Source organism: Sphingopyxis sp. OPL5, from assembly GCF_003797775.2.
GTDB lineage: Bacteria > Pseudomonadota > Alphaproteobacteria > Sphingomonadales > Sphingomonadaceae > Sphingopyxis.
This window is the reverse complement of the sequence record NZ_CP060725.1, coordinates 3304353-3361249: the sequence shown is the minus strand read 5'-3', so window position 1 is coordinate 3361249 and position 56897 is coordinate 3304353. Positions and strand designations below refer to the sequence as shown.

49 protein-coding genes, 1 tRNA gene and 1 other RNA gene (2 of these 51 cut by a window edge) are annotated in these 56897 nt (G+C 65.8%); 28 read left to right on the top strand and 23 right to left on the bottom strand.

What is annotated here, in order from left to right:
• The 4 genes from EEB18_RS16215 to EEB18_RS16200 form a co-directional block, all read right to left on the bottom strand.
• Positions 1–1103, bottom strand: the 5' portion of a protein-coding gene (locus tag EEB18_RS16215; RefSeq protein ID WP_187141861.1) for a copper resistance system multicopper oxidase. Its footprint begins 697 nt before the window's first position; the window shows 1103 of its 1800 coding nt (coding positions 1–1103); it begins with the start codon at positions 1101–1103; its stop codon lies beyond the left edge, outside the window.
• 108 nt (positions 1104–1211) lie between these two features.
• On the bottom strand, positions 1212–1784 hold the full coding sequence (locus EEB18_RS16210) for an RNA polymerase sigma factor (protein ID WP_187141862.1): 573 nt from the start codon (positions 1782–1784) through the stop codon (positions 1212–1214).
• Positions 1781–2218 carry a periplasmic heavy metal sensor gene (locus tag EEB18_RS16205; protein WP_187141863.1) on the bottom strand — a complete coding sequence of 146 codons (438 nt, stop codon included), beginning with the start codon at positions 2216–2218 and terminating at the stop codon, positions 1781–1783. Before EEB18_RS16205 ends, EEB18_RS16210 begins: the two co-directional genes overlap by 4 nt.
• Before the next feature lie 2 nt (positions 2219–2220).
• A complete protein-coding gene (locus EEB18_RS16200; RefSeq protein ID WP_056346535.1) occupies positions 2221–2487 on the bottom strand; it encodes a hypothetical protein in 267 nt (88 codons plus the stop codon).
• A gap of 148 nt (positions 2488–2635) precedes the next feature.
• On the opposite strand from EEB18_RS16200, the gene copC reads away from it, so the two are divergent.
• Together copC and copD are read left to right on the top strand one after the other, a co-directional pair.
• A complete protein-coding gene (gene copC / locus EEB18_RS16195) occupies positions 2636–3019 on the top strand; it encodes a copper homeostasis periplasmic binding protein CopC (protein WP_187141864.1) in 384 nt (127 codons plus the stop codon).
• 3 nt (positions 3020–3022) lie between these two features.
• Positions 3023–3952 (top strand): copper homeostasis membrane protein CopD, encoded by a 930-nt coding sequence (gene copD / locus EEB18_RS16190; RefSeq protein WP_187141865.1) that lies wholly within the window; start codon positions 3023–3025, stop codon positions 3950–3952.
• A 7-nt stretch (positions 3953–3959) separates the two neighbouring features.
• Here copD and EEB18_RS16185 read toward each other — a convergent pair whose 3' ends face one another.
• Complete coding sequence (locus tag EEB18_RS16185; protein ID WP_187141866.1) at positions 3960–6005, bottom strand: transglycosylase domain-containing protein; 2046 nt, start codon at positions 6003–6005, stop codon at positions 3960–3962.
• A 148-nt stretch (positions 6006–6153) separates the two neighbouring features.
• Between EEB18_RS16185 and EEB18_RS16180 the strand changes: the two genes are divergently transcribed.
• The gene (locus EEB18_RS16180; RefSeq protein WP_187141867.1) at positions 6154–10077 is read left to right on the top strand and encodes a DUF2339 domain-containing protein; all 3924 of its coding nucleotides are present in this window, start codon (positions 6154–6156) and stop codon (positions 10075–10077) included.
• Positions 10074–10907, top strand: coding sequence for a hypothetical protein (locus EEB18_RS16175; RefSeq protein ID WP_187141868.1), 834 nt, complete (start codon positions 10074–10076; stop codon positions 10905–10907). The genes EEB18_RS16180 and EEB18_RS16175 overlap by 4 nt, the downstream gene beginning before the upstream one ends.
• A gap of 46 nt (positions 10908–10953) precedes the next feature.
• Here EEB18_RS16175 and ssrA read toward each other — a convergent pair.
• Both ssrA and mscL read right to left on the bottom strand, forming a co-directional pair.
• Positions 10954–11309: a transfer-messenger RNA gene (gene ssrA, locus EEB18_RS16170) on the bottom strand.
• A 34-nt stretch (positions 11310–11343) separates the two neighbouring features.
• Positions 11344–11760 carry a large conductance mechanosensitive channel protein MscL gene (mscL, locus tag EEB18_RS16165; RefSeq protein WP_056346527.1) on the bottom strand — a complete coding sequence of 139 codons (417 nt, stop codon included), beginning with the start codon at positions 11758–11760 and terminating at the stop codon, positions 11344–11346.
• Positions 11761–11882: 122 nt separating this feature from the next.
• On the opposite strand from mscL, the gene EEB18_RS16160 reads away from it, so the two are divergent.
• From EEB18_RS16160 to EEB18_RS16140, 5 genes are read left to right on the top strand one after another with little or no spacing between them, the layout of a single operon-like run.
• The gene (locus EEB18_RS16160; RefSeq protein ID WP_156377643.1) at positions 11883–12479 is read left to right on the top strand and encodes a LemA family protein; all 597 of its coding nucleotides are present in this window, start codon (positions 11883–11885) and stop codon (positions 12477–12479) included.
• 2 nt (positions 12480–12481) lie between these two features.
• Positions 12482–13033 carry a TPM domain-containing protein gene (locus EEB18_RS16155; RefSeq protein ID WP_187141869.1) on the top strand — a complete coding sequence of 184 codons (552 nt, stop codon included), beginning with the start codon at positions 12482–12484 and terminating at the stop codon, positions 13031–13033.
• Positions 13030–13842: a TPM domain-containing protein gene (locus tag EEB18_RS16150; protein ID WP_262407959.1), complete on the top strand. Its 813-nt coding sequence runs from the start codon at positions 13030–13032 to the stop codon at positions 13840–13842. Before EEB18_RS16155 ends, EEB18_RS16150 begins: the two co-directional genes overlap by 4 nt.
• 11 nt (positions 13843–13853) lie before the next feature.
• Entirely contained in the window at positions 13854–14540 is a 687-nt protein-coding gene (locus tag EEB18_RS16145; protein WP_187669017.1) for a TPM domain-containing protein, read from the top strand.
• Between the two features lie 12 nt (positions 14541–14552).
• Positions 14553–15101, top strand: a complete 549-nt coding sequence (locus tag EEB18_RS16140) for an NUDIX hydrolase (RefSeq protein WP_187669016.1) — start codon at positions 14553–14555, stop codon at positions 15099–15101.
• Positions 15102–15185: 84 nt separating this feature from the next.
• On the opposite strand, the gene EEB18_RS16135 is transcribed toward EEB18_RS16140, so the two are convergent.
• The 6 genes from EEB18_RS16135 to carA all read right to left on the bottom strand — a co-directional run bounded on the left by EEB18_RS16135 (position 15186) and on the right by carA (position 21469).
• Positions 15186–15821: a rhomboid family intramembrane serine protease gene (locus EEB18_RS16135; protein WP_187141818.1), complete on the bottom strand. Its 636-nt coding sequence runs from the start codon at positions 15819–15821 to the stop codon at positions 15186–15188.
• A gap of 14 nt (positions 15822–15835) precedes the next feature.
• Entirely contained in the window at positions 15836–16312 is a 477-nt protein-coding gene (gene greA, locus EEB18_RS16130; RefSeq protein WP_056346516.1) for a transcription elongation factor GreA, read from the bottom strand.
• A gap of 96 nt (positions 16313–16408) precedes the next feature.
• Positions 16409–19729: a carbamoyl-phosphate synthase large subunit gene (carB, locus tag EEB18_RS16125; RefSeq protein WP_187141817.1), complete on the bottom strand. Its 3321-nt coding sequence runs from the start codon at positions 19727–19729 to the stop codon at positions 16409–16411.
• Complete coding sequence (locus EEB18_RS16120) at positions 19729–19971, bottom strand: hypothetical protein (protein WP_187141816.1); 243 nt, start codon at positions 19969–19971, stop codon at positions 19729–19731. Before EEB18_RS16120 ends, carB begins: the two co-directional genes overlap by 1 nt.
• Entirely contained in the window at positions 19971–20276 is a 306-nt protein-coding gene (locus EEB18_RS16115) for a hypothetical protein (RefSeq protein WP_187141815.1), read from the bottom strand. The genes EEB18_RS16120 and EEB18_RS16115 overlap by 1 nt, the downstream gene beginning before the upstream one ends.
• Positions 20273–21469, bottom strand: a complete 1197-nt coding sequence (gene carA, locus EEB18_RS16110) for a glutamine-hydrolyzing carbamoyl-phosphate synthase small subunit (protein WP_187141814.1) — start codon at positions 21467–21469, stop codon at positions 20273–20275. The genes EEB18_RS16115 and carA overlap by 4 nt, the downstream gene beginning before the upstream one ends.
• 132 nt (positions 21470–21601) lie before the next feature.
• On the opposite strand from carA, the gene EEB18_RS16105 reads away from it, so the two are divergent.
• The 4 genes from EEB18_RS16105 to rpoD all read left to right on the top strand — a co-directional run bounded on the left by EEB18_RS16105 (position 21602) and on the right by rpoD (position 26490).
• On the top strand, positions 21602–22054 hold the full coding sequence (locus tag EEB18_RS16105) for a GatB/YqeY domain-containing protein (RefSeq protein WP_187141813.1): 453 nt from the start codon (positions 21602–21604) through the stop codon (positions 22052–22054).
• A gap of 105 nt (positions 22055–22159) precedes the next feature.
• Positions 22160–22549 carry an endonuclease domain-containing protein gene (locus EEB18_RS16100; protein ID WP_187141812.1) on the top strand — a complete coding sequence of 130 codons (390 nt, stop codon included), beginning with the start codon at positions 22160–22162 and terminating at the stop codon, positions 22547–22549.
• A complete protein-coding gene (gene dnaG / locus EEB18_RS16095) occupies positions 22546–24432 on the top strand; it encodes a DNA primase (protein WP_187141811.1) in 1887 nt (628 codons plus the stop codon). The genes EEB18_RS16100 and dnaG overlap by 4 nt, the downstream gene beginning before the upstream one ends.
• Before the next feature lie 30 nt (positions 24433–24462).
• A complete protein-coding gene (gene rpoD, locus EEB18_RS16090; protein WP_187141810.1) occupies positions 24463–26490 on the top strand; it encodes an RNA polymerase sigma factor RpoD in 2028 nt (675 codons plus the stop codon).
• Positions 26491–26606: 116 nt separating this feature from the next.
• On the opposite strand, the gene EEB18_RS16085 is transcribed toward rpoD, so the two are convergent.
• On the bottom strand, positions 26607–27485 hold the full coding sequence (locus tag EEB18_RS16085; RefSeq protein WP_187141809.1) for an OmpA family protein: 879 nt from the start codon (positions 27483–27485) through the stop codon (positions 26607–26609).
• A gap of 209 nt (positions 27486–27694) precedes the next feature.
• Here EEB18_RS16085 and EEB18_RS16080 point away from each other — a divergent pair, with 209 nt between their 5' ends.
• The 5 genes from EEB18_RS16080 to EEB18_RS16060 all read left to right on the top strand — a co-directional run bounded on the left by EEB18_RS16080 (position 27695) and on the right by EEB18_RS16060 (position 31776).
• Complete coding sequence (locus EEB18_RS16080) at positions 27695–28546, top strand: polysaccharide deacetylase family protein (RefSeq protein ID WP_187141808.1); 852 nt, start codon at positions 27695–27697, stop codon at positions 28544–28546.
• Entirely contained in the window at positions 28543–29319 is a 777-nt protein-coding gene (locus tag EEB18_RS16075) for a formyltransferase family protein (RefSeq protein ID WP_187141807.1), read from the top strand. The genes EEB18_RS16080 and EEB18_RS16075 overlap by 4 nt, the downstream gene beginning before the upstream one ends.
• Positions 29320–29632: 313 nt before the next feature.
• Positions 29633–29929 carry a PspC domain-containing protein gene (locus EEB18_RS16070; protein ID WP_187141806.1) on the top strand — a complete coding sequence of 99 codons (297 nt, stop codon included), beginning with the start codon at positions 29633–29635 and terminating at the stop codon, positions 29927–29929.
• 247 nt (positions 29930–30176) lie between these two features.
• Entirely contained in the window at positions 30177–30848 is a 672-nt protein-coding gene (locus tag EEB18_RS16065) for a DUF6975 family protein (RefSeq protein ID WP_082545007.1), read from the top strand.
• A gap of 82 nt (positions 30849–30930) precedes the next feature.
• Positions 30931–31776, top strand: coding sequence for an AAA family ATPase (locus EEB18_RS16060; RefSeq protein WP_056346491.1), 846 nt, complete (start codon positions 30931–30933; stop codon positions 31774–31776).
• Positions 31777–31921: 145 nt separating this feature from the next.
• On the opposite strand, the gene EEB18_RS16055 is transcribed toward EEB18_RS16060, so the two are convergent.
• A complete protein-coding gene (locus EEB18_RS16055; protein WP_187141805.1) occupies positions 31922–33319 on the bottom strand; it encodes a methyl-accepting chemotaxis protein in 1398 nt (465 codons plus the stop codon).
• A gap of 110 nt (positions 33320–33429) precedes the next feature.
• Complete coding sequence (locus EEB18_RS16050; RefSeq protein WP_187141804.1) at positions 33430–33666, bottom strand: hypothetical protein; 237 nt, start codon at positions 33664–33666, stop codon at positions 33430–33432.
• A 547-nt stretch (positions 33667–34213) separates the two neighbouring features.
• On the opposite strand from EEB18_RS16050, the gene EEB18_RS16045 reads away from it, so the two are divergent.
• From EEB18_RS16045 to EEB18_RS16035, 3 genes are read left to right on the top strand one after another with little or no spacing between them, the layout of a single operon-like run.
• Positions 34214–35392, top strand: coding sequence for a vWA domain-containing protein (locus tag EEB18_RS16045; protein WP_187141803.1), 1179 nt, complete (start codon positions 34214–34216; stop codon positions 35390–35392).
• A gap of 31 nt (positions 35393–35423) precedes the next feature.
• Complete coding sequence (locus EEB18_RS16040; protein WP_082544944.1) at positions 35424–36230, top strand: lipid II flippase Amj family protein; 807 nt, start codon at positions 35424–35426, stop codon at positions 36228–36230.
• Entirely contained in the window at positions 36223–37089 is an 867-nt protein-coding gene (locus EEB18_RS16035; protein WP_187141802.1) for a DUF817 domain-containing protein, read from the top strand. Before EEB18_RS16040 ends, EEB18_RS16035 begins: the two co-directional genes overlap by 8 nt.
• 9 nt (positions 37090–37098) lie before the next feature.
• On the opposite strand, the gene EEB18_RS16030 is transcribed toward EEB18_RS16035, so the two are convergent.
• From EEB18_RS16030 to EEB18_RS16020, 3 genes are read right to left on the bottom strand one after another with little or no spacing between them, the layout of a single operon-like run.
• A complete protein-coding gene (locus EEB18_RS16030; protein ID WP_187141801.1) occupies positions 37099–38343 on the bottom strand; it encodes a M24 family metallopeptidase in 1245 nt (414 codons plus the stop codon).
• A gap of 10 nt (positions 38344–38353) precedes the next feature.
• Positions 38354–39562 (bottom strand): exo-beta-N-acetylmuramidase NamZ domain-containing protein, encoded by a 1209-nt coding sequence (locus EEB18_RS16025; protein ID WP_187141800.1) that lies wholly within the window; start codon positions 39560–39562, stop codon positions 38354–38356.
• A complete protein-coding gene (locus EEB18_RS16020; RefSeq protein WP_262407958.1) occupies positions 39559–40086 on the bottom strand; it encodes a DOMON-like domain-containing protein in 528 nt (175 codons plus the stop codon). Before EEB18_RS16020 ends, EEB18_RS16025 begins: the two co-directional genes overlap by 4 nt.
• A gap of 81 nt (positions 40087–40167) precedes the next feature.
• On the opposite strand from EEB18_RS16020, the gene tyrS reads away from it, so the two are divergent.
• Complete coding sequence (gene tyrS, locus EEB18_RS16015) at positions 40168–41391, top strand: tyrosine--tRNA ligase (protein WP_187141799.1); 1224 nt, start codon at positions 40168–40170, stop codon at positions 41389–41391.
• Between the two features lie 75 nt (positions 41392–41466).
• Positions 41467–41805, top strand: coding sequence for a PilZ domain-containing protein (locus EEB18_RS16010; protein WP_187141798.1), 339 nt, complete (start codon positions 41467–41469; stop codon positions 41803–41805).
• On the opposite strand, the gene recG is transcribed toward EEB18_RS16010, so the two are convergent.
• Positions 41802–43868 (bottom strand): ATP-dependent DNA helicase RecG, encoded by a 2067-nt coding sequence (gene recG, locus EEB18_RS16005; RefSeq protein WP_187141797.1) that lies wholly within the window; start codon positions 43866–43868, stop codon positions 41802–41804. The genes EEB18_RS16010 and recG overlap by 4 nt on opposite strands.
• 75 nt (positions 43869–43943) lie before the next feature.
• On the opposite strand from recG, the gene EEB18_RS16000 reads away from it, so the two are divergent.
• Both EEB18_RS16000 and mfd read left to right on the top strand, forming a co-directional pair.
• The gene (locus tag EEB18_RS16000; RefSeq protein WP_187141796.1) at positions 43944–44210 is read left to right on the top strand and encodes a succinate dehydrogenase assembly factor 2; all 267 of its coding nucleotides are present in this window, start codon (positions 43944–43946) and stop codon (positions 44208–44210) included.
• On the top strand, positions 44207–47701 hold the full coding sequence (gene mfd, locus EEB18_RS15995) for a transcription-repair coupling factor (RefSeq protein ID WP_187141795.1): 3495 nt from the start codon (positions 44207–44209) through the stop codon (positions 47699–47701). Before EEB18_RS16000 ends, mfd begins: the two co-directional genes overlap by 4 nt.
• 69 nt (positions 47702–47770) lie before the next feature.
• Here the strand turns inward: mfd and EEB18_RS15990 are convergent, their stop codons facing one another.
• Positions 47771–48967, bottom strand: coding sequence for a GGDEF domain-containing phosphodiesterase (locus EEB18_RS15990; protein WP_187141794.1), 1197 nt, complete (start codon positions 48965–48967; stop codon positions 47771–47773).
• Between the two features lie 62 nt (positions 48968–49029).
• On the opposite strand from EEB18_RS15990, the gene moaA reads away from it, so the two are divergent.
• The 3 genes from moaA (at position 49030) to EEB18_RS15975 (ending at position 50989) form a co-directional block, all read left to right on the top strand.
• Positions 49030–50043 carry a GTP 3',8-cyclase MoaA gene (gene moaA / locus EEB18_RS15985; RefSeq protein ID WP_187141793.1) on the top strand — a complete coding sequence of 338 codons (1014 nt, stop codon included), beginning with the start codon at positions 49030–49032 and terminating at the stop codon, positions 50041–50043.
• A 39-nt stretch (positions 50044–50082) separates the two neighbouring features.
• Positions 50083–50853, top strand: coding sequence for an NAD kinase (locus EEB18_RS15980; RefSeq protein ID WP_187141792.1), 771 nt, complete (start codon positions 50083–50085; stop codon positions 50851–50853).
• Between the two features lie 61 nt (positions 50854–50914).
• A tRNA-Asn gene (locus EEB18_RS15975) sits at positions 50915–50989 on the top strand.
• A 483-nt stretch (positions 50990–51472) separates the two neighbouring features.
• Here EEB18_RS15975 and EEB18_RS15970 read toward each other — a convergent pair.
• Together EEB18_RS15970 and EEB18_RS15965 are read right to left on the bottom strand one after the other, a co-directional pair.
• Complete coding sequence (locus EEB18_RS15970) at positions 51473–52504, bottom strand: cupin-like domain-containing protein (RefSeq protein WP_187141791.1); 1032 nt, start codon at positions 52502–52504, stop codon at positions 51473–51475.
• A gap of 64 nt (positions 52505–52568) precedes the next feature.
• Positions 52569–56897, bottom strand: partial view of an autotransporter domain-containing protein gene (locus EEB18_RS15965; RefSeq protein WP_187141790.1) — the 3' portion only. 528 nt of this gene lie beyond the right edge of the window; the window shows 4329 of its 4857 coding nt (coding positions 529–4857); the start codon falls outside the window, past its right edge; it ends in the stop codon at positions 52569–52571.

Sequence of the window (56897 nt, the reverse complement as noted above, 5' to 3'; positions counted from 1 at the left end):
ATGCCCATGTCCTTCATCGTGGCGAGCGGACGGGCGCGGAGCGGCGGCACTGCGGCGACCATGCCCGCGCGCGGCGCCAGGGTGGCGCGACCCATGCCCGACCGGTCGTTGGCTTCGGCCACCAGCGTGTAGGCGCGATCCTCGACCGGGGTGACGATCACGTCATAGGTTTCGGCGACGGCAATCTGGAATTCGTCGATCTCGACCGGCACGATGTTGAGACCATCGGCCTGGACGACGGTCATCCGCAGCCCCGGAATCCGGATGTTGAAGATCGACATCGCCGAGGCGTTGATGATGCGCAGCCGCACGCGCTCGCCCGGGTTGAACAATGCGGTCCAGTTGTCGCGCGGCCCGTGGCCGTTGACGAGGAAGCTGTAGGTCGAGCCGTTGACGTCGGCGATGTCGGTCGGGTCCATCCGCATCGCGCCCCACGCGATCCGGTCCTTGAGCGGCTGGTCCTTGCCTTCCAGCAGCCCGCCCAGCGTCTGGCGCTGGTGGTTGAAATGGCCGGGATTGACCTTGAGCTTGCGATAGATCGCCTCGGGCGACAGCGGACTGTGGTCCGACAGGACGATGACATGCTCGCGGTCGAACGCGATGGGGTCGGCGCCCGCCGGATCGATGACGATCGGACCATAATGGCCGATCTGTTCCTGAAGCCCTGAATGGCTGTGATACCAATAGGTCCCCGACTGGACGACGGGAAATTCATAGACGAAGGTCGATTTGGGCTTGATGCCCGGAAAGCTGACCCCCGGCACACCGTCCATGTGGAAGGGCAGGATCAGCCCGTGCCAGTGGATCGAGCTGTCCTCGTCGAGGTCGTTGACCACGGTCAGGCGCGCCTGCTGCCCCTCCGTCAGGCGGACGAGCGGCGCGGGAACGGTGCCGTTGATCCCGATCGCGCGGCTGACCTTGCCATCGACCCGCATCGTCTGGCGCGCAATGCGCAGCGTAATGTCGTTGCCCGACACGGTGGGCAGTGTCGACGCAATGCCGGGCGAGACCGGCTGGGCCCAGACCGGAAACCACGATGCGAGCGCGGCCGCGGTTCCGCCACCCAATGCTCCGCTCACGAAACGACGCCTGTTAATCTGCATGATCTTCCTGATGGTTGCCGACTGTCTGCAATGTCATACGCAGGAGACGCCGGCGTCCCTTGCCGCTGCCGGCTTTTGCGGACCGGCGCCGCGCTTGTCCACGCCGACCTAGCCCTCGCCCCCTTCGAGCAGCGCCCGGAGCCTGCCGCGCGCGCGGTAAAGCCGGGTCTCGACCGTCTTTTCGCTGACCGCCAGCAGCGCCGCGGTTTCCGCCTGGCTGAGGTCCTCGACCCCGCGCAGCACCAGCACCTCGCGCAGATTGTGGGGCAGCGCCGCCATCGCGGCGCGGACGCGCGCGAGTTCGGCCCGGTTTTCCGCCTCGACATCGGGGGCGGGCGCGTCGATCGCCACGTCATGCGCGCTGTCGAGCGGCAGCGCGCGCGCGAAAAAGGCCCGCACCGCGCGCCGCCGCGCCCAGTCGCGGCACTTGTTGAGCGCGATGCGCAAAATCCACAGGCGAAAGGGCCGCTCGCGATCGTAACGCGGCAGCGCGGCAAAGCCCGCGACGAAGCTTTCCTGCGTCAGGTCCATCGCCTCGTCGGCATCGCCGACATGGCCGCGGATCAGGCGAAAGACCGGCGCCTTGTAGCGGGCCAGAAATTCGCGATAGACATCCTGCCGCCCCGCATCGGCGAGCGCGGCGAGTTCGCCGTCGCTACATTGCGACAGGTCGAGGCTCACCGCGCATCGGCGGTCAGCGCCTTGACCACGCGCTTGTCGAACATCGCCGCCTGCTCGCGGTCGAGCACCCCGCGCATCGCGAACAGGTGCTGGAGCGTTTCCTTTTGCAGGTCGCCCATCACCTCATGCGTCTCGTCGATCGCCTGGGTAACCTGCGGTCCATAGCCATGCTCGGCGTCGATCGCCTGCGCCAGCCGGATGTTGGCGGCGCGCATCTCAAGCTCGAGCGCATCGCGCCGCGCGGCGAACCGGGCCTCGATCAGATGGATCCTCTTTTCCTGATCGGCGGACAATTTCAGTTCGCGGTGCAATAGCGCGTGCAGTTCGGTCTCGTTCGCGCGCGGCGCATCGACGAGTATCCGGCCAACGAACACACCCGCCACCGCCGCCAGAAAGGCGATCAGGCCAATGATGAGCAACCGGCGCGAAGCCATCGTCAACGCACGTCCAGCAAGGTAGACGGCGCCAGCGGACTCGCCGGAACCAGCGGTGTCAGCGGGCTGGCGGCAACCGCGGGCGGCACGAACAGGCTGCCCGCCGCGATGCCGCCGCCGAGCGAGACGAACGCCGCGAGCGCGATCGTCCGCCGCATCGCGGCGGCTTCGCGGCGGCGCGCGGCCAGCATCTGCAGCACACGGTCGTCGAGCGCGTCCAGCGCGGCGGGCATCGCCGCCGCATTCAAAATCCGAAGTTCGTCGTCCATCGGCTTTCCGCCAATCCTTTCGAAAGGACTATACGCGCGCCCGCGCCCTACCCCTCAACCGCCGCCCACCGTGAAAACTCTATTTGCCCGAGGGGGAACCCTACCGGGCTGCGTAATAGCCAAGACGAACATGCAATTGGAGTTTTTTATGACCAAGTGGTTCCCCCTTCACCTCGCCGCCGCGATCGCGCTGCTATCGGCGCCCGGTGCCGCGCTGGCGCACACCAAGCTCGTCGGTTCGACACCGAGCGCGAACAGCACCGTGTCGAAGGTGACTTCGGTCCAACTGAAGTTCAGCGAAAAACTGATCGCCTCGACCGTGAAGGCCGAACTGGTGATGACGGGCATGCCCGGCATGAAGGATCATCCGCCGATGAAAATCGCCTTCACCTCGGCGATCGGCAAGGACGGCAAGTCGATGACGCTGCAGCCGAAACGCGCGCTCGTTCCCGGCACCTATAAGGTCAAATGGTCGGCCGCCGGTGCCGACACGCACCGCATGGGCAGCGAATTCAGCTTCACGGTGAAATAGGCGATGGGCGACCTCCTCGTGCCGGGTGTCAGGTTCGCGCTTTACGCCGACCTCATGCTCCTGACGGGGCTGGCCGCCTTCCCGCTCCATGCCTTCGACCGCGCGGAACGCCATATTCCCGCGCTGCTCACGCTATTCCGGCGCCCGCAACCCTGGCTCTGCGCGTTCGGGCTGCTGGTCTCGGCAGCCGGCATGGTCATCCTGACCGCCGATATGCAGGGTGTTCAGCCGGACGCGGTCGATCCCGCGATGCTGCTGGGCATTATCGGGGAAACCGACGTCGGCGCCGCATGGACCTGTCGCATGGCCGCGTTGCTCCTCGCGGCGGCCGCGCTCTCGCGCCTCGCCAGCCATCCGGTGATCGCGGCGTGGACCGTCGCAGTCACCGGCGCGATCGCGCTTGCGACGCTGGCATGGTCCGGCCACGCGGCGGCAAGCGAGGGTTTGGCGGGCACCATCCACCGCGCGAGCGACGCGCTGCACCTCGTCGCCGCCGCCATCTGGATCGGCGCGATCGCGGCCTTCCTGCTGTTGCTGCGTCCACGCCACGGCGCCGTACCGCCCGAATATGCAACGCTGGCGGCGCGCGGTCTCGACCGTTTCGCCCGGACCGGAACGATCTGCGTCCTCGTCATCGCGGCGACGGGGCTGATCAACGCGCAGGCGATCGTCGGGATCGCGAATGCCGGACAGGCGCTGGCATCGCCCTATGGGCAATGGATGCTGGCCAAGCTCCTGCTCTTCGCCGCGATGCTGGGACTTGCGGCCGCGAACCGCTGGCGGCTGACGCCCGCGCTCAGGACTGCGCTCGTCGAAGGCGAAGCCGCGCCCGCCATCGGTGCGATACGGCGGAGTCTTGCGGCCGAAATCCTCGCCGGCCTGGCGATCCTCGCCCTCATCGGCTGGCTCGGGTTGCTTGATCCGTTGCCCTGACCGGCGCCTATTGGCGCGGCGGGGGCGGATCGGGCGGCGGTGTCTCGGGCGGACGGCCGCTGTCGATCGGCAGCCGCAGGTCGATGCGCGTGCCGTTGATCTCGGTCGTCACCACGGCATTGCCGCCTTCGACCCCGATGCGTGTCGCCTCGCCGACCGGGATGGTGCCGATATCGGGAACGTCCTGCGGCTGGACCGGGCCGCGCGGATTGCTGGGCGCCGGCGCCGGCGCGGCCTTCCTGCCCGCCGCTTCGCCCATGAAGTCGCGCCAGATGCGGGCGGGCAAACCGCCGCCGTTGATCCCGGCCAGCGGGCTATTGTCGTCGTTACCGATCCACACCCCGACGACGAGGCCGTTCGCATAACCGACGAACAGCGCGTCGCGATTGTCCTGGCTGGTCCCGGTCTTGCCGAAATTCGCCGTGGGTAGCCGCGCCGCGCGGCCGGTACCGCGATTGACCGCGGCGCGCAGCAGCTGCTCGATCGCGTCATGATCGCCCGACGAGAAGCTGTCGGGACCCGAAAACAGGCTTTCGAACCAGCCCGGCTTCTCGGTCTCGAAGGCGTGCGGAACGACCGGATAGCTGTTCGCCGCGACCCCGGCATAGGCGGCAGTGAGTTCGAGCAGGGTCATGCTCGACGTGCCGAGCGCAAGGCTGGGGTCGCCCTCCGCCATCGGCGAGGTGACGCCAAGATCGCGCGCGAGCGCGATGACCTTCTCGCTGCCCACCGCGTTGAACAGCCGCACCGCTGCGACATTGCTCGACGTCGCGAAGGCATCTTCGAGGCTGATCGTGTCCGAATAGGCGCCGCCGGCATTTTTGGGGCGGTAGGACCCAGTCTCGATCGGCGTGTTGGCGATGGTGTCGTCGGGATCCCAGCCGTCGCGCAGCGCGGCCAGATAGACGAACAGTTTGAAGGTCGAACCCGGCTGGCGGCGCGCCTGTGTCACCCGGTTGAAAGGGGAGTCGGCATAATCCTTGCCGCCGACCATCGCGACGACCTCGCCATTGGGGCGCATCGCGACCATCGCGACCTGTGCCTTGCCGACGCCCGCCCGGTTCACCGCGCGCCGCGCCGCCGCCTGCAATCGCGAATCGAGCGTCGTCGTGATCGTCTGGCGCGCATAGCCGACGTCGCTCAGCTTGCGCGCCTCGGGCAGCGCCCAGTCGGCGAAATAGGTGCCGGTGGGCAGCGTGTTGCGGGTGCGCACGTCGATGCGCGGCGTGCGGATCGCCTTGGCCTCGGCCTCGGTCATATAGCCGGTGTCGGCCATCGCGCCGAGCACGAGCCGCATGCGCTTTTCGGCGAGGCCCGGGTTCTTGGTCGGCGCGAGACGCGATGGCGCCTGTACCAGCCCGGCGAGCATCGCCGCCTGCGCCGGGGTCAGTTTTTCGGGCTGGCGATAGAAATAATGCATCGACGCGGCGCGCAAGCCATAAGTGTTATCGCCGAAATAGGCGTTCGACAGATAGCGTTCGAGGATCTCGTCCTTGCTTAGCCAAGCTTCGAGCCAGAAGGCGATCAGCGCCTCGCGCGCCTTGCGCCCCAGCGTCTTCTTGGGGGTCAGGAAGGTGAATTTCGCGAGCTGCTGGGTGATCGTGCTGCCACCCTGCGTCGAACCGCCGGTGACATTGCTCCACACCGCGCGCGCGATGCTGCGCGGATCGACACCCCAATGGCTGTAGAAGCGCCGGTCCTCGATCGCGAGGAAGGCGCCGGTGACATGTTTGGGCAACGCGTTCGCCTTCACCGGTTCGTCGACGATAGCCCCCATGCGCGCGATCGGAGTACCGTCGGACGCCAGCAGGGTGAGTTGCGGCGGTGCAATCGGTTCGAGCGATTTCGACAAGGGCGCGGTGATCGCGAGCCAGCCGACGAGCAGGATGAAGATGATCGCGAAGATGGCGAAGCCGCGCGAAATACGGCGCAGCCATTTGCGGCGACGCGATAACGGAACCGCAACAGGCGGAGTGCCGCCATCGGGCAGCGGGGCACCACCGACGGGCGCGAGCTCGGCTGGAGGCGTGGCGGGGCGACGGAAAGCGAACATGCCTGACGGCCGTATTAGACGGGCAATACGGTCTTGGCAAATGGCTTGGCGAGGGTCAGGGCAGAGCGGTTTTGCCACCATCGGCAACAAGTTAGTCGATCTTCCACCTTTCCATTGTTAGAAGGCGGAGAATTTTGGGGGATCGCATTTGGCTGGCTTCTTTGCATTTGTCGCGATTGTCATACTTTTCCTCCTGCTGATCGACACGCGCGGCCGGCTCAAGCGCGCCGAGGCGACGCTGCAGGAAGCCGCGAAGCGGATCGGTGCGCTGCAACGTCACGCCGGCCTGCTGCCGCCCAAGCCGGGCGAAAGTCCGGAACAGGCACGCGCAGCCGCCACCGCCCCGCTTTCATCGCAACCGGTCGGTACGCCCAGCCCGGCACCGGCCGCGCCGCCGCCCTCTCGCTCGCCCTGGGCGCCGCCAACGCCGGAAACGCTCGACCGCTGGAAGCCCAAAATCGACGAACCGGTCCCCGCGCAACAAGAGGCGGCGCCGGAACCGGTCGCTCCGCCGCAGGATGAGGCGCCCGCACCCATACCCGAGGAAGAGATCGTTCCGGCCGCCGCCGCGGTTGCCGCCGCGAGCGCGCCGCTTCCGGCGGTGTCGGAGCCGGTACCCGACGAAGAACTGACGGAAGAGGAAGAAGCCGGGGAAACGGCCGCCGCAGCGCCCGCCGACGCCGAGACCGAAGCGGATGTTCCGGAACCCGAAGCGGAGCCGGTCGCGGCACGCGCCGCCACGCCGCCGCCAAAACCGCCCGCACCACCCGCGCCTCCCGCCAGCATGGCGCAGCGTTTCGAAAATCTGTTCGGCAAGACGCTGCCGATCTGGGCCGGCGGGATCACGCTGGCGATCGCCGGGGTCCTCATCGTCCGTTATGCGATCGACGCGGGATTCTTCGCGCGCGTCTTCACGCCGGGGGTACAGGTCATCGCGGGCGTCCTCTTCGGCCTCGGGCTGATCGGCGGCGCCGAATATGCCTGGCGCAACGAGGACAAGGTGCGCGACCTGCGCGTGCCACAGGCGCTGTCGGGCGCGGGCATCGCGACGCTTTATGCCGCCATCTTGGTCGCGGCCAATGTCTATGGGCTGATCGGACCGCTCGCGGCCTTCGTCGGGCTGGCCGCGGTCACCGCCGCCGCGCTCGGCCTGTCCTTGCGCTTCGGGCCACCGAGCGCGCTGCTCGGGCTCGCGGGGGGCCTTGCCGCGCCGGCGCTGGTCGGCGCGATGCAGCCCAATGTGCCGCTGCTCGCGGTCTATCTCGGCCTCACCATCGCGGGCCTCACGGGCGTGTCGCGGATGAAGCGCTGGCCCTGGCTCGCGCTCGCCGCACTTGTCGGCGGCGTGGGGTGGAGCCTGTGGATGGTCCTCGCAACGAGCGCGCTCGACACGCTCGGGTCGCTCTCGATCGGCGGCTTCGTGCTGCTGCTCGCCCTCGCGCTGCCGATGCTGGCGTTCGACGGCCCGCGCGCGGCGGTGCTCCGTGCCGGGTCGGCGATCGTCGGCGCGCTGCAGCTCGCGCTGCTCGTCGGCTATGGCGGCTTCGCGCCGCTCCACTGGGGGCTGTTCGCGCTGCTCGCGGCGGCAGGCCAGTGGCTCGCCTGGCGTGAAAAGGACTTCGCGATCGTGCCGTCGATCAGCCTCGCGCTGTCGGTGATGCTGCTCGCCGTGTGGCCCGATCCGAGCGCCTACTGGTTCACGCTGATCGGGCTGGCGCTCGCGGCGATCCATGCGCTGCCGCTGCTCGCGCGGCTGTGGAGCGTGCCGAAGACGCTGCGCCGCACGCTCGAACTGTGCGGGCTGCTACTCGCGGCGGTGCCGCTCGCCAAATATCATTTCTGGCATATCGCCGACGCGACGCTGGCGCTCGTCGCGCTCGGCGGCGTGCTGCTCGCCGGCGCGGGCATTGCGCGCGGGTGGAAGGTCGAGGATCGCGCCGCGGACACCCGCTTCGCCTGGCTGACCGCCACCGGCGGCATCCTGCTCGCGCTCGCGATCCTGCTCGTCCTGCCGCACTGGATGGCGCCCTTCGCTATCGGCGGTGTCGCAGCGGCGCTGCTCTTTTTCGGCAAAACGGCAAAGGATCGGCGGATCGAACCGATCGCCGCCGCCTTCGTCGGCGCCGCGCTGGTGTCGCTGGTCGCGACCCCGCTCGCGCTCGTCGAACTGCCGCGCCTCGTCATCGGCGCGGGTGACGGGTTCGCCACGCAGGCGCTGCTGCGCTGGGCTGGCCTCGCCGCCTTGCTCGCGTTGTTCGCGGGCAAGGCCGAGGATCGCTTTTTCCGCGCGGCGTCGCTCGCGATCGCGGGCGGGCTGGCCTACGGCATGCTCGCACAGATCGTCCCGGGCTGGAGCCTGACGCTCGCGATGGGTGCTGTGACCGTCGGGCTGTTCCTGCTCGCACGGCGCGGCGCGTCGCTGCCGGTCGAACTCCTGTCGGCGGGCTTCGGCCTGCTCGCGCTGATGCTGCTCGCTGCGACCGGCCCCAATCTGGTCGCGCAGTGGAGCCGCCTGTTCGGCAGCGACGCCGTTGTTAGCACGACCGATGTGATCCGCTGGGCGGGCATGACGGCGCTGCTGGCGCTGTTCGCGGCAAGGGCCGGCCAGCCGATCCTGCGCTTCGCCGCGCTGACGATCGCCGGCGCGCTCACCTACGGCACGCTCGCGCAGGTCGTTCCGGGCTGGAGCCTGCCGCTGGCGATGGGCGGCGTGGCGATGACGCTGTTCGCGCTCGCGCGGCGGCGTGCATCGCACCCGGTCGAATTGCTCTCGCTCATCTATGCCCAGCTCGCGGTGTTGCTGCTCGCCGGCACCGGACCGCATCTGGTCGCGCAATGGACCCGGCTCTATGGCAGCGACGCGGCGGTCGGCGCGACCGAGGTCCTGCGCTGGGCCGGGCTGGCGTTGGCCGGCCTCGCCTATGCCCGATGGTCGGACAGGCCGATCATCCGGCGCGCGGGTCAGGTCGCGGCGGCGCTGCTCGCCTATGGTGCCTTCGCGCAGGTCATCCCCGGCGCGTATCTGATGCTCGTTCCCGCAATCGGCGGCGCGGCGGTGTTGCTCGCGGCGAGGCGCATCGCCTTGCCGCGCGTCGACGGCGCGGCGGCGAGCCTTGCCGCGCTCAGCCTCGCCTGGGCGGCGCTACCGGTCGCGGCGTGGGCGGTCGAGGCGCTGATGTCGATCGCCGGCCAGCCGATGTTGCTCGACAGCCCCATGCTCGCGGTCGACCAGTTGCTGCTGCGCCTGCTGGTTCCCGCCGCGCTGTTCGCCGCGCCGCTATGGCTGATCCGCGAACACCTGCCGCGCTGGCTGCTGCTCACTGGACTCGCGACCGCCGGCGTCGTCGGCGGGATCGGGGTCCATTGCCTCTATCGTCTCGGTTTCGCGTCGGCGTTCGGGAGCGATTTCGTCGCCACCGGGGTCGGCCAGCGGCTCGTCTGGGAGGCGTTGCTGATCGGCGGCGGCTGGCTCGCGATGACACGGCGCTGGATCGGCCTCGCCCGTCCGCTAGTCCTTGCCGGGACCGCGCATGCGGTCTGGTACGGACTGATGCTCCACAATCCCTTGTGGGCCGACCAAGCGGTCGGCGGCTGGCCGGTCGCCAATTGGCTGGTCCCGCTATTCCTGCTGCCCTGGCTGGGGTTCACGCTCATCGGCCGGCTGTTCCCCGGCGCGCCCGCGATATACGGACGCGCGGTCCAGCTCATCACGATGCTGTTCGTCGCGGGCTTTGCCTGGGCGACGCTCCGCCACCTCTTCCACCCCGCGCTGCTGATCGAACCGGGGGTGACCGCGACCGAGAATATCCTGCGATCGATCCTGATCCTCGGACTCGCGATCGGTTTCCTGCTCTGGGGCATCCGCAAGGGTCGCCACGACTGGCGCATCGCCTCGCTGATCCTGATGCTCGGCGCAGTGGGCAAGGTGTTCCTGTTCGACGCCTCGGGGCTCGAAGGGCTGCTGCGCATCGGGTCGTTCGTGGTGCTGGGCTTCAGCCTGATCGGCATCGGCTGGTTGTACAGCCGCCAGCTTGCGCGCCCGGCGGCGGAGGATGACGGGAAGGCGGCGTGACGATCCTCCTGTGGCTGGTCGCCGCGATCGGCCTGCTGCCCCTGGTCATCGGCATCGCGCGGCTCGGCGGCGGCGGGCCGCGCATCGACGCCCGCAGTTTCGTCGCCTCGGTGCTGCTCTGTGCGCTGGCGTTCAGCCTGACCTTCCTCGTGCAGGAACTCGGACTCGTCCTGCCCAAGGCACTGGTGCCGGGACTCGACCCGATCCTCTACCACAACGACCATGACTGGTCCGGCGACGCGCCGGTTGCCGAACTGCTGCAGGGCGGCGGCGCGGTCGCGACCCTGCTCAGCGGATTGCTCTTCCTGTGGCTCGCGGGGCGAATTTCGCCCGCGCGCCCAACATGGCGGCTCTTCGCTTTCTGGATGGCGTTTCAGGGTCTGTTCCAGTCGCTCAGCCAATGGGCCGTGGGCAGTTGGCTGCCCGGCAACGACGTCGGGCGCGCGCTGGCCTATCTTGGCGCCGGATCGCCCGAGAAAGGGCCGCTGTTCATGTCGGCGGTGAGTGCGATGTTCGCGGCGGGACTTTTGCTCGCGCGACGCTATCCCGCCGCCAAAGCAGGCCGGAACACGCTATGGCAACTGCTGGCGACACTGGCGCTGGCAACCATCCTGGTCATCCCGTTCCGTGTGCCGCGCGAGCCGGTCGAAGTGGTGTTGATCCCGCTCGTCGTCCACATCATCGGCTTGGGCTGGCTGACGATCGGGCTGGGTTTTCGGCGCGAAGCCAGGCCTTTGCCTGCCGCACCGACCATCGCCGGGCCACTCGCGGCGCTGGTCGCACTGCTCGCCATCTTCCAGCTCGTCCTGCGACCGGGAATATCATTCTGAGGGGAAAGGTGGGACGATTCTGTTGCCCGGCTCGTCCCCAGCCGCTGGTATCCGATTCTGTTGCCCGGTTCGGTCCGAACCGCGTTCTATTTGAATAACCTTAGGCCGTGAGGCTTATCGGTTACGCAGCCAGAGCGAGTGCTTCGTTATCGTTAGCACCTATTGGTTTTGAGCCTTGAACGGGTTACTCAGCCCGGGCAAAAACACCGTCTTTGAACACACGTCGATCCTAGTTCGGCCCCGTCAGAAACCCGATCTTCCTTGCGGATCGTCGGGTTTGTGGTGGAGCCGCCGGGTACTGCCCCCGGGTCCGCTGTGTCTATTACACGGCACCATTTATCACCATAGTCGGCCGAAACCGACAGCGTGCATATAGGAAGCCCGCCCGCGCTTGGAAAGGGCGCGGACGGGCGAAGCCTTGAAAAACGGTGGAAAATTATTTCTTGCGCAGCTCGTCGCGAATTTCAGTGAGGATATCGACCTCGGTCGGCCCCGCCGGTGCATCGGGGCCGCGGCGCAACACCTTGTTCACCCATTTGACGAGCAGGAAGATGATGAACGCCAGGATCAGGAAGTTGATCACCGCGGTGATGAAGGCGCCATAGCCGATCATCGCAACGCCGGCCTTTTTGAGCGCGGCATAGTCGGTCGCGGCGATGCCATCGGGAATGCTGCCAAGCAGGATGAACTTGCTCGAAAAATCGACCCCGCCGAATATCCAGCCGACCAGCGGCATGATGAGGTCCGCGGTCAGCGATCCGGTGATCGTGGCGAAAGCGCCGCCGATGATGACACCCACAGCAAGGTCCATGACATTGCCCTTGGCGATAAATTCCCTGAATTCTCCCAACATCTTGCTGCTCCCCGAGTGGTTGGTCCCGAGCGCCGAACCTGCCGCGCGGATTGCACAAAGGCAAGCGCCATCCTATGTACTGTATTGTTGCGGCAAAACGCCGCCGGAGGGAGCTTGTTACCATGTCCTATCGTTCTGCCCGTTGGTTGATCGTGCCGGTTGCGGCGATGTCGCTGTCCGCCTGCGGCATCAACAGCGTTCCGACCAAGGAAGAAGCCGCGAAGGCGAAGTGGGCGAATGTCGAGGCGGCCTATCAGCGCCGCGCCGACCTGATCCCCAATCTCGTCGAAACCGCCAAGGGTGCATCGAAAATCGAACAATCGACGCTCGAGGGCGTGATCCAGGCGCGTGCCTCGGCAACGCAGGTCAAGCTGTCGACCGACGACCTTAATGACCCCGCGAAGGTGCAGGCCTTCCAGCAGGCGCAGGGCAATGTGTCGAGCACGCTCGGCCGCCTGCTCGCGACCGTCGAAGCCTATCCCGACCTCAAGAGCCAGGCGCGCTTTGCCGACCTGATGACCCAGCTGGAGGGCACCGAGAACCGCATCAATGTGACGGTTCAGGACTATAATGCCGCGGTGCAGGATTATAATACGACGATCCGCACCTTCCCCGACATCATCGGCGCCAAGATCGTCCATGGCGCGCAGCCGATGACGCCGTACAAGGCGATCACCCCCAACGCGAACGTCGCGCCGAAGGTCGATTTCGGGCAATAAGCGTGGACCGCACCATCCTTGCCGTCCCGCTCGCGATCCTTCTGGTCGCGGGCGGGTGCAAGGAGGCGCCCGTCGGCGCAGCCGGAGAACCACCTGCAGCCCACGACCCTGCCTGTGAAAGGGTAGCTGATATCGGTGATATCAACGGGATAAACGATCCGGCCAAGTTTCTCGATAAGGGTGAATATGAGCTAATATTGGGCGCCCAGTTGAAAAATGAACGGGGTCGGAGGCGTCTAGTCAACGTGGCGATACTTCCTGATCTCAAGGGTCAGAGCATTGAGTTGGTGGCGCGCTGCTTGGGAAATCGCTCGGCGGCGAAGGGCGAAATCGGCGATAACGACATTCTAATCGTGCTCGCACCGAACGAACGCCGAGTGCGAATTGCGACAGGGACAGCTGCGGAGGCAGATTTGACCGATAAGGAAGCGCAAAAGATCGTCGACGATATGACGCGGACATTTGCGGATCAGCGCGGCGGGCGCATTCGTTACGGGCGTGGCCTCGCCACCGGCATCGACGCCATCGCCGCGCAGACCGGAGACGCATCATGAAGACCATAATGCTCGGCTGGGCGCTGGGCCTGTCGCTGCTCGCCGCACCCGCGAGCGCGCAGACCTTCCCCAAGCTCACCGGCCGCGTCGTCGACCAGGCCGGCATCATCCCGCCCGCCGAGGAAGCCGCGCTCGATGCGCAGCTCGAAGCGCTGGAGACCAAGACCGGGCACCAGTTCGTCGTCGCGACGGTCAAGGACCTCGAAGGCAACGACATCGCCGATTACGGCTACAAGCTTGGCCGCGACTGGAAGATCGGCGACGAGGCGAAGGACGACGGGGTCGTCTTCCTGATCGCACCGAACGAGCGGCGGATGAACATTTCGGTCGGTTACGGCCTCGAACCCGTGTTGACCGACGCGATGTCGGGGCGGATCATCCGCGATACCGTGACCCCGCTGTTCAAGGCGGGCGACATGCCCGGCGGCATCCAGGCCGGCGTCAACGCGATCGCCGAGCAGATCCAGTTGACCCCCGAGGAAGCCGCGGCGCGCGCTGCCGCGGCCGACGCCGCCGAGCGCGACCGCGCCGACGACGGCGACATCGGCGGGCTGATCTTCGTCGGCTTCATCGTCTTTTTCTTCTTCATCCTGCCGATGCTGTCGAGCCTCGGTCGGCGCGGCAAGAAACGGCGGCGCAAGAACAGCCCGTGGGGCGCCCCGATCATCATCTGGGGCGACAATGACTGGGGCGGCGGCAGCGGCGGATCATCGTGGGGCGGTGGCGGCGGTTCGAGTTGGGGCGGTGGCGGCGGCTTTTCGGGCGGCGGCGGCAGCTTCGGCGGCGGCGGCGCCTCGGGCGGCTGGTAGGAGCAGGGACAATGCCACGCAAAGTCAGCCATGTGAGCGAAGCCGACCACGACATCGTCACGACCGCGGTCGCCGCGGCGGAAGCGCATCCCAGCGGCGAGCTCGTCACGGTGATCGCGGCGCAGACGAACGATTATGACGATGTCGCGCTCGTCTGGGCGAGCATCGTCGCCTTCGTCGCGATGTCGGTGATCGCGCTGTTCCCCGATTTCTATCGCACCCTCTATGACCGGCTGACCGGCGGCTGGGGCTATGAGCTAACCGCCAATCAATGGCTTGGTACGGTGATCTTGATCGGCGTGCTCAAATGGATCGGCATGTGGCTGATTTTGCTGTGGCGCCCGCTGCGCCTGTGGCTGACCCCGCGCGCGATTCTGGCCGCACGGGTGCGCGCCCGCGCGATCGACCTGTTCAAGGTCGGCACCGAGGCCAAAACGCTCGGCCGCACCGGCATCCTGCTTTACGTCAGCCTGAAGGAACATCGCGCCGACATCGTCGCCGACGAGGCGATTGCGGCGAAGGTTTCACCCGATGTCTGGGGCGACGCGATGGCGGCGCTGATCGACCATGTCCGCGCCGGCCGCCCCGGCGAAGGCATGGCCGAGGCGGTACGCCAGATGGGCGTGGTGCTCGCCGAGCATTTCCCGCGCGGCAGCGAAAACCCGAACGAACTGCCCGATCGGCTGATCGAACTTTAAGAAGGACAGACAATGGCCCGCCCCGCCCCCGACACCCCCATCGAAACACAGTGGGAGGGCCGCTTCGTCACGGTCAAGCAGCAGGGGACATGGGAATATGTCTCGCGCTCGCGCGGCATCCACGCCGCGGTGATCCTGGCGATCGACGAGGCCGCCGACGGGCGGCACATCATCCTCGTCGAGCAATATCGGGTGCCGATGGGCAAGAATTGCATCGAACTGCCCGCGGGGCTCGTCGGCGACGACCATGCGGGAGAAGCGTCGGAAATCGCGGCCGCGCGGGAACTGGACGAAGAGACCGGCTATGCCGCCGCGAAGTGGCGCACGGTCGGCGAGTTTTTCAGCTCGCCGGGCATGGTCAGCGAGAGCTTCACCCTGCTCGTCGCCACGGGGCTGACAAAGGTCGGAGAAGGCGGCGGGGTCGATAGCGAGGATATCATCGTCCACCGGGTGCCGCTGAACGGCATCGAGGATTTCATTGCGGCAAAACGCGCCGAGGGTTGCGGCATCGACGTGCGCGTGGCGATGCTGCTGGTCGGAGGCCTATTGGCGCACATCTGAGTCCCGTTGGTGTCGAGCGAAGTCGAGACACGTCGAGCGCGGTGTTGGCGTGTCTCGACTTCGCTCGACACGAACGGAGAAAGGCTATTTCCCCTTGAACCGCCAGCGCAGTAAGGGCCGCGCCAGCAGCAGCCCGGCGATGAAACCGCCGACATGCGCCCAGATCGCGATATTGCCCAGCCCCGCTCCGCCGGCGAAACCGATGAGCAGTTGCAGCCCGATCCACGCCGCGGCGAGCCACAAAGCGCGCACCCAATGGCCGGGGATCGGCCCGATCGCCGCGGTGCGCGTGCGGCTGAAGATCAGCGCATAGACCGCGACCAGCGCCGAAATCGCCCCGCTCGCGCCGATCACGACAACGAGCGATCCGGGGTCGGCGATCCATTGCGCCAGCGCGCCGGCATAGGCCCCGGCGACGAGCAGGAACGCCGTCGCCGACGACCCGAGCGGCGCCTCGAGCTGGCGGCCGATGAAGATCAGCATGATCATGTTGAAGACGAGGTGCATCACCCCGCCGTGCAGGAACGCCGACGACAGCGGCGTCAGCGCAAAGGGCAGCATCGTCCCCGGCGGCGCGATCAGCTCGCTGCCGAACCGCCCGGGGATGAAGCCCGCGCCGATGAAAGCCCGATGCTCATAGCCGGTGATCGCGAGCAGGACGAAGACGATGACGCACGCCGCCGCATAGCCGGTGATCACGGGGGTGCGGGCGGCGTTCATCGACGCTGCGCCGGTCAGACGAATTCGATCTTGGTCACCACATAATATTTATCGCCGGCGGGAACGGTCACCTCGATTTCGTCCTCGACGCGGCGGCCGATCAGCGCGCGGCCGAGCGGCGAATTATAGCTGATCTTGCCATCCTTGGCGTCGGCTTCGGCCTGGCCGACGATCTGGTAACGCAGCGGCTTGTCGTCCTCGTCGGCGAGGGTGACGGTCGCACCGAACACGATCCGGTCGCCCGACAGCGTCGTCGGGTCGATCACCTGCGCGCGCGAAAGCTTGTCTTCGAGATCGCCGATCGTCGCTTCGACCTGGCCCTGACGCTCTTTCGCGGCGTGATATTCGGCATTTTCCGAAAGGTCGCCATGCGCGCGCGCTTCCTCGATCGCGTCGACGATCAGCGGTCGCTCGGCTTTGAGCGCAGTGAGCTGCGTGCTCAGCTTCTCATAGCCTTCTGCCAGCATCGGCACCTTTTCAACGCTTGCCATTATCCCATTGTCCTTCGTCAATAATCCGCCGCCAGCGAAACTTCGCCGGGCGGCTGCGCCGCTGTTTCCGTCAATGTCGGGGGGTGGAGCGGTCTCTCAATAATAGTCCTGAAGCGGCTTCACTTCAAGACTGTGCGCGCGCAATGCGCCGATCGCGTGGGTCGCGGCGTCGCTGCCCGCCGCCGTCGTGTAATAAGCGACGTCGGCCGCGAGCGCCGAGGCGCGGATCGACTGCGAGTCCTGCAGGCTCTGCCAGCCCTCGGTGGTGTTGAAGATCAGCTGCACATCGCCGTCCTTGATCCGGTCGACGATATGCGGGCGGCCTTCGGCGACCTTGTTGACGCGTTCGACGTCGATCCCCTGCCCCGCCAGATAGTCGGCGGTGCCACCGGTCGCGATCACCTTCCAACCCCAGCCCGCCAGGCGGCGGACCGATTCCAGGATGCGCGGCTTGTCGCTGTCCTTGACCGACACGAACACCCGGCCGTCGGTCGGCAGGCGGTCGCCCGCGCCGAGCTGGGCCTTGGCAAAGGCGAGGTTGAAATCGCTGTCGATTCCCATGACTTCGCCGGTGGACTTCATTTCGGGCGACAGCACCGGGTCGGTCCCGGGGAAGCGAGCGAAGGGGAAGACCGCTTCCTTCACCGCGACATGTTTGATGTCGCGGTTGATCTTCGGCAGGTCGGCAAGCTTCTCGCCCGCCATCACCCGCGCGGCGATCTTGGCGATCGGCGACCCGACGGCTTTCGCAACGAAGGGCACGGTGCGGCTGGCGCGCGGGTTGACCTCGATCAGATAGACTTCGTCGCCCTTGACCGCGAACTGGATGTTCATCAGCCCCAGCACGCCGAGCGCGCGGGCGAGCGCCTCGGTCTGGCGCTCGATTTCGGCGACGGTCTCGGCGGGCAGGCTGTACGGCGGGATCGAGCAGGCGCTGTCGCCCGAATGGACCCCGGCTTCCTCGATATGCTGGAGCACGCCCGCGACGACCACGTCGGTGCCGTCGCAGAGCGCATCGACATCGACCTCGATCGCATCGCGCAGGTAACGGTCGATCAGCACCGGCGAGTCGCCCGACACCTGCACCGCGGTCTCGATGTAATTTTCGAGCTGCGCCTGGTCGTCGACGATTTCCATCGCGCGGCCGCCGAGCACGTAGGACGGCCGCGTCAGCACCGGGTAACCGATGCGCGTCGCGACCGCGATCGCTTCCTCGCGGCTGCGCGCGATACCGTTTTCGGGTTGCTTGAGACCCAGCTTGTTGACCAGCGCCGCAAAACGTTCGCGGTCCTCGGCGAGGTCGATCGCGTCGGGCGAGGTGCCGAGGATCGGGATGCCGGCATCCTCCAGCGCCTGCGCGAGCTTGAGCGGAGTCTGGCCGCCGAACTGAACGATGACGCCGACCAGCGTGCCCTTGCTCATCTCGACCGCGAGGATTTCGAGCACATCCTCGGCAGTCAGCGGTTCGAAATAGAGGCGGTCCGACGTGTCATAATCGGTGCTCACCGTCTCCGGGTTGCAGTTGATCATGATCGTCTCATAGCCGGCCTCTTCGAGCGCGAAGCAGGCGTGGCAACAGCAATAATCGAACTCGATCCCCTGCCCGATGCGGTTCGGACCGCCGCCGAGGATGACGATCTTCTTGGCGTCCGACGGATTGGCCTCGCATTCGGGTTCGCCGAAGGTCGGGGCTTCGTAGGTCGAATAGAGATAGGGCGTCTTGGCCGCGAATTCGGCGGCGCAGGTGTCGATCGTCTTGAAGACAGGACGCACGCCGAGCTTGTGGCGCAGCGCGCGCACTTCCATTTCGGTGACGCCGCCGGTCATCGCCTTCACGGCTTCGTGGATCAGCCCGCTGCCGCGCGCGGTCGCGCGGGCGGCGCCGGGGCGCAGATGCGCCGACTTGAGCGCCAGATAGGCAAGGCGCTTGTCGGAGAAGCCCATGGCCTTGAGCGCGCGCAGCCCTTCGGCGTCGCGCGGCAGGCCGTTTGCCATCACCGCATTTTCGGCGGCGACGATTTCGGCGATGCGCTCGAGGAACCACATGTCGTAACCCGCGACGCGGTTGATCTCGGCGAGCGGCAGCCCTTCGCGGATCGCCTGCGCGGCGTTGAGCAGCCGATCGGGGGTGCGCTGGGCGAGTTCGCTGCGCAACTGGTCGTGGCTCGCACCGACGAGACGATCGACGAAGTTGAAGCCGCTGAGGCCGGTCTCCAGCCCGCGCAGCGCTTTCTGCATCGATTCATGGATCGTGCGGCCGATCGCCATCACCTCACCGACCGACTTCATCGCGGTCGACAAGGTCGACTCGGCGCCCTTGAACTTTTCGAAGGCAAAGCGCGGAATCTTGGTGACGACATAGTCGATCGTCGGTTCGAACGACGCCGGGGTCACCCCGGTGATGTCGTTCATGATCTCGTCGAGCGTGTAGCCAACCGCCAGCTTCGCCGCGACCTTGGCGATCGGGAAACCCGTCGCCTTCGACGCCAGCGCCGACGAGCGCGACACGCGCGGGTTCATTTCGATCACGATCAGGCGGCCGTCCTTGGGATTCACCGCAAACTGGACGTTCGACCCGCCGGTTTCGACCCCGATCTCGCGCAGGCATGCGATGCTCGCGTTGCGCATGATCTGATATTCCTTGTCGGTCAGCGTCAGCGCCGGCGCGACGGTGATGGAATCGCCGGTATGCACGCCCATCGGATCGACATTCTCGATCGAACAGATGATGATGCAATTGTCCTTGCGGTCGCGCACCACCTCCATCTCATATTCTTTCCAGCCGAGGAGCGATTCCTCGATCAGGACTTCGGTGGTCGGCGAGGCGATCAGGCCGCCGCGGACGATATGCTCGAACTCCTCGCGGTTATACGCGATGCCGCCGCCGGTGCCGCCGAGCGTGAAGGACGGGCGGATGATCGAGGGGAGACCGGTGCGTTCGAGCACCGCGAACGCCTCGTCCAGCGTATGCGCGATGCCGCTGCGCGCGCTCTCCAGACCGATCTTGGTCATCGCGTCGCGGAACTTGATCCGGTCCTCGGCCTTGTCGATCGCCTCGGCATCGGCGCCGATCATCTCGACGCCATATTTGGTCAGCGTGCCGTCATTGAACAGCGCCAGCGCGGTGTTGAGCGCGGTCTGCCCGCCCATCGTCGGCAGCACCGCGTCGGGGCGCTCCTTGGCGATGATCTTCGCGACGATCTCGGGCGTGATCGGCTCAACGTAAGTGGCGTCAGCGAGGTCGGGATCGGTCATGATCGTCGCGGGGTTGGAGTTGACGAGGACGATGCGATAGCCCTCCTCCTTCAACGCCTTGATCGCCTGCGTCCCCGAATAGTCGAACTCGCACGCCTGACCGATAACGATCGGGCCGGCGCCGATGACGAGGATGGATTTTATGTCGGTTCTTTTGGGCATTATCGTTCTTGTCCAATTTGCTCGGCCGTCGCCAGGAGCACAGTATTGTCTTGGGTTTTCACAAGCTTGCATTTTCCGACGCTGGAAAAGCTGCCAACCGGCTTCGAAAGAAGTTTCGCTTGAGCTTGTTCCATATCTTGCTCGGACACGCCGCATGCAGTGGCAATTTCGGCATCAGAAGGAGTGAATGAACAGCCTGCTAGCAATATAAAAATAGGCCATTTTCCGATTCTCGCCATCATCACTGCACATTCCGATCGACGCCGATCTGCGGATCACTCCCACCGACCTCGGCGATGAAATCGAGGACCGGCCGCGCCGTCGCCACGACCCACGCCGCATCGGGCACGACATCCTCATATTCGAAGATCAGATGATGCCGCCCGACCCCGCGTGCCTCGGCAAAGCCGCGCGCCTCGGCGAGCTGCACCGCCTCATAAGGCAGCCGCCGCGCGCAGGTGATATTGAGCCGCACCCCCGCGCCCCAGCGCTCGGGGTGCGCTACCGCATCGGCGGCGAGCGCGTCGAGCTGGTCGGCAAAGCTCATTTGAGCCCGCCCACGAACTTCTCGAACAGATAGAAGCTGTCCTGCGGCCCCGGGCTCGCCTCGGGGTGATATTGCACGCTGAAGGCGTTTTTGCCGGTGATCGCGATGCCGCAGTTCGACCCGTCGAACAGGCTGCGGTGCGTCTCGACCACCCCGCCCGGCAGCGTCGATGCGTCGACCGCGAAGCCGTGGTTCATGCTGGTGATCTCGACCACGCCGTCGCCATCATCGCCGCCGACGCGCTGCACCGGGTGGTTCGCGCCGCGATGGCCCTGGTGCATCTTCACCGTCTTCGCCCCCGCAGCGAGCGCGAGCAGCTGGTGACCGAGGCAGATGCCGAAGATCGGCACATTGCGTTCGAGCAGCCCCTTGATCACCGGCACCGCATAGTCGCCCGTCGCCGCCGGATCGCCCGGGCCGTTCGACAGGAATACGCCGGCGGGGCGCAGCGCGACGATCTCGTCGAGGCTGGTCTTCGCGGGCACCACCGTCACCCGCGCCCCGGCCTTGACCAGATTGCGGAAGATATTGTCCTTCGCGCCATAGTCGACCGCAACGACATGCGGCGCGGCGTCCCCTGCCCGCTTGTGGTCCGAGACGTCATAGCCCGACCCCAGGTGCCAAACGCCCGCGTCCCACGCGCCCTGCCGTTCGCGCGTCACCGTCTTGGCGAGGTCCATGCCCTCCAGCCCCGGCCAGCCCTGCGCGAGCAGCAGCAGGCGGTCGATGTCGAACTGGCCGTCGGGGCTGTGCGCGACGACCCCGGTCGGCGCGCCGCCATCGCGGATGCGGCGGGTCAGCGCGCGGGTGTCGATGCCCGCGAGGCCGATCAGCCCCTGCGCCTTCATCCAGTCGGGCAGCGTCTGGACGCTGCGAAAGCTGCTCGGCGCGGTCGGCAGTTCGCGGGTGATGCACCCGATCGCGGCGCGCTTGTCGCGCTCCATATCCTCGGGGTTCGCGCCGACATTGCCGATATGCGGAAAGGTGAAGGTGATGATCTGCCCCGCATAGCTCGGGTCGGTCAGGATTTCCTGATAGCCCGTCATCGCGGTGTTGAAACAAATCTCGCCCACACCCGCGCCGGCGGCGCCATAGCCGATGCCCCACAGGATCGTCCCGTCGGCAAGGACGAGAACGCCGGTCGCGCCGGCAGGCTGGCTTTTAGGCGCGGCAGAGGGGTTGGCTGGTGCCATTCAACATGCTCCGGACGATGGGCTAAACGGCCGATCAACTAGGCAGCAAAAATGTGATTCACAAGCTATCGAATTTCAAAAATTGCCGTTAGAGAGGGCCTTTCCGAAATTTGCAGCGCATGGGAACACGTAATGATTCGTGACGACATCAAGGCTGCGCAGGTCGCCGCGATGAAAGCCGGCGACAAGGCGCGGCTCGGCACCATCCGGCTGATGCTGGCCAAGATCAAGGACAAGGACATCGAACTGCGCACCGGCACCGCGCCGGCCGACGACGATGTTCTGGTCACCGACGTGCTCCAGAAAATGGTCAAGCAGCGCCGCGAGTCGATCGCCATGTACGAACAGGGCGGCCGCCAGGAACTCGCCGACATCGAGGCCGCCGAGGTCGTGGTGATCGAGGATTTCCTGCCCGCACAGCTTTCGGACGACGAAGCGCAGGCGGCGATCAAGGCGATCGCGGCCGAACTGGGCGCGGCGAGCCTGAAAGACATGGGCCGCGTGATGGCGGCAGTGAAGGAACGGCACGGGTCCGAGCTCGACATGAGCAAGGCGAGTGGTTGGGTGAAGGCGGCTTTGAGCTGAAACACGCCCTCCCCTAGCCCCTCCCGCAAGCGGGAGGGGAACTGGGTTGGGCCGCAAGCGCATATTCTCCCCTCCCGCTTGCGGGAGGGGGCGGGGGAGGGCCTGTTGGACAAGGGCTACAAGCGACCGACTGCGCGCTCCCGCGAATTGCGCAACCAAGCGACGCCAGCTGAACGGGCGCTGTGGGCGCAGTTGAGCAATCGCAGGATCGCAGGCATCCGCTTCAATCGCCAATTCCCGATCGGCCCGTTCATCTGCGACTTCGTCTCGCGTAGCGCCAAACTGATCATCGAAGTCGATGGCGGCCAGCACGCGGTTGAGGTAGCAAAAGATGCCGCGCGCTCGGCCTATCTGGAATCGCAGGGATATCGGGTGATCCGCTTTTGGAACAATGATGTGATCGAGCGGATCGATGGGGTTGTAAGCGAAATCGAGTGCGCTCTCGCAAACATGCCCTCCCCTAACCCCTCCCGCGAGCGGGAGGGGAACCCATGACCCTCACCCCGCAATGGCTCGACGAACTCCGCTCGCGCGTCACGCTGTCGACCCTCATCGGTCGCACCGTGAAGGTCACCCGCGCCGGCCGCGAGTATAAGGCGTGCTGTCCCTTCCATAACGAAAAGACGCCCAGCTTCACGATCAACGACGAAAAGGGCTTCTACCACTGCTTCGGTTGCTCGGCGCACGGCGACGCCATCCGCTGGATGACCGACCAGCGCGGGCTGTCGTTCATGGACGCGGTCAAGGAACTCGCCGGCGAGGCCGGCATGGAGGTCCCCGCCGCCGATCCGCGCGCCGCGAAAAAGGCCGAGGAGGCGGCGAGCCTGCGCGACGTCGTACAGGGCGCCGCCGACTGGTTCACCCAGCAACTCGGCAGCAGCAACGGCGCCCCGGCGCGCGAATATCTCAAGAAGCGCGGCATTTCGGACGCGACACGCCAGGCCTTCGGTTTCGGCCTCGCCCCCGACAGCCGCAGCGCGCTGAAAGACGCGCTCAAGAAATTCCCGACCGCGATGCTCGTCGAATCGGGCATGCTGATTTCGGTCGACGACAAGGACCCCTACGACCGGTTCCGCGGACGCCTGATGATCCCGATCCGCGACGCGCGCGGGCGGGTGATCGCTTTCGGCGGCCGCATATTGGGTGATGGCGAGCCCAAATATCTGAACTCGCCCGACACACCGCTCTTCGACAAGGGGCGCACGCTCTACAATCTCGACAAGGCGTCGCCCGCCTCGCGGCAGACGAACCGGATCATCGTCGTCGAGGGCTATATGGACGTCGTCGCGCTCGCCGAGGCGGGGATCGCCGACGCCGTCGCGCCGCTCGGTACTGCGCTGACCGAGGCGCAGCTCGGGCTGATCTGGCGGATGGTGCCGGTGCCGGTGCTCTGCTTCGACGGCGACGCCGCAGGACAGAAGGCCGCGATGCGTGCCGCGATGCGCGCGTTGCCGCTGCTGCGCCCCGGTTTCAGCCTCGCCTTCGCGACCCTGCCCGCCGGACAAGACCCCGACGACATCGTCCGCGCCCGCGGCGCCGAGGGCTTCGGCGCGCTGCTCGACGAGGCGCAGCCGCTCGTCGAGCGCCTCTGGGCGCATGAGGTCGCGGCGGGGCCGCTCGCGACCCCCGAAGAACGCGCCGCGCTCAAGACCCGCCTGCTCGCGCACGCCGACGGAATCGAGGACGCCGACGTCCGCCACCATTATCGCGAGGCGTTCCGCGAACGGCTCGACGGGCTGTTCGCGCGCAAGCAACCCGAGCGCGGGCCGCGGGTACCCTGGGCGCCGCAGGGCCCACGCGGCGGCAACCGCCGCTTCGCCCCCGACCCGCGATTGCAGCCCCCGGGCGACGAAACGCGCAGCATCGGGCAGGCGGGTATCGCGGGGCACCTGCTCGCCGCGCTGCTCGGTGGATTGCTGCGCTATCCGGCGATGCTGCGCCGTCACGAGGAAGCGCTGAGCCGGCTCCCGGTGGCCGATCCCGGCGACGCCGAACTGCTCGGCGCAATGCTTGACACGGTAATGCGGCAAGAAGGGCTTGATACTGAGGGCTTGCTTGCCATATTGGAGCCAATGAAAGTGTATAATAGGGCGACGACATTGCTCAGAGCCGATGGAATGCACTTCTCGTTCAATCGCATGCTGGACAGCAAGGAAGGGGCCGATACGGCACGGGAAACCGCGCTTCGCGACCTCGACGAATATATCGGGGTGCTCGTGACACAGCCCGAAATCCGCGCCCGACTCGCCGAGGCGACCGCGGATTTCCAGCGCACGATGGACGACGAAGGCCTGGCGCGGCAGCAGAAACTGCGCGCGATGGACGAGGATTTGACCCGCCGCTTGGCCGCGCTGTCCGAAAACAGCCACCAAGTCTGAAATTTAGAGCCCTTTAGGCAGGAACCACGAATGGCCACCAAGAACACCGCCGCCGAGACCGAAGCCGATACCGACGGCCCGCTGATCGACCTCAACGAGGCCGACGTCAAAAAGCTGATCGCGCGTGGCAAGAAGCGCGGTTACCTGACCTATGACGAGCTGAACGCGGCGCTGCCGCAGGACGAAATGTCGTCCGAGCAGATCGAGGACATCATGTCGGCGATTTCCGACATGGGCATCAACATCGTCGAAAGCGACGAGGATGTGCAGGAAGAGGCCGACGCCGAACCCGACGACGAAGTCGATGTCAGCGCCGGTTCGGGGTCGGTGTCGAACCCCGCGATCGAAAAGAAGAAGGAAGTCGTCGACCGCACCGACGACCCGGTTCGCATGTACCTGCGCGAAATGGGCGCGGTCGAACTGCTGAGCCGCGAGGGCGAAATCGCGATCGCCAAGCGTATCGAGGCCGGCCGCGACACGATGATCCTCGGCCTGTGCGAAAGCCCGCTGACCTTCAACGCGATCATCGAATGGTCGAACGCGCTGAACAACGGCGACATGCAGCTGCGCGAGATCGTCGATCTCGAAGCGATGCTGTCGAAGGACCCCGCGCCCGAGAATCTCGAGAACGCCGAAGAAGCCGACGACGGCGAGATCAGCGAGAAGACCGCCGGCGTTTCGTTCAAGGACGAAGACGAAGTCGAGGACGAGCCCGCCGCAGACGGCGACGACGAGGACGGCGAAGGCTCGTCGGGCAAGCGCGAGAACTTCGAAGAGGATGAGGAAGACAATACCCTCAGCCTCGCGGCGATGGAGGAATTGCTCAAGCCGGACGCGCTCGAGAAATTCGCCAACATCACCAAGAGCTTCAAGGCCTTCTCGAAGCTGCAGGAAACCCGCCTCGACGCCTTGTCGGGTATCGGTGAATTCCCCGCGGCGTCGGAAAAGAAATATCACAAGCTGCGCGAGGACCTCACCGCGCAGGTCGAAGGCGTGCAGTTCCACAACACCAAGATCGAATATCTCGTCGATCAGCTCTACAGCTACAACCGCCGACTGACCGCACTCGGCGGCCAGATGCTACGCTTGGCCGAGCGTCACAAGGTGCCGCGCAAGGCCTTCCTCGACAATTATGTCGGGCGCGAGCTTGAGGAAACCTGGCTCGACGCCGTGGGTTCGATCGACAAGAAATGGGCGGCGTTCGCCGAGAACGAAGCCGGCGCGGTCGACCGTATCCGCATCGAGATTTCGGAAATCGCGCAAGCCGCTGGCATGAGCCTGACCGAATTCCGCCGCGTCGTGAACATGGTCCAGAAGGGCGAACGCGAAGCGCGCATCGCCAAGAAGGAAATGGTCGAGGCGAACCTGCGCCTCGTGATCTCGATCGCCAAGAAATACACCAACCGCGGCCTGCAGTTCCTCGACCTCATCCAGGAAGGCAATATCGGCCTGATGAAGGCGGTCGACAAATTCGAATATCGCCGCGGCTACAAGTTCTCGACCTATGCGACCTGGTGGATCCGTCAGGCGATCACCCGCTCGATCGCCGACCAGGCGCGCACGATCCGCATCCCGGTCCATATGATCGAGACGATCAACAAGCTCGTGCGCTGCAGCCGCCAGTTCCTCCACGAAAGCGGCCGCGAGCCGACCCCCGAGGAAATGGCCGAGCGTCTGTCGATGCCGCTCGAAAAGGTCCGCAAGGTGATGAAGATCGCCAAGGAGCCGATCTCCCTCGAAACGCCGATCGGCGACGAGGAAGACAGCCACCTCGGCGATTTCATCGAGGACAAGAACGCCGTCATCCCGGTCGATGCCGCGGTGCAGTCGAACCTCAAGGAAACGGTCACCCGCGTCCTCGCATCGCTGACCCCGCGTGAGGAGCGCGTGCTGCGCATGCGCTTCGGCATCGGCATGAACACCGACCATACGCTCGAGGAAGTCGGCCAGCAGTTCAGCGTGACCCGCGAACGTATCCGCCAGATCGAGGCGAAGGCGCTCCGCAAGCTGAAGCACCCGAGCCGCAGCCGCAAGATGCGCTCGTTCCTCGATCAATAAGCCGGCTTCGCTCTCGGGCGACAGGACACGAGGGTTAAAAAAAGGCGCGGGCGTGATGCCCGCGCCTTTTCCTTTGCGCGTTCGATACGGGGTGAGCGACGCCCACCCCTCGCGTCCTAAATGCCGTCCAGACCCTTGCTGACCAGGATATTCACCGCAACACGGCGGTTCTGGGCCTTGCCCTCGACCGTGGAATTGTCCGCCGCCGGGTCCGCTTCGGCCATCCCGGTCGGGGTCAGCATGCGATAGGGTTTCCAGCCGCAGGACTGCTGGAGATAGTTGACGACGCGCGCCGCGCGCTTTTCGCTGAGCTCCTGGTTGAATTCCTGGCTTCCGGTCGCATCGGTATAGCCGACGACCAGCAGCAGCGCGTTATCCATCCCCTCGGCTTGCGAGGCGGCGGCGCAGAGATCGGATTGTGCCTGCGCCGACAGCACCGCCTTGCCGGTGTCGAAGTTCACGTTCGTCGTGCTTTTGACATTATATTGGTCGATGTCGCCGACACGGCCGCGGAGCGCTTCGGTCGCCGCGGCCTGTTCGCCAAAGCGCTGGTCGGTGCCGGTATGGATCATCGACGCGGTCCTGAGGTCCTTGGTCTTGAGCGCGATCTGGTTCGCGACCAGGCCGCCGTCCCACTGCAGGGTCTCGACGGCGACCGGCAGGCCGTTGAGCAGCGAACCCGCCGCGAGCTTGCTGCGACCAAGGCCCAGGAACCCGCCCTTGCCCTTGATCTTCGTATAGTCGGCGATGGCGATCGTCGTGTTGCTGCCGTCGGCGGTCGTGACCTGCATCCGGCCGTCGCTGCGCGCCGAAATGATGCCTTCGACCTTGGGTCCTTCGGTCATCTCTTCGGGCAAAGGCAGCGTGCCATAGACGGTGGTCATGACCTCGCCCTCGGATGGGTCCTGCGGCTGCGCCGCCACGCTGATCGTCGCTGTCCCAGCCAGCATCGCCGCCAACAGCAAAATTCTCGGACTTTTGGAAACGGCACTCATACGCTACTCCTGCAAAGCCGCCCCCGCGTGTCGCCTCGCCCTTTCCGGCACATCAATATTTCCGGCAAGACCGATGGGGATAATTGGAGCGCATCGTGCGGCGAACCGAAGCAAACGGCGCCGCACCAGCGCCATTTCATGCGCGCGTCGATCGAAGCGCCGCGACAAATGCTTTGTGCGCCCGCCGATGATTTGCCATTGGCGTGACGATGCGCGACCCAACCACCTTCGCCGAAACCGCCGCCGAAGCCTGGGCGCCCGTCAGCGGCTGGCGCGCCAAAGCGCGCGGCGCGGCGCGCGCGGCGCGCATCCGGTTGGAGGCGCTGCGGCAAGGGCCGGCGAGCGCCCCCTTCGTGCGCTGCCTCTACGCCCATGCAGTGTTTTCCGACACATTGCCGACCTTTCGTGCCTTCCTGCGCGCCGCGAAGCAGGAGGGCGAGTTCGTCGATACCGCAACGCTGCGCACGATCATCGCCGACGGCAGGCCGTCCGACGGGCGTTTCTTCCATCTCAGCTTCGACGACGGCTTCGCCAGCGTCTATGAGGACGGCGGGCCGGTGATGGAGGACGAACGCGTCCCCTATACCATGTTCGTCGCGACCGACCTGATCGACGCCGACCCCGACACGCTGAACCGCTATTTCGCGCATATGCCCGCCTATCGCGCGCGCGTCCGCACCCTCGACTGGCCGCAGGCAAAGGCCGCGGCCGAGGGCATCGGCGAGATCGGCTGCCACACCCGCACCCATGCACGGCTGTCGAAGATATCGGGCGACGGCGCCAGGCTCGCCGACGAAATCACCGGCGCCAGGGCGATCATCGAAGGACAGATCGGCCAGCCGTGCGACAGCTTCGCCTGGCCCTATGGCACCGCGACCGATATCGACGACGCGGGCCGCGCGGCGATCGCGGCGGCAGGCTTCACCAGCAATTTCAGCGCGGTGCGCGGCGCCGTCCGGCCCGGCGCGACCGACGTCATGAACATCCCGCGCCACCAGCTCGAATTCCACTGGCCGCTCCACGAACTGATGGTCTGGGCCCGGGGGTTTCGCGAGGCATGACCCTGCGCGTCGCTTTGATGACCAGCGGCCCGGTCGGCGGCTCGGGCGTCGTGCTCGACCGGCTCACCCGCGTGCCCGAGATCGAACTCGTCTGCCTGATCGTGTCGGAAACCGTCGTCGCCAAACGCAGCCGCAAGAAGATACTGCAAAAAATGTGGAAGATCGGCCTGCTCGGCGCGCTCAACGGCATCCGAATCCGCAAATGGTTCGGCCATGACATGCGCACCGACGCGCGCGAGGTCGCGAAGGCGCACGGCATTCCGATCATCACCGTGCCGCGCGTCAATTGCGACGAGACGGTCGCGGCGCTGAAGCAATATGCTCCCGATGTCGGGCTGTCGGTCGGCAACAGCTATATCGCCTCGCGCGTCTTCACCGTGCCGCATCAGGGCTTCGTCAATTTCCACGGCGAATTGCTCCCCGAATATCCCGGCGCGCAGAGCGTGATCTGGCCGATCTATTTCGGGCGCACCCGGACCGGCTATACGATCCACCGCATCGACAAGGGCATCGACACCGGCGAGATCCTCTACAAACGCGCGGTCGACATCGACTTCCAGCCGAAACTCGCCGACACGATCCGCCGCACCAACGACAAGGTGCGTGAGCAATTGCCCGAGGCCTTTGCCGCGCTGCTCGCCGACTGGGACGCCCACGCCGCGGCGGCGACGGCGCAAAAGGCCGATCGGCACTTCACCACCCCGACCTTCGGCCAATATCTGCGTATCGAACGCAACAACAAGCGGCTGTGGCGCGAAAGCCGGCAAGGCTGACCACCAGGTTTTGTGCGCTGCACAATTATTTTTCTTGCCGGTCTTATAATCTTCACCTTCGCCTCCCAAATAGCGGCCCGGCCGATGCGACGACGCGGCGCCGCGACAGCGATAGGAGCTGCCGCACGCACGCTCCGAACAAATGGCCGATATTCCCACTCGGTGGGAAATCACCCGGACCCAGGCGGTCATCGCCGCGCCAGCGCGACGAAAAAGCCTCGGAAATTCGGGAAAGAGTAAAATTGGCACGCCCGTTGCTTAGCTATGGGCATGAACGCGGGGCGGCCCCCGCGGCCCCAGGAAAGACGAAAAAATGGAAACCGAAACCAACCTCTTCCGCCGCCGCGACACGATGTTCGGGATCTGCGAGGCCCTCGGCCAGGATTTCGGGATCAACCCGACATGGTTCCGGGTCGCCTTCATCGCCCCGCTCTTCTTCTTCCCGGTTCAGACCTTCGCCGTCTATTTCGGCCTCGGCCTGATCGTCCTCGCCTCGCGCCTGATCTTCCCCGCAAAGAAGGCCGCTGCCGCCGCGCAGCCGGCGCTCACCGCGGTCGCGAAGCACGAACACGCCGAGGAAGACGGCAAGGAATTCGCCCTCGCGGCTTGACCGGCGCCCGGGCGGGCCCTCCCTCTCCCCCGCGCCCGCCCGCGCACCGATCCGCACCGCCCCATAACGGGCCGGTGCAGCACCAGGGACCGGCAAGCATCCCCCGCTTGCCGGTCTCTTGTGTCTCTGACTGACACAAGGATTCGTCGATTGGCGCGCTGCCTATAAACGCGGTGTTTACGACGTTGCTTTATGGCTGGTGGTTGAAGTTCGGCAGCCGTTGCTGCCCGAAGCCAAGGATGAAGCGTTGAGCCAATCGCCCCAGTTCCAGCCGCAGACGCGCAGCGTCGCCGAAATGCTCGATACGCTGGTCGCCAGCGACGGCACCGGCGCGCACCGCCACGTCCGCAGCGGCGGACTGTCGAACGGTCCCGACGCGATGCGCAACCTCGCCGACGCCGTGCATTTCCTGTGCCTGCTCCATGGCCGCCATCCGGGCGTGATCGACAGCGCGGCACGCAAGGCGGTCGACCCCGTTTCACGCGTGTGGATGGACGAGGCCGCCGAAGCCTTTGTCGAGGAACGCGCCTTCCTGTCGAAAATCGCCGCCGCGGTCGGCCCGGTACCGAGCACCCAGGGGCAGGACCAGTGCGAAGCGGCCGTCGCGGCGCAGCGCAAGGCGCTCGACATGCTCGCCGAATCGGACCGTCACGGCTGCGCCGTCGGCGCAGCGATCGCATTGACGCTCGACTGGCGCACGATCCGCGTCCTGCTCGACATCAGCGCCCAGCGGCTCGACATGGCGCCGCCGCGCTGCACCCTGCCCGACCTGCGCGATACCGCGCGGCTCGCGGGCGCGGTCGCCGACACCCCTGCCGCCGAACGCGCCATGCTGTTCGGCGCGCAGCAGCTGGTCGCCCAGCACAGCGGCCTGTGGGACCTGCTCGAAGCCCGCGCCGCGAGCCGCGCGATTAGCTGACGCTTCGTCAGGCGCGCTTGCGCGCTCCCGACACCCTCGCTATGCCCCTTGACGTTCACGTTAAGGGAAAGGCTCTCCGGCCATGCGTTTCGAAGGTACCAGCGCTTATATCGCCACCGACGACCTCAAGGTCGCGGTCAACGCCGCGACGTTGCTGCGCCGCCCGCTGCTCGTGAAGGGCGAACCCGGTACGGGTAAGACCGTGCTGGCCGAGGAAATCGCGAAAGCGTTCGACGCGCCGCTGATCACCTGGAATATCAAATCGACCACCAAGGCGCAGCAGGGCCTGTATGAATATGACGCGGTTGCACGGCTGCGCGACGGCCAGCTCGGCGAAGAGCGCGTCCACGACATCCGCAACTATATCCGCAAGGGCAAATTGTGGGAGGCGTTCACCGCCCCCAAGCTCCCCGTGCTGCTGATCGACGAGATCGACAAGGCCGACATCGAATTCCCGAACGACCTGCTTCAGGAACTCGATCGCATGGCGTTCCACGTCTATGAGACCGACGAGACGATCGTCGCGAAGGAACGCCCGATCGTCGTCATCACCTCGAACAATGAAAAGGAACTGCCCGACGCCTTCCTGCGCCGCTGTTTCTTCCATTATATCAAATTCCCCGACCGCGACACGATGGCGTCGATCGTCGAAGTCCATTTCCCGGGCATCCAGAAGACGCTGGTCAGCCGCGCGATGGACATCTTCTACGAAGTCCGCGACGTCCCCGGCCTCAAGAAAAAGCCCTCGACCAGCGAACTGATCGATTGGCTGAAATTGCTCCTCAACGAGGACATGCCGATCGAAGTCCTCCAGAACCGTGACGTCGGCAAGGCGATCCCGCCGCTCCACGGCGCGCTGCTCAAGAATGAGCAGGACGTGATGCTGTTCGAAAAGCTCGCCTTCATGGCGCGCCGTCAGGGCAGCTGATTAAAATCCTCCCTGTCGCGAAGCGATGGGGAGGGGGACCGCTCGCGAAGCGAGGGGTGGAGGGGCCGCGACGGTAGTTTCATCGCCCTTCCGTCAGCGCTTCGCGCTGCCACCTCCCCACCGCTTCGCGGCAGGGAGGATAATCTCAAAGCTGGTACGCCACCTCAACGTCGCCCCAGCGCCGCCCGTTGATCACCACCGGCATATAAACGTTGCGCACCGTGACATAGTTGGTGCCGTCGCCTTCCTGGCGATAGACCGCCATGAAATAGGGCGCCTGGCTCTTTTTCGCCGCCTTGTCGGTGTCGTCGAACAGGATGCGGCCGTTGCGGCAGTGCGCGGTGTCATGGACGACGTCGCCGGTCGGCGCGCGCGAGCAGTCGGTGATGTGCGTCGGCAGGAATCCGTTCATGTCGCCCGCCGACGACATCTTCACCTCGGGATGGTTGCTCACGATATGGTCGAACAGCGGCCGCCAATTGGTGTCGGCCCAATCGCACAGGCTGGTGCGGAACCGTTCGGGGTTCGACCCCGGCACGCGGACATAATTCTGGTCGAACAATTGCTCCATCGATAGCTCGCCCTTGGCGACCGCCAGTTCGGCGATGGCGACGAACTGGTCGCGCACTCGCGCGGCAAGGTCGACCACGGCCGAATCGCGCGGGCTGACCCCGGCCGAAATCACCGCGTTGAACATGCGGTTCGACACATTTTCCATCTTCAGGATCGAATCGCGGGTCCCGCCCAAAGTGGCACTATTGTCGCGCACCGAGGTGACGACGCGGTCGACCGCATCGCGGACCTTGGCGCCATTCGCATGGACCATCGCGCTCGACTGCGCGATGCGGTCGCTCTGGTCGTCGAGCAGCGCCACAAGATGCGTCGCATCGTGCAGCGCGTCGGTGATCGTCTCGAACTGCGCCTCGGCACGGCTCGACTGTTCGACCCCCGACTGGATTTCGGTGACCAGCCCGCCCGCTTCGGCGGCGAGGCTGCCGATGCTGCGGCGGATTTCGTCGGTCGCGCTGCGCGTATTCTGCGCCAGCTTCTTCACCTCGGCGGCGACCACGGCGAAGGTCCGCCCGGCGTCGCCGGCCCGCTCGGCCTCGATCGCGGCGTTCAGCGCCAGCATGTTGGTGGTCTTGGCGATCTGTTCGATCGACTGGCTGACCTGCTGCACCTGCGCCATCACCGCGGCGAAGTTGGTGACGTGCGTGCCGAGGCGCGCGACGAGGTCGATGACCGACCGGAATTCGGTGACCGCGGTGTTGACGCGCTCGGCGCCGGTATCGAGTTGTTCGCAGGCGCGCGCCGACAGCAATTTCGCCTCGTCGGTCGAATCGGCGATCTGGCGCTGGTCGGCCTCGAGGCTGACGACGAACTCCTCGAGCCGCCCGAGTTCGACGATCTGGCGATCCATCTGGTCGGTTGAGCGCTTGATCCGCCCCGCCGCCTCGCTGCACCCGACGGCAAGCTCGCCGCAGTCGCCCGCGACCGACTGGTCGAGGATCGGAGCCGCCGGATTTATGGACTCGAATTTCATTGCGCCACCCACCTTTGGATTAATCCGCAGGTGATGACCGATAATGGTTAACGCGGGGTCAATGGGAAGCGAGCGTCAAAGGTCGGCTTTGGGGTGGAAAGCGGACGTTGCTAAAACGCCTCTTTGGCGCCCAGAGTTTCCAGCCTCTCCTTGATAGCGGCTTCAAGCCGCGGATGGTCGATCAGCAGATCAAATTCTCGACCTGCTTTATCTTTGAAACTGACCACACCCTCAGCCGAAAGGCTGTAATCCGAAACAGACAATCCGTTTCCAAAAAGATACTCATCGACGTCTGGAAGGGGCTCGCCAGCCTCGCGCCATCGAGCGCGTTTTCCGTCTTTTGCCATGTTGGTAGTTTCCCCCGTCGATCAGCGTAATGCCACCTTGGAATGTCCGCAATCGGTCGTTTCCGGACCTCCGTCATCCCGGGCTTGACCCGGGACCCGTCTTTTCTTCAGGAAGGCAGGCCCCGGATCAAGTCCGGGGTGACGATGACAGAGAGGTCAGCGACCGGTCGTCAGCGACCGTTTGCAGCCACCCCACCAAAAACCGCTTTCCTAATAAATCCCGCCATGATCTACCCTGTTGGATGACCCGGCCTCGCAACCCGACTCCCATTTCCCGAACCTCCCGACACCCCCGTCTTAGCGCGACAAAGGAGACATTCCGGACGCGCACGACCGTATCCTTTGTCGCCTTAAGGCCACAAAGGCCTCACTTGCAGCGCGTTCACGCGGGGCGTTTGTGGCTTTATGCGAGCGGCCAATCCGCCGCGCCGACGCCATTCGCGAATGAAGTTCCGCAGTTTTCCGCCATTTCCTCTTCCCGACGCGACGCCCTTTCCGTTTACGTAAAGCAGTTGCGCCCGCCCCCGCGACACGATAGGCCATAGCCATGCTGTTCGGCTTCCTCGAAGAACTCCGCACCGCGGGCATTCCCGTGAGCATGAAGGAGCATCTGCTCCTGCTGGAGGCGCTCGACCGCGAGGCGATCGACCGCAGCCCCGAGCAATTCTATTACCTCAGCCGCGCGATCTATGTGAAGGACGAGGGGCTGCTCGACCGCTTCGACCAGGTGTTCAACAAGGTCTTCAAGGGCCTGCTCACCGATTATGGCCAGAACCCCGTCGACGTCCCCGCCGACTGGCTGAAAGCCGTCGCCGAGAAGTTCCTGACCCCCGAGGAAATGGCCGCGATCGAGTCGCTCGGCGACTGGGACAAGATCATGGAGACGCTGAAAGAGCGGCTCGAGGAGCAGCAAAAGCGCCACGAGGGCGGCAACAAGTGGATCGGCACCGGCGGCACCTCGCCCTTCGGCAATTCGGGCTATAACCCCGAGGGCGTGCGCATCGGCGGCGAAAGCAAGCACAAGCGCGCGCTGAAGGTCTGGGAAAAGCGCGAGTTCGCCAACCTCGACAACACCAAGGAACTCGGCACCCGCAACATCAAGATCGCGCTCCGCCGTCTGCGCAAATTCGCGCGCGAGGGCGCCGCCGACGAACTCGACATCCCGGGCACGATCGACGGCACAGCACGCCAGGGCTGGCTCGACATCCAGATGCGCCCCGAGCGGCGTAATGCGGTCAAGCTGCTGCTGTTCCTCGACGTCGGCGGGTCGATGGACCCGTTCATCAAGCTGTGCGAGGAATTGTTCAGCGCGGCGACGACCGAGTTCAAGAATCTCGAATTCTTCTATTTCCACAATTGCCCGTACGAAGGCGTGTGGAAGGACAATAAGCGCCGCTGGTCCGAACGCCATCAGATGTGGGACATTCTCCACAAATATGGCCATGATTACAAAGTGATATTCGTCGGCGACGCGTCGATGAGCGCTTATGAAATCACCCACCCGGGCGGCAGCGTCGAACATTTCAACGAGGAATCGGGCGCGGTCTGGCTCCAGCGGATCACCCATGTCTATCCCGCCGCGGTGTGGCTGAACCCGGTGCCCGAACAGCATTGGGGCTACACCCAGTCGGTCAAGCTGATCAAACAGCTGATGAACGACCGCATGTATGGGCTGACCCTCGAAGGCCTCGACAAGGCGACGCGCGAACTGACGCGAAAGCATTGACGTAGCGATTGCTTGGAGTAGGGGCGCCGCAATGATCGACCTCCCCCTCGTCACCATCCTGCTGCTGACCGCGTTCATCAACCTGATCGGCGCGCTCGCCTATGCCGCGCGCATCGCCGGCGTCCGCACCCGGCGGATCGCGATGTCGTTCGCGCTGTTCAACATCCTCGTGCTCTTCTCGCGCACCTCGAACAGCTTCCTCGGCCCCTTCCTCGCCAAGCGGATCGAGACGCGCATCCACGACGGCAGCGGCGCCTCGCTGTTCATCGACATGCAGTTCGTCCTCGCCGCGGCGAGCGTCGCGACGCTGGTCGGCATCCTGCTCGTCCCCACCGGCCAGCGCATGTTCGCCGCCGCGATCGGCTGGTACCAGACCAACCGCTCGACGACGAAACTGGCGCTGAAGGCTCTGAGCCCGAGCGGGTTGCGCACCCTGCGCCAGTCGCTCCGCTTCCCCAGCCTCGCGCACCTCAAGAGCTGGAAGATGCCCAAAGGGATCGGCTGGGGTGTGCTGATCGCCAATTGCCTCGCGCAATCTCTGTTGGCTGTCGGCGTCGTCGCCTCGCTCTACGCCGGCTATCTCGCCCCCGAATTTCGCGTCACCGCGTCGCAGCTGTCAGCGCTGATCAACGGCTTCGCGACGATATTGCTCTTCGCCTTCATCGATCCGCAGCTCTCGGTGATGACCGACGACGCGGTCGAGGGCCATGTCGCCGAGGCCGACTTCCGCCGCGCGATCATGCTCATTTCGCTCAGCCGCCTTGCCGGCACTATTCTCGCCCAGGCGCTGCTCCTCCCCGCCGCCTTGTTGATCGCGTACGTCGCCGTGCATGTCTGAAATGCGGCGCAGCCAGTCGCGTTTCCACGCCGTCCGTTTGCGGCTCGAGGCGATGGCGGTCGAACCCGGGCCGCGCGGCTGGTTCCTCGAATTTCTCGTCTTCGGCTTCAAACAGGGCTGGGCGTGCCTGTTCGGCGGGCTGATGCTCGCTCTGCTGCTCGGCACCCATCTCTTCTGGCCCGACAATGCGGCGATCCACCGCTACGACGCGATCACCATCGGCGCGGTGCTGATCCAGATTGGCATGCTCGCGTTCCGGCTCGAAACACCGCGCGAAGCCGTCGTCATCCTGATCTTCCACATCGTCGGCACGGTGATGGAATTGTTCAAGACCGCCGCCGGTTCGTGGCAATATCCCGAGGCCAGCCTGCTCCACATCGGCGCCGTCCCGCTCTTCTCGGGCTTCATGTATGCCGCGGTGGGCAGCTTCATCGCCCGCGTCTGGCGCATCTTCGACTTCCGCTTCACTGGCTATCCACCAGCCTGGGCGACCTATGCGCTGGCCGCCGCGATCTATATCAATTTCTTCGCGCATCACTGGCTGCCCGACATCCGCTGGCTGCTCTTCGCGGCGACCGCCTTGCTCTTCTGGCGCTGTCAGGTGTGGTTCCGCCCGCTCCACATCCACCGCCGCATGCCGCTGCTCGTCGGCTGGGGCCTCGTCGCGCTGTTCATCTGGTTCGCCGAGAATATCGGGACCTTCGCCCGCGCCTGGACATACCCGAGCCAGAATGACGGCTGGCATATGGTCGGCGTCGAGAAGCTCGGCAGCTGGTATCTGCTGATGATCATCTCGTTCGTGCTGGTGAGCCTGGTGCAGCGGCCGAAGGGGCCGGATCAGCCGTCCCGTCCCTCTTAGGGAGAGAAGTTAGCCGAACGGCTTATCAATCGACGGCGGCGGTTCGCTGAACCATTTCGGTCCGCTCTCGGTCATGAAAAAGCAATCCTCGAGCCTGATCCCGAACTCGCCGGGTATATAAATGCCGGGCTCGTTCGAGAAACACATGCCCGGCGCCAACGGCGTCGTTTCGCCATGCACCAGATTGACCGGCTCATGCCCGTCGAGCCCGATGCCGTGGCCGGTGCGATGCGAGGTTCCAGGGAGCTTGTATCCCGGCCCCCAGCCCAGTCCCTGATAATAAGCGCGCACCGCGTCATCGACCTGCCCCGCTGGCGTGCCCAGCTTCGCCGCGGCGAAGGCGACATCCTGCCCCTTGCGCATCTGGTCCCACACCTGCCGCTGGCGGGGGCTTGCCTTGCCATGGACGAAGGTCCGCGAGATGTCGGACTGATAGCCGTGCACCGTCGCGCCGCAATCCATCAGCACGACCTCGCCGTCCTTCACCGCCTGCGGCTTGCCGGACCCATGCGGATAGGCGCTCGCCTCACCAAGCAGGATCAGCTCGAACTCGCTCTGCCCGCCCAGCGCCTGCGTCGCGGCCTTCATGAGTCCGCCGATATCGGCCGGGGTCATCCCCACCTCGACCCGCGGCGCGGTGTGGCGATAAGCAGCGAGCGTGATGTCAGCGGCGACCTGCATCAGCGCGATCTCAGCCGCCGATTTGTGCATCCGGCACCCGCGCACCACGGGGGCACCGTTGACCACCGTCGCATCCGGCATCGCCTTTTTGAGTCCATCGACCGCAAAATAGCGCACCGTTTCCTCGACCCCGATCCGTCCCTTGGCCAGCCCGCGCTTGCCAAGCCAGGCAGCAACCGCAGCGAGCGGGTTCTCATCCTCGTTCCACGTCAGCACTTCGGCCTCGATGCCCAGGCTCTCGCGCACCGACGGTTCCTCAAAGAACGGCGTGACGATGGCCACCTCGCCTTCGCGCGTCAGCACCGCGGCGGTCAGCCGCTCACTCCGCCACCATTGCACGCCGGTGAAATAGATGAGGCTCGACCCCGGCTCGATCAGCAGCGCGCCGATATCGTTCGCCGCCATCAGTTCCTTCGCCTTGGCGATCCGCGCCTGCCGCTCGGCCTTGCCGATCGGCACCGCCTTCGCCGCGAGGTTGGACAGACCCGCCGTGTCGACCGCGAGCACAGACGCCGGCAACGTCGTCGCCAGCCCGGTCAGCGCCGCAGTCCCCAGAAAGTGCCGCCGCTGCATCGTCATCCCCTCATACATAGATCAGCAGGTCGGCGATCTCTTCGCGCCATGCCGCCTCGTCGGGCCCGGCCAGCGCATCGAGATCGCCCGCCACCGCCCCGGCATCGTCGACCCACGTGCGCAAGCCGCTGCCGCCGTTGATCACGTCGATCGCCAGCACATCGTCGGTATATTCATATTTGAAGTCGGTGCCGCGCCAGATCGGATAGTCGGGGTACAGCGAGCGGATCGCCTTAAACCCCAGCGCCTGCACCCGCCAGGGCCGGAACGCGGCATGGTCGTACCACGCCCCCTCGGCATGGATGAACACTCCGCTGTTCAGCACCTTCATATGCTTGTGGAAGGTCGGCTCGAACCAGATGTCGCGCAGCTTGCATCCCGCGAGCCATTCGGGCGCCAGCCGCTGCATCTCGGCGATCACCGCCTTGGCGTCGATATCGGGCGCCCCGAACAGTTCGAGCGGGCGCGTCGTGCCCCTGCCCTCGCTAAGCGTCGCACCCTCGATCATCACCGTCCCCGCATAGGCGCGCGCCATGTTGAGGTTCGCGGCATTGGGGCTGGGGTTGATCCACACGCGGTCGGCCGGCCAGCCAAAGCCCGGTCCATCGGGCTGCCACCCCTCCATCCCGATCACGCGATAATCGACGTCGAGGTTGAAGTGCCGGATGAACCAGCGCCCCATCTCGCCCATCGTCAGCCCGTGGCGCATCGCCATCGGTCCCGCGCCGACGAAGCTCTCCCAGCCCGTCTGCAGCAATGTCCCCTCGACCGGACGGCCCGCCGGGTTCGGCCGGTCGAGCACCCACACCGCCTTGCCATGCTCCGCCGCGGCTTCGAGGATGTAAAGCAGGGTCGTCACATAGGTGTAGATGCGGCACCCCAGATCCTGCAGGTCGACCAGCATCACGTCGAACGTGTGCATCGACTGCCCCGACGGCCGCCGCACCTCGCCATAGAGGCTGAACACCGGCATGCCGTAGGTCGGGTCGGTGAAGTCGGGCGACTCCATCATATTGTCCTGAAGGTCACCGCGCACGCCATGCTGCGGCCCGAACACCGCGGTGACGTTGATCCCGGCGGCGACCAGCGCGTCGAGGCTGTGGACGAGGTCAGCGGTGACCGAAGCGGGATGCGCGAGCAACGCGACGCGCTGGCCTTCGAGCGGTTTGCGAAGCGCGGGGTCGGCGAGCAGGCGGTCGATGCCGAATTGGACAGTCATGCCGGACCGGGTGCCCCAAGCGTCAGCGCAAAGCAATCGGGATGATGGAAGTCGGGTTTGCCGGGAGGGTGAGCCAGCGCCCAGTAGCTTTTGGTGCCGGTCTTCTCCTCGATCACCACTGACAGGCCGACCTGCCAGTCGGCATCGTCGAGGCCGGGCTGGCCCGAAAAGTCGAACAGCGCCTGAATTATGCCGCCGACGCGGTCGAAATCGGGGACCACATCGGCCTCGCGCATCCCGGCGCGATAATCGTCGAACCAATAGGACGCCCAAGCGGTCGAGGGCGACAGGTTGAATTCCAGATAGTCGCTGCGCCCCGCAGGCTTCACGAACGCCTCGCAGCAAGTCGTCTGCCACAGCCCGTCGGTGCGCCCGAGGGCGCGACGCGGCGGCATGACGATCCTGTCCATCTCGCCGTCGATGATGAAGCGCAGGTAAAGCGATCCCGGCTGGTTGCGAACCGCATCGACCGAAAGGAACAGGTCGGCCGAGCAAGGCGTGTCGGGATGGCAAGTCAACAGCATGACCCATCCCTACGCCAATCGCACGAACGCGGGAATGACGGGTTTGAGGAATTTCGCGCCCATGCTAAGCGCCCGCCCGCTATGACCTACAAATCCGATCTTCTGCGCGTGCTCGACGAGCGCGGCTACATCCACCAGACCACCGATGCCGACGGTCTCGACGCCCTCGCCACGCAGCAGATCATTCCCGCCTATATCGGCTTCGATGCGACAGCACCCTCGCTGCATGTCGGCAGCCTGGTGCAGATCATGATGCTGCGCCGGCTGCAGCAGACGGGGCACAAGCCGATCGTGCTGATGGGCGGCGGGACGACGCGGATCGGCGACCCGACCGGGCGCGACGAGAGCCGCAAGATGCTGTCGGACGAGACGATTGCCGCGAACATCGCGTCGATCTTCAGCATCTTCCAGCAATATCTGACCTTCGGCGACGGCCCGACCGACGCGGTGATGGTCGACAATCAGGACTGGCTCGGCCAGCTCGGCTATATCGAACTGCTGCAGGAAGTCGGCACCCACTTCACGATCAACCGCATGATGACCTTCGATTCGGTCAAGCTGCGGCTCGAGCGCGAACAGCCGATGACCTTCCTCGAATTCAACTACATGATCCTGCAAGGCTATGACTTCCGCCACCTGTCGAAGCAAATGGGCGTGCGGTTGCAGATGGGCGGCTCCGACCAGTGGGGCAATATCGTCAACGGCATGGAACTCGGCCGCCGCATGGACGGCGCCGACCTGTTCGGACTAACGACTCCGCTGCTGACCACCGCCGCAGGCACCAAGATGGGCAAAACCGCCGCCGGCGCGGTGTGGCTCAATCCCGCACAACTGTCCCATTTTGACTATTGGCAGTTCTGGCGCAACACCGACGACCGCGACGTCGGCAAGTTCCTGCGCCTGTTCACCGACCTGCCGATCGACGAGATCGCGCGCCTCGAAACGCTCGAGGGCGCCGCGATCAACGACGCGAAGAAAATCCTCGCCGATGCCGCGACCGCGCTGTGCCGCGGCGAAGAAGCCGCGCGGACCGCATCGGAAACCGCCGCGCAAACCTTTGAAAAGGGCCAGATCGGCGGCGACTTGCCACAGGTCGCGGCGCCCGCCGAGGGGATTCGCATCCTCGACGCGCTGCGCGAACTCGGCTTTGCGGCATCGAACAAGGAAGCGCGGCGCAAGCTCGACGAGGGCGCGGTGAAGGTGGGCGGTGTCGTGATCCGCGACGCGAACCATGTCATCCTGCCCGCCGCCGAGCCGGTCCCGGTGAGCCTCGGCGCCAAGAAGCACGGCCTCGTTACCGGCTAACACCTTGCCGCAGCGTTTACCTATTCTTAGCGAAATCTGTCCGATGCTCCCGGCCTGACCAGCAAAGGCATCGTCATGCGTAAGATCGACACCAACAAGGCCCATTATGTCGGCCTCGACCAGCGCCTCGCGGCGCGTAGCGACGTCTATTGCCGCCTGCCCTTCATCCTGCCCGACGGCGGCCAGGAAATGTGCACTTGCGTCAATATCAGCGCCGACGGCCTGTTGATGCGTTACGAGCGCGGGCTGGAGATCGGCGACATGATCGTGTTCCGCATGCCGATCATCGGCCGCATCGCGGCCAGCGTGATCTGGTCGCTCGGCGGCAAGACCGGAGTGCAGTTCGAAAAGATGATCGCGGTCGAGGATTATCTGCCGATGATCCGCGCGATGGGCGCCCGCGGCGACGCCTAACCGCTGCGCAGCAACGGCACCGCTGCGTCGCGTTCGAACAGATAGAGACACAGCCGCACCGCCTCGCCGCGCGCGCCTTCGATCCCGCCGTCGCGCTCGACGAACATCCGCGCGTCGTCATGGGCGATCGGTAGCAGGCGCACCAGTTGCTCGGGGCTCGCAACGCGATAATCGGCATCGCCCGACTGCTTGAGTCCGAGCAGTTCGCCGCCGCCGCGCAGTTCCAGATCCTTCTCGGCGATGACGAACCCGTCATTGGTGTCGCGCATCAGCGCCAGCCGCTCGCGCGCGGTTTCCGACAGGGCCTGCGAGCGCAACAACAGGCACACCGATTTCGCGGTACCGCGCCCCACGCGGCCGCGCAGCTGATGCAGCTGGGCAAGGCCGAAATTCTCTGCATGCTCGATCACCATCAGGCTCGCCGCCGGCACGTCGACCCCGACCTCGATCACCGTGGTCGCGACCAGCACGCCGATCTCGCCTGCCTGGAAGCGCGCCATCACCGCATCCTTGTCGGGTCCCTTCATCCGGCCATGCACCAGCCCGACCCGATCGGCGCCGAGCCGCAGGCGCAGCAGCGCGGCACGCTCCTCGGCCGCCGCGAGTTCGCTGGTCTCGCTCTCGGCGACCAGCGGGCACACCCAATAGGCCTGCGCTCCGCTGGCGAGATGCCGTGCCAGCCCGCTGACCACTTCGTCGAGTCGATCGATCGAGACGACGCGCGTGTCGACCGGGGTGCGACCCGGTGGCATTTCGTCGATCCGCGACACGTCCATCTCGCCATGGTTGGCGAGCAGCAGCGTGCGCGGGATCGGGGTCGCGGTCATCACCAACAGGTGCGGGGGACGCGCCGCCTTGCCCGTGAGCATCAGCCGCTGCGCGACGCCGAAACGATGCTGTTCGTCGACCACGACGAGCGCGAGGTCGCGATAGGTCACCGCCTCCTGGAAAATCGCGTGGGTGCCGACAAGGATGTCGATGCTGCCGTCGGCGAGGCCCATCAGCGTCGATTCGCGCACCCGCCCCTTGTCGCGCCCGGTGAGGATCGCGATGGTGACCGGCAGGCCCGCGAGCATCGCCTGCAAGGTCGCATAATGCTGGCGCGCCAAGATCTCGGTCGGCGCAAGCAGCGCCGCCTGCGTTCCCGCCTCGACCGCCGCCAGCATCGCGCGCAGCGCGACGAGCGTCTTGCCCGACCCGACATCGCCCTGCAGCATCCGCAGCATCGGCGTATCGCGCGCCATGTCGGCCGCGATCTCGCGCCCCACCCGCTCCTGCGCGCCGGTGAGGCCGAACGGCAGGCGCAGCGCGCCGGTCAATCGCCCGTCACCGACAATCGCGCGCCCCTTGCGGTTGCGCAGCCCCTGGCGGATCAGCATCAGCGCGACCTGGCTCGCGAAAATTTCGTCATAGGCCAGGCGGTCGCGCGCCGGGGCGTCGTGCGGGCTGGCATGGGCACGGGTCAGCGCCGCGCGCCAGTCGGGCCATTCGCGCAGCGCCAGCAACGGCCCGTCGATCCATTCGGCAAGGTCCGGCCGCCGTTCGAGCCCGATCTCGACCAGCTGCCGGAGCCGGGCATTGGTCAGCCCCTCGCTGAGCGGATAGATCGCTTCGCTCGTCGCGATCACCTCGGCACTGTCGGGCTCGGCGACATGGTCGGGATGGACGATCTGGCGCATGTCGCCATAGGCATCAAGCCGCCCCGACACCTGCCGCGCCTCCCCCAGCGGGAAGAGTTTTTTGGCGAGCCCCCCGGTGCGCCCGAAATAGACGAGCCGGACATGATCGCCCGCGCTGTCGAACGCCTCGACCCCGAACGGCGCGCGGGGACTGCGGCCCGAGCGATACTCCTGCGCGGTCAGCGTGACGATGATCTGCTGCCCGACCTGCGCATCGTCGAGCCGATCGACGGGATAGCGTTGCACCAGTCCGGTCGGCAGGTGGAACAGCACGTCGACGACGCGCTCCAGCCCCAGCCGCGTCAGCGGCTTGGCAAGCTGCGGTCCGACGCCCTTGAGGTCGGTCAGCGCGGCAAAGAGCGGATTGAGTATCTCGGGTCGCATGGCTACTGCGTCCCATCTATCGCTTGCTTGCCCCGTGCGCCACTCCCGGCGACATGGGCTATCGGGATTCGCGCCATGTCCGCCACCGACCGCCTCAAACGCCTGAAATTCCGTGCCTGGCACCGCGGCACGCGCGAGGCCGACTATATGATCGGCGGCTTTTTCGACCGCTATTCGGCCAAATGGAGCGAAGACGAGATCGCCTGGTACGAAATCGTCGTCGAGGAGGACGATGTCGACATCATGAGCTGGGCGCTCGGGACCGGCGAACCGCCCGCGCATCTCGACCGCCCCGAGATGATCGCCGCGATGCGCCGGCTGGACTATATCCCGCTGCCATGACGCGAAGCGCCGCCGACATATTTGCCGCCATCGCGTCGGCCCCCGCACCGCTGACGCTGGCGCGCGCCGCCGACGGGTTCCTGCCGCTGCTGCTCGCCGACCTCGCGCGCGCCAGCGACAAAAGGCTGGTCTATGTCGCGACCGACGATACCGCGATGCAGGCGGTCGCCGACGCCGCGCCCTTCTTTGCGCCCGACCTCGCCGTCCATCGCTTCCCGGCGTGGGATTGCCTGCCCTATGATCGCGCCGGACCGTCGATGCGGGTCAGCGCCGACCGGCTGGCGACGCTGTCCGCGCTGCAACAGCCCGCCAAACGCGGCGAACTGATCCTGACCACCGTCGCCGCGATCACCCAGCGCACGCTGACCCCGTTCCGCATCCGCCAGCTCGCGACGACGCTGGCGGCAGGTCAGCGGATCGACCGCGACGCGCTGGCCGAGCTGCTCGTCGCCAACGGCTTCAGCCGCGTCGACACCGTCGCCGACCAGGGCGAGTTCGCGGTGCGCGGCGGTATCCTCGACCTGTTCCCCGCCGGCGAGGAGAACGGGCTGCGGGTCGATTTCTTCGGCGACGAGATCGAAAGCATCCGCCGCTTCGATCCCGCCGACCAGCGCAGCCTCGGCCCAGCCAAGGCGCTGCAGCTGCTGCCCGCGTCCGAAACCCTGCTCGACGAGGCGACGATCAAGCGCTTCCGCTCGGCCTATCGCGACCTGTTTGGCGGGCAGTCTACCGGCGATCCGCTGTATCAGGCGGTCAGCGAGGGCCGGCGGCAGGCGGGCATGGACCATTGGTTGCCACTGTTCGAGGAACGGCTCGCCACCCTGTTCGACCATATAGACCCCGCGACCCCGGTGCTGCGTGGGCACCGCACCGAGGCGACCGCCGAGACGCGCTTCGCCGCGATCGCCGACTATCACGCCAACCGCGTCGCCGCCGAACGCGAATCGCCGGGCAGCTACCGCCCGCTGACGCCCGAAACGCTCTACCTGACCGAGACAGATTGGGGCGCGGCCGCCGCCAGCCGCCCGATCCACATCGTCACGCCCTTCGATGTTCCGCCCGCGGCGACGATCATCGACCTCGAGACCTTCGCCGCGCGCGATTTCACCCCCGAACGCGCCGCCGACCTCAATGTCTATCACAAGGTCGCCGATCATCTGTCGGACGAACGCCGCAAGGGGCGCCGGACGATCATCGCCAGCTATTCGGTCGGCGCGCGCGATCGCCTGTCGGGGTTGCTGCGCGATCATGGCGTGACCTCGCTCGCCCCCGCCGACGGCTGGCAGGACGCGCTCGGCACCGCCTCGGCCGAGACCGGCGGCGCCACCGCCATGGTCGTGCTGCCGCTCGACCATGGCTTCGCGTCCGACGCGATCAGCCTGCTCACCGAACAGGACATCCTCGGCGAGCGCCTTGTCCGGCGGCAAAAGCGCCGCAAGAGCGCCGATGCCTTCCTCGCCGAACTTGCGACGCTCAGCGTTGGCGACCTCGTCGTCCATCTCGACCATGGCATCGGGCGTTATGAGGGGCTGACCTCGATCCCGGTGGGCAACAGCCCGCATGATTGCGTCGCTCTCACTTATTCGGGCGGCGACAAGCTCTATGTCCCGGTCGAAAATCTAGACGTCCTGTCGCGCTACGGCGGCGAGAGCGACGGCGTCGGTCTCGACAAGCTGGGCGGCGAAGCCTGGCAGCGCCGCAAGGCGCGGATGAAGGAGCGGATTCGCGAGATCGCGGGCGAACTGCTCGCGACCGCGGCGCAGCGCGCGTTGCGCTCGGGCGAATTGCTCGCCGCCGACGCCGCCTACCCCGCCTTTGCCGACCGCTTCCCCTATCAGGAAACCGACGATCAGGACCGCGCGATCGGCGACGTGCTCGCCGACATGGCGTCGGGGCGCCCGATGGACCGGCTGGTGTGCGGCGACGTCGGTTTCGGCAAGACCGAAGTCGCGCTGCGCGCCGCCTTCGTCGCGGCGATGGCGGGGGTGCAGGTCGCACTCGTCTGTCCGACCACGCTTCTGGCGCGCCAGCATTTCACCAACTTCGTCGAGCGCTTCAAAGGCTTTCCGATCAACGTCGGTCGTCTTTCGCGCCTTGTCCCGGGCGCCGAGGCGCAGAAGACACGCGACGGCCTGACGAGCGGGCAGATCGACATCGTCGTCGGCACCCATGCGGTGATCGCGAAATCGGTCGAGTTCAAGAACCTCGGCCTGGTCATCGTCGACGAGGAACAGCGCTTCGGCGTCGTCCACAAGGAGCGGTTGAAGCAGCTCAAGACCGACGTCCACGTCCTGACGCTCACCGCGACCCCAATCCCCCGCACCTTGCAGATGGCCATGTCGGGCCTGCGCGAACTCAGCGTGATCCAGACGCCGCCGGTCGATCGCCTGGCGGTGCGTACTTATGTGGCGCCGTGGGATGCGGTCGTGCTGCGCGAAGCGTTGCTGCGCGAGCATGATCGCGGCGGGCAGAGCTTCTTCGTCGTGCCGCGGATCAAGGACCTGCCCGATATCGAGGAATTCCTGCGCAACCGCGTTCCCGAAATCAAATATGTCGTCGCGCACGGCCAGATGACCCCGACCGAGGTCGAGGACCGGATGAGCGCCTTCTACGACCGCAAATATGACGTGCTGTTGTCCACCACCATCGTCGAGAGCGGTCTCGACATTCCGAGTGCCAATACCCTGATCATCCACCGCGCCGACCGTTTCGGCCTCGCCCAGCTGTATCAGCTGCGCGGCCGCGTCGGGCGCGCGAAGACGCGCGCCTACGCCTATCTCACCACCCCCGAACATGGCGCGATTACCGACACCGCGGAAAAGCGGCTGAAATTGCTCGGCGACCTCGACACATTGGGGGCGGGTTTCCAGCTCGCGAGCCACGACCTCGACATCCGCGGTGCCGGCAATCTGGTGGGCGACGAACAGTCGGGGCATATCCGCGAGGTCGGTTTCGAACTGTACCAGTCGATGCTGGAGGAGGCGATTTTGGTCGCCAAGGCCGAGGGCGCCGGAAAGCTGCCACCGCGCGAAGCCTTGTCGCCGACGATCACCGTCGACGCGCCGATCCTGATCCCCGAGGATTATGTCCCCGATTTGCCGCTGCGGATGGCGCTGTACCGCCGCCTCAACGACGCGCAGGATCGCCCCGCGCTCGACGCCTTCGCGGCCGAGATGATCGATCGCTTCGGCCCGCTGCCGCCCGAGACGGCGAACCTCGTCCAGCTGATGGAGATCAAGGCCAATGCCAAGGCCGCCGGCATCGCCAAGCTCGACGTCGGCACGAAGGGCGCCCTCGTCAGCTTCCACGGCGACCAGTTCGCCAACGTTCCCGGTCTGATTGCCTATGTCGAAAGGCTGAAGGGCCGCGCGCGCATTCGCCCCGACAACAAACTGTCGATCAGCGGCGATTGGGTGAGCACGGGGGCGCGGCTGAACGGCGCACTGCAATTGTCGAAGGGGTTGGGCAAGCTGGCGAAGCAGGCGGGCTAGCGTCGCCCCCGCGAAGGCGGGGGCCGCCAGCCACCCTGCGGGCCCCCGCCTTCGCGGGGGCGACGAGGGTTATTCCATCAGCGCCAGCAACTGATCCCACGGCACCGGCCCCGATTTCAAAAATCCCTGCCAGGTGGCAACCCCCAGTTCGCCCAGCCGGACGAGCTGGGCCTCATTCTCGATCCCCTCGGCCACCACCAGCAGCCCCAGCGCGCGCGCAAGGTCGACGATCGCCCGCACGACAATGCGGTCGCGGTCGCTGCCGTCGATGGTGCGGGTGAAGCCGCTGTCGATCTTGAGATAATCGATCGGCAGCCGCGCGAGCAGCGACAGGCTGGAATAGCCGGTGCCGAAATCGTCGATCGCGATCGCGCTACCCAGCGCGCGGATCTGCGCGAGTTGTTCGGCGGCGCTCGCGGGATCGCTGAGCATCGCCTGTTCGGTGAGTTCGAGGGTCAGCCGGTCGGGATCGACCCGCGCGCTTTTTGCCATCGCGGCGAACCGATCGGCGAAATCGGGATCGCCAAGGTCGGCGGCGGTGATGTTGAGCGACACGCGCAGCTTCGACAGCGGCTTCGGCCATTTCGCCATTTCGGCCATCGCGACGCGGTGCGCCTGCTCGGTCAGTTCGCATTCCATCCGCGCCGCACGCGCCGCGGTGACCAGCGCGCCGGCACCGAGCAGCCCGAGTTCGGGATGCTGCCAGCGCAGCAGCGCCTCGACCCCGGTCATTTCGCCGGTCGCGACATCATATTGCGGCTGGTAGAAGATAACGACCTCGTCGCGCTCGAGCGCCGCCTTGACCATCGCACCGTCGCGCGCCGACGCGGGGCGGGCAAGCTGGTCGCTCGCGGTGCGCAATTGCTCGGCGACCGATTCCTCGCGGACGATCTGCGCGGCTGCGATGCGAATCGCCAGGCGGCCGTTGGGATCGCCGACCATCGGTTCGGCGAGCGCGACATGCAGCGCGCGTTCCTGTGCCCTCAGCGCGCCGAGCGACAGCGCGGCGGCGGGCACGATCAGGAAGCGCGGCCCGTCGAGCCGGTCCACATGCGACCCCCGGCCGAACTCGTCGCCGGCGAAATTTTCGAGCCGCCGTCCGATCTCTTCGAGCACCGCATCGCCCGCCGCGGTGCCGGCACTGTTGTTGATCCGCGCCAACTGGTCGACCTGGACCAGGATGACGCCGACATCGGCATCGTGCCGCAAATGAAGCGATTCAAGGTGGCCAACGGCGGCGGAGAAGGTGTCAACTGCGCGATTCATCGGCGCTCCCATAGCAGGCATTGCTTGCCAATCCCCTGCATTTTGCAGCAAGGTTTACAAAGATGGCTCCGTTGTCACCCTCGTCCCCGGTTCCCCTTACCGACGGCCATGGCCGCCGGATCGATTATCTGCGCCTGTCGGTGACCGACCGTTGCGACCTCCGCTGTCGTTACTGCATGGCGGAGGACATGATTTTTCTGCCAAAATCGGCAGTTCTCAGCATCGAGGAAATGGCCGAGCTCGCCGAGCGCTTCGTCGCGCGCGGTATCCGCCGCATTCGCCTGACCGGTGGCGAACCGCTGGTCCGGCGCGGCATCGACACGCTCGCGGAGCGACTCGGCGCGCTGATCGGCGAGGGACTCGACGAACTGACACTGACCACCAACGCTATGCGGCTCGCCGAATATGCGCCGATGCTCGCCGCCGCGGGCGTGCGCCGGATCAACGTCAGCCTCGACACGCTCGACCCGGCCGCGTTCCGCCACATCACGCGCGTCGGCGACCTCGACGTCGCGCTGAAGGGCGTCGCCGCGGCGCGGCATGCGGGCCTTGCCGTCAAGATCAACATGGTCGCGCTCGCGGGACTCAACGAGGATCAGTTGCTGCCGATGCTCGATTGGTGCGCCGCGAACGGCTGCGACCTGACGCTGATCGAAACCATGCCGCTCGGCGAGATCGCCGACGACCGCAGCGACCATTATATCCCGCTCCACGCGTTCGTCGCGCCGCTGCGGGCCGAACGCGCGATTTTCCCGATCGACAAAAAGACCGGTGGCCCGGCGCGCTATTTCGCGGTCGAGGACAGTCCGGTGACCCTCGGCCTGATCACCCCGCTCAGCGACAATTTCTGCACGACCTGCAACCGCATCCGCCTGACCGTCGAGGGACGCATCTATATGTGCCTCGGCCAGGAGGATCATGTCGACCTGCGCGCCGCGCTGCGCGACGGCGGGGCGCATGCAGTCGATGGCTTGATTGACAGCGCATTGGCTGGCAAACCCCGCGCGCATGACTTTCATATAGACCGAAAGTCCAAACCGGCGGTCGCGCGTCATATGAGTGCAACGGGCGGCTGACACCCCGCCCCAGTTTAAAGGCACGGGGACCTGACCAATATGCAACGCAAGATCGCGCTCGTCGCGTCGAATTCGCCCGTCGCGATGGAGGCCGAGGCCGAATTGCGCCCGCTATACGATTTCGTCGATCTCAACGACGCCGATCTGTTGATCGTGCTCGGCGGCGACGGATTCCTGCTCCACATGCTGCACCAGTTGCTCGACCAGCGGCGCAGCTTGCCGGTGTTCGGGATGAACCGCGGCACCATCGGCTTCCTGATGAATGAATTCCGCGTCGAAGGGCTGCTCGACCGGCTCGCCGCGGCCCGGCCCTTCCTCATCCATCCGCTGTCGGGCGACATCACCACGATCAGCGGCGAGCGCCACATCCTGCCCGCGATCAACGAAATCTCGCTGCTCCGCGAAACGCGCCAGGCGGCGAAGCTTGAGGTGATGATCAACGAAAAGACGATGCTCGAGGAACTGGCATGCGACGGCGTGCTGGTGTCGACCCCGGCGGGATCGACCGCGTACAACCTCAGCGCCAACGGCCCGATCCTGCCGCTCGAATCGCAGATGCTGGCGCTGACGCCGATCAGCCCCTTTCGCCCGCGACGCTGGCGCGGCGCGCTCGTCCCCGAATCGACAAGCATCCGCTTCAACGTCCGCGAGGCCGCCAAACGCCCGGTCAGCGCGGTCGCCGACCAGCGCGAAATCCGCGATGTGAAGACGGTTTTGGTGACCACCGACCGCAGTCGCCCGCTGACTTTGCTGTTCGATCCCGACCAGGGGCTCGACGAACGCATCGCGATGGAACAATTTATCGTTTGAGGTCTTGCAAAATGCCGCGCGCGGCGGCAAAGGGGCCGCCTTGTCCGGCTCGCCGGCATGTTCCTCGGTAGCTCAGCGGTAGAGCTCTCGACTGTTAATCGAGCGGCCGTAGGTTCGAATCCTACCCGGGGAGCCATTTCTTTCCTACAGCGCGAAACTCCACGCCTCAGTACGACTGGCTTCGCGTAGCACCCCTATTTTGGGTCCGCGCTACTTCGCGTGGGCGAAGAAGAAGCGCTGAGTTTTGCTCTCCGAAGTAAGAAATCGTAGTCAGCCGATAGCTCGACACCTATCACGCGGTGCAGATTAGCGTAGAAATGCGATTAGGAGCGCGAACGAGCGTACCGGCGGAAAATTCCGACAGGCGAGGTTGGTCGCCTTATTGGCCGTAAAGAGCAGCTAACCCGCTCGCGAGATCGGCGTCTTTTTTTTGAATTTGCCAAGGCAAGCAGTGGCCGCTTGGCGACAGTCCGCTTCTGAGCGCAAATCGTGAGAACCGGACCATCGGTCGCCCGACCTTTCAAGGCCGCAAACGAGAGAGACCCCGAAGGTGACCATGCGCCATGGCATTCGTCACCCAACGGCAATTGCAACGACGCCATTTCAATACGACCTTCTCTCAGAGCTCGCCGAATGTCGCATAATCCTTGTGAAAGTCGTTCGGACCCTGGAAATTTGTCAGCGTCAGGCTGGCAGACACATCGAGGGCCTCGACATGATGCCACCAGCCGATCGGCAGGAAAATGAGTTCGCCGGGGGCGAGGTCGCAGTGCAAGAGATGCGGCCGCGCCCCGTCGCCGGCTACCCGGCAGGTGGCATCCTGGCCGAACTCGCTGTAGCAATGGTAATGATTGCGCATCAGCGGCGTCTGCGCGGGGGAAGCCAACGTCAGACGCTTGTGACCCATGATCTGAACGAGGAGATTGTTCGTCAGATCATGGTGCCAGGGCGTGATCGTTCCGGATGGCCCAAGCCACAGAAAACCCTGCTCCCGCGAATGCCCCGACAGGATGCCGTCAATGGGTCCGAAATCTTCCCATAGGGGGGCCAGCACGTCCCGATTTGCCGCACCATTGTTGGCGGTCAGGTAGAAGTCATTGCTTCGTTTGCCGTCGCGAAGCGCGGCCACAAAGGATTGCCAGGGCACGTTGCGCTTATGTTGGGCGGAATTCTGCTCATAGAGACGATCGGCGCCTCGTCCTGCCTGAAGTTCCACAATGACAGGACCGACCGCCGCCTCGATATAATCGAGCGACCAAGCCGAAAAGGCGCGCCACGACCCAACAGCCCGGGTCAGGATCAGTGGCCGGTTGCGCGCGTAGAATTCCTCGAAAAATGTACCAAAATCGATGCTTTCGCGCCGCTCGATCGTCCTCGATCCGAATTGTTCGAGCCGTCCGAGCGCCGATGTGATCCAGCGATGCTTGTCCAGCCGCGCCTGAAGGCGCCGCGCCGCGATCAGATAGGGATGATGCTCCGCGAGACGCAGTTCCCGCTCGATCAGGCTGCGATCGAAACCGGCCCGCCGCATCGCATCGATCAACTGCCTTTTGTCGGTATGGAGAAGCAGGTTCTCGGCGATCCAGCGGCGCCAATCCCCGTCCAGTTCGGCTTTGCCGGGTTGCGTTGTTTCCTGCGTATTCGAATGCATTGTCTGCCTCGTTTCGGGAAATCGAAGACTCCCGGCCCTGGGGGTGGGGCCGGGAGTCTTCCTTCTACCAGCGGAAGGTCAGTCCGCCGGAGACACTGTGGGCTTCCATGCGCTCGCGCAACTCGAGGCCGTAGCCGATCCGGAACTGCGCGGTGCCCAGATTCCCGGTAATGCCGACGCTTGCGATGCCGGCGGTCCGGCCCGGTCGCACCCCGGTGATCCGGAACGCGCTTCCTCCGCCGATCAGCCGGTTGGTCACGGCCCAGCCTTCGCGGTCGAAATCATGCGCGATCACAACGTCGGCGAACGGATGGATGCGACCGTCGGGCCCGAGATTGCCCTGGAGCTCGAACCCGAGGCTCCCGGTCAGGGCCTCGAACCGGGACTTGCCGACCTGGAGCCCCGCGTCCCCCGCATCGCGCTCCGTGAGCGCATGCTGTTGGACCCGGGCATAGCCGAGGCTCGCGAACGGTCGGAAGTCCAGGTCCTTCGTCCCGGCATTCGCGCCAAGCTTGAGCGACCCGCGAACTTCATTTGCCGACGCGTCGCCGTTCGCGGTGCGGCTCGACATGCCCGTGACCAGCGTTCGGGTCACGTCCAGATCGTGGTGCGCGTAGCTCGCCTGCGCATCGAGGAAAGCCGTTCCGAAGTCGACCGTCGCATAGGCGCCCACATGGTAGCTGTCGCCCTCGGCCCGCGAACGGGTTCGATGCTGCTTGGCCTCGCTCGTCGACCAGCCCGCAGCAATGCCCACCCGGGACTGGACGTTGGGCGTCGCGTCGATGCCCATCGCCAGCCCGCTGACCTGATGGTCATAGCCGGCTGCGGCGGCCGTGTTCTCGACATCGCCGAAGCTGCCGATCGCCTGTGCCCAGACATTCATGCCGTGCCAGCGCTCGCCCGACTCCAGGCGATCCGAGCGGGCGTCGGTCATGCGATTGCCGACGAGCCGCGCAAACTCGCTTCCGGCGCGGGCCGCGATGGCGGGTGTGTCGGCATAGATTTCGCCCGAGAAGGTCCCAAGCGCAGCACCTGCCTGCGAGGGGGCGATCCAGTTGAGCTCCGCCCTCACTTCCGCAAGATCCCGGGTGAACACGCCGCTCGACCCGAAGGCATCGAAGACGGCCTGCTGGTTGGGGGTGAGGTCCAATTCCAGCGGCGGTGTCGGTGTCGGCGTGGGAGTGGGCGTCGGCGTAGGCGTAGGCGTAGGCGTAGGCGTAGGCGTAGGCGTAGGCGTAGGCGTAGGAGTGGGTGTCGGTGTCGGTGTCGGCGTCGGCGTCGGCGTTGTTTGCGTCCGCGTGACGTTCACCGAGACCTGATTGGCCGCGCTATAGTCGACGGCGTAGGTGAAGAAGATGCCCTGCTGCGCCAGCTGCTCGTCCGGATTGATCCTGGCGAACTGGCCGGTCACCCCGCCCGTCGCCTTCAGGAAGGTATAGGCGCCCAGAACACCCGCATCGAGCGGCACGAACTGGACCGCGCCGTCGAGCGCGGCGGCGCCGCGCACGTCCAGAAGATCGCTGGTGCCGGGAACGCCAAGCTCGATCTGGAGTTCGCCGGCGGCGCTCTGCCGATAGTCGCCGAACACGGTCAGCGTTCCAAACTCGCTCCCCGCGAGCAGGCCGCCCGGCGCGACGATGCCGGCATTCACGAGGTTGGCCTTGCGGCCGCCCGCAAGGTCCGCCGCCGTCCCAATCGAACCGCTACCGCCGACGATGCCGCCCGCCTCGGTGATGGTGACACCGTTCCGCACTACGCCGTTCACAAGGAAGGTCCCGCGCGCCGCCACCTCGACAGCGGTCGACAATTCCGCGCCGGCGGCAAGCTCGAGGATGCCCGAATCCACGACGCTGGTCGCGCCCTGACCGAGCATCCAGTTGCCGGTAATCACCGAGGTCCCACCGCCCTGTTTGCCGAGCGCTTCGATGTCCGAAAAGCGCGACGCATCCCAGGTGCCCGTGTTCCCGGCGAATATGATCGTATCGAGGCCGGAGCCGCCGTCGATCCCCGCACTCGCCGCGAGTTCGGCGGCGCCATAAATGCCAAGCGCGTCATCGCCCGCGCCGAGCGCGATGCTCCCGCCGATCGAGCCGCCGAACTCGACGAGGTCATCGCCTTCGCCCGCATCAAGCGCGCCGTCGAGGCGGCCGGCTTCCTGCGAATAGACGTCGTCGCCAACGCCAAGGCGGATATCGCCGCCGATGACCCCGCCCGGATAGTTCATGACGATGTCATCGCCCGCGCCGGTTTCGATGCTGCCGGTGATCGTTCCGTTGTTGCGCAGCTCGTCGTTTCCGGCGCCGGTCCTGACGCTGCCATCGATCAGGCGCTGGCCCGACGTCTGTGTCGCGCTGTCGATCACGAAACCGTTGTCGATCAGCGCCCTTGCCGCGTGGATGAGATCGAGGTCGCCATAGATGGAACCGTCATTCTCGATCGCGATGTCGCCCGGCGTGCCGCCGATGAGGGCGTCGGCATAGATCGCCGTGGCGGGTGCCCCGGGGCCTGCATGACCGATCCGCGCTCCGTCGGCGTTGCGGAGATAGGCGCGCGTGCCTTCGTCGGGCGCCAGCACGACCACTGCTGCGGGGTCCGGGCCGCCGACGGCGTCGATAATGCCCTGATTGAGGAGCTGGAGGTTCGCTCCGCTCAGATCGATCGCTCCGCTATTCTCGCGGCCGTTCAGTATGCCCGCACCGGCCAGTATCTTGACAGTTGCGTTGTCGCCCCGCGTGCCGATCAGCGTGCCGTCAGTTGCGGCTTCGAGCAGACCTTCGACGCTGACGGTAAGGTCGTCGGCCGTAAAGACATAGCGGCCGTTGATCGGCGGCTTGCAGATCACCGTCGTTCCCGGCGCCGGATCGGCCGGCGAGCAACCTGTCGGCGTCGGGGTCGGCGTGGGCGTCGATTTGACGACGTTCACGACCGCGCGGTCGCCGAGATAATCGACCGAATAGCTGAAGAAGAGGCCGCTTCCACCGACCCGGTCGAACTGACCAGCGCGCGACCCGTAGGTCAGGAAGGTATAGGTGCCGGTGTCCGCAAGATCGAGCGGGATGAAATTGACTCCGCCCGCGAGATTGGCGGCTCCACGAACCTCGAGCAGGTCGGATATACCGGGCGCGCCGAGCTCGATGTCGAGCCGGCCGGCGGCCGTTTGAGTATAGTCGCTGATGACGGTAAGCGTTCCGATGCTGCCCTCGCCATCCCCCGGCGCGACGACACCCGCGTTGGTCAGCACATGTTCGGCAAAGCGGCCGTCACCGACGCGGCCCGTTCCCAGAAGGACACCCCCGGCCGCGATGTCGATCGCGCCGAGATGCGTTCCGTCGAGGCGGTAGACGCCGCTGCTGCCAATCGACGCATTGCCGACGATCTCGTCGGCGGCGCGGTCGGTTCCGAACACGAGGGTTCCGTCGGCGATGGTGACGCCGCCCAGGAAAGTCGCACCTTCGGATCCAAGGATGGTGGTGCCCCCGCCGTCTTTGATCAGCTTCTCGGCGTTGATGCGCCAGGCATCAACCGCGCCGGTTTCGCCACGATAGATCACCGTGTCGCCGCCGCCGCCTGCGACGTTGATGCTGTTCTCGCCCGTGATCGTGAGCGGGCCGTTGACGATCACGGTGTCGTCGTTGCCGCCGAGCACAATCGAACCGTTGAGCACGCCCGAAACCTCAAGGGTCGTGGTGCCCTGGAAGCTGCCATCGCCGTTCAGCGTCCCGGCGAGAACGATATGATTGGCGGCGTCCCCGATGTCCGAAATGTTCCCGTTGATGGTCCCGCTGTTGTAGAGTTCGTTGACGCCTTCACCGAAATAAATGTCGCCGATGATCGTGCCGCGGTTGCGGACGCGAACCGTGTCGTCGCTGCCATTGAAGTAGAGGTCGCCCTCGATACGGCTGGCACCGTCGACAACGTTGCCTGCCAGATCATAGCCGTTGAGCACGGTCCTCGGCGCGCCTCCTCCGTTCAGGGAAATATCCGCATGGATCAGCCCGGCGTTGGCGATAGATAGCGCGCCGCCGGACCCGAGGATGGCGTCGTCGCCCGAATCCTGACCCGGATGGCCGATAACGCCGGTCGCCGTGTTGACGAGCGCGCTCGACTTGTCCGTGCTTGCACGCAGAATGACGACAGTGGCCGAGCTGCCGAACGACGTGCCCGTCGTGTCGATGCGGCCCGCGTTGAGAATCGTGTTCGATCCGGACTGAAGCGCCACGGCCGCCCCAATGCCGGTCCCGATCAGCTGGCCGCCCTCGCGGTTGATGACCGTACCATCCGAGGCGATGGCGATGGCGTTCGAACTGCCGGTGATGGTTCCGCTGTTATCGACCCGCGATCCGTTGCCGAGAAGCGCGCCGTTGGCGCCCGAGATGGTTCCGGCGTTGACGAG

What these genes read in the sequence shown, in the direction of transcription:
- EEB18_RS16205 (WP_187141863.1), bottom strand. Translation starts at nt 2,218, where the DNA reads ATGGCTTCGCGCCGGTTGCTCATCATTGGCCTGATCGCCTTTCTGGCG.
- EEB18_RS16200 (WP_056346535.1), bottom strand. Translation starts at nt 2,487, where the DNA reads ATGGACGACGAACTTCGGATTTTGAATGCGGCGGCGATGCCCGCCGCG.
- copC (WP_187141864.1), top strand. Translation starts at nt 2,636, where the DNA reads ATGACCAAGTGGTTCCCCCTTCACCTCGCCGCCGCGATCGCGCTGCTA.
- copD (WP_187141865.1), top strand. Translation starts at nt 3,023, where the DNA reads ATGGGCGACCTCCTCGTGCCGGGTGTCAGGTTCGCGCTTTACGCCGAC.
- EEB18_RS16185 (WP_187141866.1), bottom strand. Translation starts at nt 6,005, where the DNA reads ATGTTCGCTTTCCGTCGCCCCGCCACGCCTCCAGCCGAGCTCGCGCCC.
- mscL (WP_056346527.1), bottom strand. Translation starts at nt 11,760, where the DNA reads ATGTTGGGAGAATTCAGGGAATTTATCGCCAAGGGCAATGTCATGGAC.
- EEB18_RS16160 (WP_156377643.1), top strand. Translation starts at nt 11,883, where the DNA reads ATGTCCTATCGTTCTGCCCGTTGGTTGATCGTGCCGGTTGCGGCGATG.
- EEB18_RS16150 (WP_262407959.1), top strand. Translation starts at nt 13,030, where the DNA reads ATGAAGACCATAATGCTCGGCTGGGCGCTGGGCCTGTCGCTGCTCGCC.
- EEB18_RS16145 (WP_187669017.1), top strand. Translation starts at nt 13,854, where the DNA reads ATGCCACGCAAAGTCAGCCATGTGAGCGAAGCCGACCACGACATCGTC.
- EEB18_RS16140 (WP_187669016.1), top strand. Translation starts at nt 14,553, where the DNA reads ATGGCCCGCCCCGCCCCCGACACCCCCATCGAAACACAGTGGGAGGGC.
- EEB18_RS16135 (WP_187141818.1), bottom strand. Translation starts at nt 15,821, where the DNA reads ATGAACGCCGCCCGCACCCCCGTGATCACCGGCTATGCGGCGGCGTGC.
- greA (WP_056346516.1), bottom strand. Translation starts at nt 16,312, where the DNA reads ATGGCAAGCGTTGAAAAGGTGCCGATGCTGGCAGAAGGCTATGAGAAG.
- carB (WP_187141817.1), bottom strand. Translation starts at nt 19,729, where the DNA reads ATGCCCAAAAGAACCGACATAAAATCCATCCTCGTCATCGGCGCCGGC.
- EEB18_RS16120 (WP_187141816.1), bottom strand. Translation starts at nt 19,971, where the DNA reads ATGATGGCGAGAATCGGAAAATGGCCTATTTTTATATTGCTAGCAGGC.
- EEB18_RS16115 (WP_187141815.1), bottom strand. Translation starts at nt 20,276, where the DNA reads ATGAGCTTTGCCGACCAGCTCGACGCGCTCGCCGCCGATGCGGTAGCG.
- carA (WP_187141814.1), bottom strand. Translation starts at nt 21,469, where the DNA reads ATGGCACCAGCCAACCCCTCTGCCGCGCCTAAAAGCCAGCCTGCCGGC.
- EEB18_RS16105 (WP_187141813.1), top strand. Translation starts at nt 21,602, where the DNA reads ATGATTCGTGACGACATCAAGGCTGCGCAGGTCGCCGCGATGAAAGCC.
- dnaG (WP_187141811.1), top strand. Translation starts at nt 22,546, where the DNA reads ATGACCCTCACCCCGCAATGGCTCGACGAACTCCGCTCGCGCGTCACG.
- rpoD (WP_187141810.1), top strand. Translation starts at nt 24,463, where the DNA reads ATGGCCACCAAGAACACCGCCGCCGAGACCGAAGCCGATACCGACGGC.
- EEB18_RS16085 (WP_187141809.1), bottom strand. Translation starts at nt 27,485, where the DNA reads ATGAGTGCCGTTTCCAAAAGTCCGAGAATTTTGCTGTTGGCGGCGATG.
- EEB18_RS16080 (WP_187141808.1), top strand. Translation starts at nt 27,695, where the DNA reads ATGCGCGACCCAACCACCTTCGCCGAAACCGCCGCCGAAGCCTGGGCG.
- EEB18_RS16075 (WP_187141807.1), top strand. Translation starts at nt 28,543, where the DNA reads ATGACCCTGCGCGTCGCTTTGATGACCAGCGGCCCGGTCGGCGGCTCG.
- EEB18_RS16070 (WP_187141806.1), top strand. Translation starts at nt 29,633, where the DNA reads ATGGAAACCGAAACCAACCTCTTCCGCCGCCGCGACACGATGTTCGGG.
- EEB18_RS16060 (WP_056346491.1), top strand. Translation starts at nt 30,931, where the DNA reads ATGCGTTTCGAAGGTACCAGCGCTTATATCGCCACCGACGACCTCAAG.
- EEB18_RS16055 (WP_187141805.1), bottom strand. Translation starts at nt 33,319, where the DNA reads ATGAAATTCGAGTCCATAAATCCGGCGGCTCCGATCCTCGACCAGTCG.
- EEB18_RS16050 (WP_187141804.1), bottom strand. Translation starts at nt 33,666, where the DNA reads ATGGCAAAAGACGGAAAACGCGCTCGATGGCGCGAGGCTGGCGAGCCC.
- EEB18_RS16045 (WP_187141803.1), top strand. Translation starts at nt 34,214, where the DNA reads ATGCTGTTCGGCTTCCTCGAAGAACTCCGCACCGCGGGCATTCCCGTG.
- EEB18_RS16040 (WP_082544944.1), top strand. Translation starts at nt 35,424, where the DNA reads ATGATCGACCTCCCCCTCGTCACCATCCTGCTGCTGACCGCGTTCATC.
- EEB18_RS16035 (WP_187141802.1), top strand. Translation starts at nt 36,223, where the DNA reads ATGTCTGAAATGCGGCGCAGCCAGTCGCGTTTCCACGCCGTCCGTTTG.
- EEB18_RS16030 (WP_187141801.1), bottom strand. Translation starts at nt 38,343, where the DNA reads ATGCAGCGGCGGCACTTTCTGGGGACTGCGGCGCTGACCGGGCTGGCG.
- EEB18_RS16025 (WP_187141800.1), bottom strand. Translation starts at nt 39,562, where the DNA reads ATGACTGTCCAATTCGGCATCGACCGCCTGCTCGCCGACCCCGCGCTT.
- EEB18_RS16020 (WP_262407958.1), bottom strand. Translation starts at nt 40,086, where the DNA reads ATGCTGTTGACTTGCCATCCCGACACGCCTTGCTCGGCCGACCTGTTC.
- tyrS (WP_187141799.1), top strand. Translation starts at nt 40,168, where the DNA reads ATGACCTACAAATCCGATCTTCTGCGCGTGCTCGACGAGCGCGGCTAC.
- EEB18_RS16010 (WP_187141798.1), top strand. Translation starts at nt 41,467, where the DNA reads ATGCGTAAGATCGACACCAACAAGGCCCATTATGTCGGCCTCGACCAG.
- recG (WP_187141797.1), bottom strand. Translation starts at nt 43,868, where the DNA reads ATGCGACCCGAGATACTCAATCCGCTCTTTGCCGCGCTGACCGACCTC.
- EEB18_RS16000 (WP_187141796.1), top strand. Translation starts at nt 43,944, where the DNA reads ATGTCCGCCACCGACCGCCTCAAACGCCTGAAATTCCGTGCCTGGCAC.
- mfd (WP_187141795.1), top strand. Translation starts at nt 44,207, where the DNA reads ATGACGCGAAGCGCCGCCGACATATTTGCCGCCATCGCGTCGGCCCCC.
- EEB18_RS15990 (WP_187141794.1), bottom strand. Translation starts at nt 48,967, where the DNA reads ATGAATCGCGCAGTTGACACCTTCTCCGCCGCCGTTGGCCACCTTGAA.
- moaA (WP_187141793.1), top strand. Translation starts at nt 49,030, where the DNA reads ATGGCTCCGTTGTCACCCTCGTCCCCGGTTCCCCTTACCGACGGCCAT.
- EEB18_RS15980 (WP_187141792.1), top strand. Translation starts at nt 50,083, where the DNA reads ATGCAACGCAAGATCGCGCTCGTCGCGTCGAATTCGCCCGTCGCGATG.
- EEB18_RS15970 (WP_187141791.1), bottom strand. Translation starts at nt 52,504, where the DNA reads ATGCATTCGAATACGCAGGAAACAACGCAACCCGGCAAAGCCGAACTG.